Consider the following 42813-nt stretch of genomic DNA (forward strand, 5'->3'; position numbering starts at 1 on the left):
TTTTTGGATTGTCTAGCAAGACGCAGTGGTTGAGTGGGCTCTACTACGCTGATTTCATCAGCTGTTACAGCCCTACTCAACTGTACGAAGGTGGGACGACGAAATCGAATTCTAACGAATTACCTATTTCTGTCCAACTCTCTCTAACTTGATTGATTAAAACCATGAAAATAACTTCATAATTGTCATATTGGTTTCTACTAAACGGGAATAATAAATGTTCCCCCCATTAATGTAGAGTTCCATCCCGTTTAAAAGAGAGATAGGGTGAAGATAAAGATAAGTTTCACCGGTTACATTGCCAAGGCTTGGCGCTACTACATCCCGCGAATAAGCGCGTGCCAACTCTAGGGAATTTGTTCCACCGTGTTTAGCTACATAATCAATGTAATCTTTCCCGAAATTATAGGCTTGAACGGCTGTCCAGCTATCAACCCCTTTTTTCTTGGCTTCTTTTAACTCATCTGAAAGAGTCTGAATACCTTGGCGAATGCTGGCCTTATTATCACTAATGGTATTGGTCTCACCACTTGCACTCTCACTAGCCTGCATGACATCGTCCTCTCGACCTTTGGTCTCTGTATAGATCATAGCCAGAATGAGGTTTTCATTGGCTGTGGTATCCTCCTCAGCAAGGACTTCTCTAACCAGAGAGCGATACTGCATGACTTGTTTGACATCATGGTGGATCTGGATCCCCTTGTAGATTCCAAATATAAGTAAGATGAATAAGAAGATCTTCACTATGCGTTTAATCATTATTTACTCTGTATATCCTCAATGTTTTTGATCAGAATAGAATAGGTCCCGTTCTCGTTTAGAATAAATTCAACAGATTCTGCATCTTCATAGACATTATTCGGAACGATCAGTTCAATTCCATTTGACAATGACAATTTCTGATTTTCAAACTTCTTCAACTGGCGAGATGCATCAATTTCTTCAAAAGTGACAGGTTCAGGTACAGCTTCTTTGACTTGGTCAATAAAACTGAGGCGGGCTGTCAGATTGTCATCGAAGAGATCATCTGCTAATTTCTCTGGAGAGAGTTTATTTTCTTCCTCGATATGATTGAAAATAGCTGATTTAACCTTTGATTGAAATTGAAAATCATCTGTATTAAAGCTTTCCGCAATTTTCTGGGCTGTTTTTTCTAGTGCCTTGATCGATTTTTTAGGTGAAATCTTAGGTTGCTCCTGGAGAAGATTCTCAGAGAAATAGTTCAAAAACGCTCCATTGTACTTGATTCGTTTTTCGATCAAATGGTACTTGCGGCTTTGAAGATTAATGACCAAAGCTTCATCTGCACCAGTCCCAAAGCCAGGTAGATTGTTTTGCGTCAACTTAATCGGATTATCCACTTCCCCACCAAGATGGGTCAATGTTTCCCGTAAGGCGATCCGAAGAAAGGCAAAATGATCCACCCCTTCTTTTGAGAATTGGATAAACACCAAATCGTTGGTCTTTTGATTCTCAGAGACGACAAATTCTTCTTTCCAGCGATTGGCTACGGCTACTGAAGTTTCTAGGAAATCATCCGTGATCATCTCAAGGAATGGATTGTCTTCCTCAAAAATGCCGGTCTTGGCCTCATCGGAATAGACACGCTCAATCTTTTTGCGCAAGTATTCCTCAATTTTAGGAGTGATATTGAGGAATTTGTCCGCCAGATAAAGGTCGGTATCATCTGGGCTGAATTGATGAATGATGGCTTTCTTTACGTAAATATCCATAAGATGGTTTAGTCCTTGTAAAGTGGGAAGGCATCTATCAAGGCTTTGACTTGGTTCCGCACTTCTTCTAATACCGCTGGGTTCTCTGCGTTTTTCAAGGTTTTGATCATCAGTTCAGCCACTGTACGGCTTTCCTCTACTCCAAAACCACGAGCGGTGATGGCTGCTGCACCAATCCGGATTCCACTTGTCTTGAATGGTGATAAAGTTTCGTAAGGAATGGAGTTCTTGTTGAGGGTAATGTTGACCTCGTCCAGTAAGTTTTGCGCTACTTTCCCATTTTCAACGACTTTGGTGACGTCGACAAGGAAAAGGTGGTTCTCTGTTCCGCCTGAAATAACACGGAAATCAGGATCTTGCAAGAAGACATCAGCCATAGCCTGACTGTTCTTAATCACGTTAGTGGCATACTCTTTAAAGGCAGGATCAAGCGCTTCTTTAAAAGCAACGGCTTTAGCTGCAACGACATGCTCTAGTGGTCCTCCTTGAATACCAGGGAAGATGGCAGAGTTAATTTTCTTAGCTAACTCCTCGTCATTGGTCAAGATCAAGCCACCACGAGGACCACGAAGAGTCTTGTGAGTGGTTGTTGTCGTGATATGGGCATAAGGAACTGGACTTGGGTGAAGACCTGCTGCAACTAGACCAGCAATATGGGCCATATCAACCATGAGCTTAGCTCCTACTGCATCTGCAATTTCACGGAATTTTGAGAAATCAATAATGTGAGAGTATGCTGAGGCACCAGCAACAATAAGTTTTGGTTTGACTTCTTGGGCTTGTTTTAAGATGGCGTCAAAATCCAAGAGTTCTGTTTCCGGATCTACACTATAGGACACAAAGTTATAAGTTTGACCAGAGAAGCTCACAGAAGCACCGTGCGTCAAATGCCCACCGGCAGCTAGATCCATCCCCATGACAGTGTCACCAGGTTCAATCAAGGCCATATAGGCAGCACAGTTGGCCTGACTACCTGAGTGGGGTTGAACATTGGCAAACTTAGCCCCAAAAATTTCCTTAGCGCGTTCGATGGCCAGACTTTCGACGACGTCTACAACATCAGTCCCACCGTAGTAACGACGACCCGGATAGCCTTCTGCGTATTTATTGGTCAGAATAGACCCTTGCGCTGCCATAACCGCCTTAGAGACGACATTTTCAGAAGCAATCAACTCGATATTGTTTTGTTGGCGTTCCTCTTCTTTTGAAATAGCATTCCATAGGTCTGCATCATAGGCTTTGTAATCTTCTTTATCAAAAATCATAGGTCTACTCCTTATTAAATAATTTTTTATATACATTATGACAGAGGAAGGTTATCTTCCTCAAAAGAAAGCTCGGGCACTTGTGCAAGCAAGTCAGCTTTCGTAATAGAACCTTGTCGTAAAATCCTCGCTTTGGCCCCAGAAATATCTAGGATAGTCGAATCTTGGCCAGTAAGGAAAGCATCATCCTCAAAGCCAGGAATTACCTGATCAAATTCTTTTACAATAGCTTCATACTTTGTTCCGCTAGCGTGTCCAGATAGATTTGCAGAAGGACCAACTAAAGGACCATATTTACGAATTAATTCCAATGTCTTTGGATGGGCTGGTATCCGAAAGCCAACCGTAGACATCCCTGAATGAATCCAGTCAGGAACCTTTTCATTTGCTTGAAGAATAATAGTTAAAGGCCCAGGTAAAAATGAATCAATCAGTTTTGTTAAATAGCTAGGTTGATTTTTCGAATAAATTCGAATATCTTCTTCGTCTGCTACATTCAAGTTCAGGGCTTTCTCTCTAGGTCTACGTTTTAATTCGTAAATATAATCAACTGCCTCTTGTTCCAAAGCTTTAGCGAAAATACCATAGACTGTTTCAGTTGGCAGAATAACCGCACGTCCTGCTTCTAATTCTTTATCAAGTAGATTCATTGTCCACGACCACCATTCTATCTTGTCCAAATTGGTCTTTCAGAACTCGAACTTGTTTGTTGGGAAATACCTCTTGAAAAAGCTCTTTTACCTTGCTTCCTTGCTTATAGCCAATTTCTAGATAGATCTTTCCTTCTGGTGTTAAAACACTTGGCGCTTGCTGAGCAATCTTTTCGTAGATAGCATATCCATCACGGTCTGCAAAGAGAGCTAAGTGAGGTTCAGAGGCTAAAACGTTAGCTCCAACTTCCTCTACATCGTCCCGTGAGATATAGGGTGGATTGGAAACAATCAAGTCGTATTGACCTTCTAGATGATCCAGAACATCAGAATACTTAAAATCAAGGATTACTTCTAACTGCTGGGCATTTTCTTGAGCAAGCTCCAAAGCCTCCTCTGACACATCACTAGCTTGAATCTGCCAGTTAGGTCTAGCAAGGGCTATGCTAATGGCAATGGCACCACTTCCTGTTCCAATATCCAGAACTCGTAAGGCTTCCCCAGCGTTTTCTTCAAGAATGAGTGCGACCAACTCTTCCGTTTCAGGTCTAGGAATCAGCACACGCTCATCAACTGTAAAAACATGACCAAAAAATTCTGCGCTGCCAATAATATATTGGGCAGGGACGTGATGTTTCAGCTGCTCAAAGATGGATAGAAGCAAGGCCTGATCCTCTACTTCCACTTCTTTTTGCAAGGCAAGGACAAAGTCTGTAAAAGTCCAGTTTTTTAAAGCACGATACGCGAAGGAGAGGCTTTCTGCTTCCTCTCCAACGGCTATTAATTCTTCTTCATACTGGGCTAATAATGGTCCCAACAACATTATTTGTTCAACTCTTCTAGTTTTTGTGTTTGGTCATACAAGACCAAAGCATCGACCACTTCATCTAATTTACCAGATAAGATAGTATCCAGTTTTTGAAGGGTCAAGCCAATCCGGTGATCGGTCACACGGTTTTGAGGGAAGTTGTAAGTCCGGATCCGCTCTGAACGGTCACCAGTACCGATGGTTGACTTCCGCTCAGCGTCTTGCTCGTCTTGAGCAATCTGAGCAAAGTGGTCAGCCACACGCGCACGGATGATCTTCATGGCTTTTTCGCGGTTCTTCTGTTGGGTCCGTTCTTCCTGCATCTCTACCTTGATATTGGTTGGCAAGTGGACGATACGAACGGCTGTTGCGACCTTATTGACGTTCTGTCCACCCGCACCAGATGCGTGGTAGATGTCAATTCGAAGGTCTTTTGGATCAATGTCGTACTCGACTTCTTCGATTTCTGGCATGACCAGAACGGTTGCTGTAGAAGTATGGACACGACCTTGGCTTTCTGTCACAGGAACCCGTTGTACCCGGTGGGCACCAGATTCATACTTGAGTTTCGAGTAGACCGATTGACCAGAAACCATGGCCACTACTTCTTTGATCCCGCCAACGCCATTGTAAGAGGCTTCCATGACCTCAAAGCGCCAACCTTGGCTTTCCGCGTATTTTTGATACATCTGCAAGAGGTCGCCAGCAAATAACTGCGCTTCGTCCCCTCCTGCTGCTCCACGAATTTCCAAGATAATGTTCTTGTCATCGTTTGGATCTTTTGGAAGAAGTAAGATCTTCAGTTTTTCTTCGTACTCTTCTTTTTCAGCCTTGGCATCTTTCAGCTCTTGCTTGGCCATTTCTTCCAAATCTGTATCGCCGCCTGCTTCCTTGATCATTTCTTCAGCATCAACGATATTTTGAAGCACTTGCTTGTACTCTCGGTAGGCTGTCACCGTGTCGCGAGTGGAAGCCTCTTCTTTTGAAAGCTCCATAAAACGCTTGGTATCAGAGACCACATCAGGGTCACTCAATAATTCCCCTAACTCTTCGTATCGGTCTTCTACAGCTTGTAGTTGATCATAGATATTCATGTTTGCTCCTTAATTCTAGGTTGTTAGATCATAGATTGCTACAATTTCGTCTTCTATGACTTGGCCAGTTTCTTTAAATCCATAATGGAGATAGCAAGATCTCGCTTGATTATTTTCCGGTTCATAAGATAACCAAAGACTTGTTGCTTTTCCAGCTGGCTCTGTTCGAACAAAGTCAATGACTGCATCCATAGTCGGTTTAAAATAGCCTAAACCTTGAAATCGTTTATCGATCATAAAACGAAATAACAAGTAGTTCCCCTTACTGATCCCAATTTTCCGGTCATAGGCAATCATAACAAAACCAACTAATACTTCCTTATCATAAACTGCTAAGGGAGCTATAAAATCACCATTTTTATCATATACATAGGCTTCAGCTAAACTAATGGAATTGGATGCAATAAAATTCCTTTGGTTTGGATGAACTTCTAGATTTAAAACGTCAAAATAATTCTCTATTGTAACATCTTTTAAACAAATAGACATTATTATCCTCTCTAAAACGTTCTAGACGCTTTCAGTTGGTATGTCTGGATTAAAATAATGTTTGCGGCAAACGGAGATATAGGTCTCGTGTCCACCGATCTGGATCTGCTCTCCATCGTAGACAGGTTTACCTGCTTGGGTACGCAAAACCATGGTCGCCTTGCGAGAACAGTATTGGCAGATGGTTTTGATCTCCTCGATCTTGTCGGCTAACAAGAGGAGGTGTTTGGAACCTTCAAAAAGTTCATTTCGGAAATCATTTTTGAGGCCAAAAGCCATGACCGGCACATCCAATTCATCCACGACTCTTGCCAAGTCATAGACATGGTGGCGTTTCAAAAACTGAGCTTCATCGATCAAGACACAGTAGGGTTTGATTGCTTGGTTTTTAATAAAGCCAAAGATATCCGTATCGTCTTCAATTGCAATAGCTTCCCGTTTCATACCGATCCGGCTAGAAACCACTCCTACTCCATCTCGTGTATCGATTGCTGAGGTCATGATGACGACGCTCTTGCCTTGCTCTTCATAATTATGGGCCACCTTCAAAATCTCAATGGTTTTCCCCGAGTTCATGGTCCCATATTTATAATATAATTGTGCCATTTTCCTTTTGTTCTCTCTAAAATGTGTTTCATTATCATTTTACCATAATTTTGCTAAGCTTTGTATCCCAAAATGTGATAAAATAGTCCTATAAAAAATTTAGGAGGTGGCCATATGCCATTTGTACGAATTGACCTATTTGAAGGACGCACCTTGGAACAAAAGAAAGCCTTGGCCAAGGAAGTAACCGAAGCTGTTGTCCGCAATACTGGCGCTCCTCAGTCAGCTGTTCACGTCATCATTAACGATATGCCTGAAGGAACTTACTTCCCTCAAGGTGAAATGCGCACCAAATAATGGTTCCACTAAAAAAGCCTTTCTTGCTTGTGATATCACATAGCATGAAAGGTTTTTTCTTATTTTTCTTGGGCTTGACGTTCTGCTTTCCGTTCTTCGAATTCTTCGTCACTCATCAAGGTTCCACCGACATTGGCTGATTTGGCAAAGGCTGTATAGCGACGCAACCAACCGCTAGAGATTTTTGATTTGAAAGGTTTCAAATATTTGCGACGTTCTGCAAGGGTTGCATCATCAACAAGCAAATCAATGGTACGATTTGGAAGATCGATCACGATTTCATCCCCATCTTCAATCAAGGCGATATTTCCACCTTCTGCTGCTTCTGGAGAAACGTGACCAATAGCAATCCCACGAGTAGCTCCTGAGAAACGACCATCCGTAATCAGTGCCACATCCTTACCAAGACCACGTCCGACAATCTTAGAGGTTGGCGCTAGCATCTCTGGCATACCAGGTCCACCCTGAGGACCCTCGTAACGAATAACGACGACATGTCCCTTCTTGACTGTTCCATTGTCAATCAACTCAAGGGCTTGATCTTGTGAATCGCAACAGATGGCCTTCCCACGGAAAGTGGTCACAGATGGATCTACTCCACCGACCTTGATAACAGCTCCATCCTGAGCAATATTTCCGTAGAGGATCGACAAACCACCTACAGGTGAAATAGGATGCTCAATTGGATGGATAATTTCTTCATTTTTAATTTCGGCACCAGCTACGTTTTCTTTCAAGGTTTTACCAGTAACTGTAATACGATCACCCTTAATGGCACCTTTTTTAATCAACTGATTGATAATGGCTGGAACACCACCAGCTTCATGCACATCATGCATGGTGTAAACACTTGAAGGGGCAATTTTAGAAAGATAAGGTGTCTTCTTGGCAATCTCGTTGATATCTTTGAGATCATAGTCAATCCCTGCTTCACGCGCAATAGCGAGCGTATGAAGCACCGTATTGGTAGAACCACCCATGGCCATATCGAGCGCAAAGGCATCATCGATAGCTTCTTTGGTCACAATATCCCGTGGACGAATATCCTTTTTAATATTCTCTACCAACTGTTTGGCCGCTTGGCGAACCAATTCCCGACGTTCATCTGAAACAGCTAGGATGGTACCATTTCCTGGAAGAGCAAGACCTAATACTTCCATCAAACAGTTCATGGAGTTGGCAGTAAACATACCAGAGCAAGAACCACAGGTTGGGCAGGCATTTTTTTCCAAGAAATCCAGCTCATCCATGCTCATATCACCAGCTTGATAAGTACCTACAGCTTCAAACAAACTTGAGAGAGTCGCCTGATGCCCCGTCATGTCAACGCCACCCTTCATGGGTCCACCAGAACAAAATACGGCAGGCACATTGGTCCGCATGGCTGCCAAAATCATACCTGGTGTAATCTTATCACAGTTGGGAATATAGAAAACACCGTCAAACCAGTGGGCATTGATGACTGTTTCAGCAGCATCTGCGATCAACTCACGAGATGGCAAACTATAACGCATCCCGATATGGCCCATCGCAATCCCATCATCGACACCGATGGTATTAAATTCAAAAGGAATCCCACCAGCCTCGCGAATAGCTTCCTTGGCAACATCTGCTAATTCACGTAGGTGGACATGCCCTGGAACAATATCAATATAGGAGTTACAAATGGCAATAAAGGGCTTTTGCATATCCTTTGCTGATTTTACTTGCCCTGTTGCATAGAGGAGACCACGTGCTGGTGCTCGGTCGATCCCCATTTTGATCATATCACTTCTCATCTTGTTCTCCTTCTAGTTCTTCATTTCTACCTCCTAATCTTACCACTTTGACATCAATTGTCAAGAACTTTCAGAAAATTTATAATATTCACGGTACACAAAAAGCCTGGTTTCCCAGACTTCATTTTAGTTTGTTTGTTTTTTTTCGATCTGCCAGAGCCGAAGTTGGTAACAAATTCCACTCACGACAAGGCTAGAAATAAGGCCGATCCAATAAGCATAGGGACCCAAGTTGGTCACATGGTCAAGGAAAATCCCTAAAGGAATCGAAATACACCAATAGCTAAAAACTCCTAATAAGAATGGAACGGTTGTATCCTTATAACCCCGCAAAATCCCTTGAAGGGGTGCTGCAAAGGTATCAGCTACTTGAAAAAAGAGACTATAGGTCATAAAAATAGCAGTTTGCTGCACAAAGACTGGATCCTTGCCGTATAGCCCTGCCAATTGAAAGCGGAATGTATAAAGAAAGACGAGGGTGACAATCGCAAAGCCAAAGGCTGTCAGCCGTCCCAAACGGCAATATTGTTTGACCACTTCTGGTCTTCCTGCTCCTAGTTCGTAAGATACAATAATAGCCATGGTGCTTGAGATACTGACTGGGAAAGCATACATCAGGGTAGAAAAATTCATGGCCGATTGGTGACTAGCGATGGTGAGTGATGGGAATTTTGCCATTAAAAGGCCAACCAGCGAGAAGATGATGACTTCTGCAAAAACAATTCCACCGATTGGAAGCCCAAGGCGTAATACTTCTTTCATTCCTTTAAAATCATAAGGTTGCGGCTTCCACAATTGGAAAGATGCTACCTTAGGGTGCTTGCACAAGATCAAAACTGCAATAGCCAGCAAGACCCAGTAGGCCAGAGAGGTTCCAAGACCTGCTCCCGCTCCTCCCATCTCAGGAAAACCAAAAGCCCCATAGATCAGGATATAGTTAAAACAAGCATTCAAAGGCAAGAGCAAGAGCATCAAGTACATCGATAAACGCGTCATTCCCAACGTATCAAGGAAGGTCCTCACGATACTAAAGAGCAACAAGGGTAAGATTCCTAGAGAAAGGAAATATAAGTAGCGAATGGCTATTTGAGCAACAACATTTTCTAAGCCGATCTGCTTGAGAATCATTGGCGCAATCCCCCAGACAAAGCCTATTAAGAGAATGGCCATAGCAAATGACATATAGAGGAATTGGTAAAAATCGCCAGCAATCCGTTCTTTATTTCCCTTGCCTAAGTGATGCCCAACAATCGGTGTCAGAGCAGAGACAATCCCGGTCAGGAAAGTAAAAAATGGATTCCACAGACTGGTAGCTGTAGAAACCCCAGCCAAATCAAGGGTCCGGTACTGACCGGTCATGGCTGTATCGACAAAGCTGGCTGAATAATTGGCCAATTGGTAGATCAAAATCGGCAAAAACAGACTTAAAAACAAGCGCAAGCGTTCTTTAAAGTGATAGGTTAAATACATGATTCTAACTCTCTTCTCGTCAAATAAGATTTTCTCTTCTTCCACTCTACTATATGTTGCCTTAAAAGTCAAAAAAACCGAAGATCCAAGGACCTCCGGTAAATTTGAGATAATTATTTATTGCGGTTTAAAATCGCATTGAGAACGATTGCTAAGACACTTGCGACGACAATCCCGTTTGCAAAGAACATTTGGAATCCTGTTGGAAGGCCATTAAAGAGGGTACTGTTATTCAAGCCAACCCCTGCTGCAATCGATACAGCTGCGATGAGGAAATTGTGCTCGTTGTGCTCGAAATCAACACGCGCAAGGATCTGCATCCCTTGAATAGATACAAAACCAAACATGACCAGCATCGCTCCACCAAGAACTGGGCTTGGGATGATTTGTGCTAAAGCTCCAAACTTTGGAAGGAGACCGAGTAGAACAAGGAAACCAGCCGCATAATAGATTGGAAGACGAGTCTTGATACCAGACAATTTCACTAAACCAACGTTTTGTGAGAATCCAGTGTAAGGGAAGGTATTGAAGATACCACCGAGAAGAACGGCCAACCCTTCAGCACGATAGCCATTACGGAGGCGCGTGCTATCAATCGGATCTTTGGTAATATCTGAAAGTGCAAGATAAACACCAGTTGATTCGACCATGGAAACCGTCGCGATAATACACATCATTAAGATTGAAGTGATTTCAAACTTAGGTGCTCCAAAGAAGAATGGTGTTGGAACGTGAACGACTGGTGCTTGCGATACAGGTGTGAAATCCACCAAGCCCATTGAGGCCGCAATAGCAGTCCCTGCGATCAAGCCAATCAAAATAGAGATAGATTTGATAAAGCCAGTCGTATAAATGTTGACCACAAGAATGATGAGAATGGTGATCACGGCTAAAATCAGACTTTGCACCGTTGGTTTGGCTGCGTTATTCCCCATGTTCCCAATCGCTACCGGAATCAAGGTCAAACCAATGGTCGTAATGACAGATCCCGTCACAATGGATGGGAAGAGGTTGGCGATTTTCGAGAAGAATCCTGAGACCAGAACCACGTAAATCCCTGAGACAATCAAGGCACCAAACATGGCCCCACTACCATGGCTAGCCCCGATCATACTGAGAGGCGCTACAGACTGAAAGGCAACTCCAAGGACTACTGGAAGTCCGATCCCAAAGTATTTATTGAGTTGCACTTGAAGGAAAGTTGCTACCCCACACATGAAGATATCTGTAGAGATGAGGTAGGTTAGTTGATGATCGTTATAGCCCAAAGCTCTTGCGATCATGATCGGCACCAAAATAGATCCCGAATACATAGCCAAAAGGTGTTGCAAGCCTAGAACGGATGCCTGTGAATGGCTTTCTTGTTTTTGCATTAGATGTCTGCCTCCTTAAATACAACCTGACCATTTTCAAAACGGTCCAAACGCGCGAGGGATACAACTGGATATCCCAACTCTTCTAGTAATCCCCGTCCATCTTGGAAGGATTTTTCAATGACGATTCCAACGGCTTCCACTTGAGCACCAGCTTGTTCGATGATCTGAATCAAGCCCTTAGCCGCTTGACCATTTGCTAGGAAATCATCAATAATCAAAACCTTATCCGCTGGATCTAAGAATTTACCAGCAATTGAAACCGTACTAGTGACTTGCTTGGTAAAGGAATAAACCTCAGCCGTCAAGATGCCCTCATTCATGGTAATGTTTTTCGCTTTCTTCGCAAAAATCATAGGGACATCTAGTGCTTCCGCTACATAAAGGGCTGGCGCGATCCCAGACGCTTCAATGGTGACGACTTTGGTAATACCCGCATCTTTGAACCGGTCCGCAAAGGTCTGGCCAATTTCTTTCATGAGTTTGAAATCCACTTGGTGGGTCAAAAAGGAGTCCACCTTGAGGATATTCTCACCTAAAACGTTACCATCTTTTAAGATGCGTTCTTCAAGTAATTTCATACTTCCTCCTACTTTCTATAAAATCCGTTACTTATCCACAAAACACAAAAAGGCCTGCAAAGCAAGCCTTGAATATCCTCTAACAAAAGGATTTATCTCGACTTACTTATTGTTAGGTGTTCCGGCACCTTGTAGAAACATCACGCCCATTCGTGAAATAAATAAGTAATTCAATTAGTGTGCATCGCCATTCCAGATGGAATTCTTAACGATCACATAGTCAACGTGTTTCAAATCTGCTAATTTTCGGCCTCCAGCATACGAGATCGAACTTTGCAAATCTTGTTCCATTTCTGTCAAGGTGTCTTGCAAATGACCCTTGGCAGGCAATAAAATCTTCTTGCCTTCGACGTTCTTATAAGCGCCTTTTTGATACTCTGAAGCAGATCCATAGTACTCTTTGAAAGACTCTCCGTCGATTTCTACTGTTTTACCAGGACTTTCGATATGACCTGCAAAAAGAGAACCAATCATGACCATAGACGCCCCGAAACGAATCGATTTGGCAATATCACCATGGGTCCGAATCCCACCGTCCGCAATAATTGGCTTACGCGCTGCTTTTGAGCACCAGCGAAGGGCAGCCAATTGCCAACCACCTGTACCAAATCCAGTCTTCACTTTGGTGATACAAACCTTACCAGGGCCGATTCCGACCTTAGTCGCATCAGCTCCCGCATTTTCTAATTCACGAACAGCTTCAGGTGTTCCAACATTTCCAGCAATGACAAAAGTATCTGGCAATTCCTTCTTGATGTGTTGAATCATCCGAATGACACTATCCGCATGACCGTGTGCGATATCAATGGTAATGTACTCAGGCGCATCTGCCTTTAATTGACTCACAAAGTCGTATTCGTATTCCTTAACACCAACCGAAATGGATGCGATTAAACCTTGATCATGCATGCGTTTGACAAAAGGAATCCGTCCCGCTTCATCAAAACGGTGCATGATGTAGAAGTATCCACCACGCGCCAACTGCTCTGCTACATTCTCATCCAAGATCGTCTGCATATTAGCTGGAACAACTGGTAGCTTGAAGGTATGTTTTCCAAATTGAACGGTTGTGTCTGCTTCAGACCGGCTATTGATGATACATTTGTTGGGAATCAACTGGATATCTTCATAGTCGAAAATAGGAAATTCATTTAACATCGATTGTAAAATCTCTTTTCTAAAAACTGACCTACCTATGCGCAAGCGCATCGCTACGTCTCTTGACGTTTCCTTGATAGATTATACCAAAGATACGGACTTAATGCAACGGGAACGATTTTATAGGAAACAACGTTCGGAAATTACAAAATAAAACCTGTTTCAAAAAGAGAAACAGGTTTTATTTATGAATATTTTGGAGCCAATTGTTGATTTCTCTAGCTACAATTTCTGGTGCCTCTGTATACAGTTCGTGCCCCAAGCCTTCCAGCAAGACTTGCTGGATCTTAGGATCTAGTTGATTCAGAGCTGCTTTCCTCCATTCAGGTTCTTCTTGGTATCGAGGGCCAATAAAGAGGACGGGCTTGTCCGAAAGTGAAATCTGGTCAGCCTTGATGATACGTCTCAAGCGCAATAAGGCCAAGACTTTTTCTAGATCCAGATTTAATTCATATTGTTCACTCGCTGGATTCCAGCGATAGCTAGCCTCTACTGCTTTTCGCGCTATAGGCGTAGGATCTGCTCCATCACCGAATTCTGCTAACACGGCTTCTTCCAATGTCGAAAAGACTTGCTGTTGCATGAAGAACGATGTACCATCTAGTTCTTCCTCCAAAGGCAGGATCTTTTCCATATCTAGATAGCCCCCATCCAAGAGAATCAGAGCCTTTATCTGAGGAAATTCAACAGCCAGATAACGAGCCAAATCTCCACCTAAGGAATGCCCCAATAAACAGATCTCTTCCGCCTGGTCAATCTGACCTTGAAACCAAACCCGAAGATCGTTTTCTGTCTGGATCATTTCCCTGTATGGATCTAAAAAGATTACCTGAAAGCCGAGCTCATCGATAAGTGGCGCCAGATGGTAGCAATTGCCACCTAGGCCACCAATAAAATAAAACTTCATTGTTTCTTACCTTTTTTAATTTTATTATTAGTTGCTTCATTGGTTAGCGCCAGTCTTTTCAATCCAATATTGTTGCTCTTTAGGGACCAACTGATCAAAACTTCCTGAAAAAACTTTCCATCCGTTTGGCACATATCTCTCGTAGTTTTTCATCCCTAGATGGTTTGAATAAAATTCCTCTTTATCAAAATTGATGAAAAGATCCGGGAGCAAGGCTTTTCCTTCCAGAATAATCTCTGAATTCCAATCCTTCCCCTCCATCGAACGTTTGATCATTGCGATCAATTCTTCAATGGTCACCTTCAGCCAGTCATCCTTATACATTTCTAAATAAGTCCCAAGATTGCTTTTTGTAATCACATGAAGGTTCTGTTGAATCTCAGGTAAATAGGAAAAATCAAGATCCAAACCCGCTTCCTTGTAAGCCTGAATATATTTATCAATATCCATGGTCCACATATCGTTTGAACAAATGTACCAATTAAAGTGATGGTTCACAATAACCCCAACAATATTTATTTCTGGCTTGTTTATTAATTGATCTTTATCCACTAGTTTTTTCCCTCTTCTCCTACCTACTTGTTCCAAACTGACAATAGTACTTACTTACCAAGCATTACCTATCTATAATACCTAATTATACTTTGACAAGCAAGTTGGTTACCGGGTAGAAAGCAAAAAAAGCCAGCTAAAAGGGATTAGCTGACTGATGTGATATCTAATAAAACTTTCTCTGCTAGATAAAAAGTCCGTTTCCAGCCTTCAAAACCAAGTATTTCACATTCGTAAATCGAACTTACTGACTTAAGCTCTCTAATAACTTTTGGCATTTTTCGTCGATCAATTCTCTATTAACTAATTGCTGTATCCATCTATCTGGCATACCTTCCAGTTTGTAAAGAGCTCCAGCAAAGCTTCCTGTGATGGCACCAATCGTATCGGTATCATTTCCGAGATTGATCGCTTTTAGAACTGCTTCTTCAAAAGTCTCTGTTGTTCCCAGACACCAGAGACTAGCTTTCAGACTATCAACCACATAACCTGTAGACATTATTTCTTCTCGTTGTTTTTGATAAAAATCCTTGTCAAATAACTCTCTGAACTGATCTTGGTATTCTTTCCAGTATTCTGAATTTGATCTGAAATAATCCTCTAACAGAGGTTGAAGGTCTTCCATCGTCTCTTCCAATGACTTATTGAATAGTAAATCGATTAAAATCTGAACATAAATAATAGAGGCAACAAGCGACCTTGGGTGCGCATGTGTAAGCTGAGTATATTTCTCAATCTTTTCACAATTTTCTGTGAAATCACCTCTATCTTTTAAAACGAAAGCCAAGGGTGCGATCCGCATAAGAGCGCCATTCCCATTGTCTCGTTCTCCTCTTCCTCCACATTCCTCTGGAGAGACACCAGACAAGTACCTCTCAATCGCTTGATTGGTAGCAATCCCGATATCAAAGCAAGTCCCAAAGGGAGTCAAATAACCTTGACGATAAGCAACAAACTTATCCATTAATCCAGACAAATCTGATTTTTCACTCAAATGTTCAACGAGAGCAAGAGTTAAAGAGGTATCATCTGACCAAGTCCCAGGTGGCTGATTATAGGTTCCGTAGCCCTCCATCTTTGTAATATGGTAGGTGTCTCTTTCATTGAACTCAACGGGAACCCCTAGCGCATCACCAATAGCTAAACCATAGATAACAGAGTTTATCTGTTCCTTTAAATGATCCATTTTATCTTGTCTTAACTCCTCATCGATTTTTTTCTGTAAACCCATGGCCTTCTCCTATCTAATTTTTAAACGATAATTCATTTTCACCGTACTTAGTTCCGATTATATTTTATTTTCCTCTCTTTTTCAAATTTAATGAGTTATACATCACGAGACTTATTATTCTATTTTATCTTCAACAACTAAATCATAAGGAAAATACGGCACACCTTCCAATTCCTTGTAGTCCAATCCCTTCAATTTGCAGAGCGCGCCTGATTCAAAGGACCAGTAGCCTACATGATTTTTAATATTCTGCTTATGTACATCATACCAAGCAGCATCCCTACTCCCTTGGTACCATTTCTTAGTTACATATTCTTTGAGCAGTTTGAGAGCCTGATCAGAATTCTCTTCTTCAATGATTTTCTGAGTATATCCATAAGGTTTAGGAAAATTGTAGTTTATCCGAATTGTCCACTCTGGATGACGAGCTTGAATCAGATAATCGATCAAATAGTCCTCCGGATCATCTTTTTTTATCAAGCCTACTAACTGATTAAAAGTCTCTTCATCAATGTTTAAAAGAATCCCAATAGAAAGCGCCCAGAGCATTTGTTCGTAGCCCCATTCCTTACGCCAAACTGGTATTAGAGACGATACAAATATAATATATTCCTCTTTAAATGCTGACAAAGAGTCTCCAATAGAATACGTTGCTAATAAAATGTCTCTCTGGTAGGACAAAATAGTAGCTAAAGTTGACTTATATACTTCTATCGTTGGCTTTTTATAGTTTTCGATGCCATTCTCTAAATCACTTTGAAGTTTTTGTAATTTCACTTGAAAATACAGCAAGGCTTCTTTGTTTGATATCAAGCCATCTTTATAATTCTCTTCTGTATTCAAAGTATCTCGTAAACCCATTTTGTGTCTCCTTTATAAAGGCCAAACCGTGGTCTTTTGACTTTAATCCTCTTCAGAACGATTCGTTAAATCAATCTGAGATCTCAAGCGATTTTGTTCTAATTCAAAGTCATGTCTCGCTTTGATAAATCAACACCCCACTTCTTTGCTCTCTCAAAATCTGCCTCAGTCGGTTCTAATTTATCATCGATAATATGGCCAGCCTCATCGTACTCGATATAAGTAACTCTCGCCCCTAAAACATAATATGCGTGTGATTTTAATGCGCCGTTTTCATAGTATTTCTTTTGAATTCCATCAGCCGCACCGCAATCTTGAGGATTGATGCTTTCAATATTTCCATTAGGATAAAACAATACATTCATTCCATGACGGAACCCATCTTTAATATAACCATAATACTCTAATTTACCATCTGGGTATAAATCATAAGCTAAACCTGTAAATGGAATTTCTTCGCTAGATTCGTTATCACAAACAATCTGCTCACAATACCATCCACCCCAGGCAAGCTCTTCTTCAAAACAAACACCATTTTGAAGCACTTCTTCTTTTGTTAAAATCTTCTCTTCCATTACTTTTCAACCTAAGTTCATATCAAAGCTATTTCTCCGTAACCAAATCATATGGAAAATACGGAAATCCTTCTAATTGTTTATAATCTAAGCCCTTGAGTTTGCAGAGAGCGCCTGATTCAAAGGACCAATAGCCATAATAATTATCAATATTCTCTTTATGCAAATCATACCAGCCTTCATCTCTACATCCCTGATACCATTTTTTAGTCAAGTATTCTTTCAAGAGAGATATGGCCTTTTCAGAATTTTCTTCCTCGATAATCTTTCAGGTAAAGCCATAAGGTCTTGGGAAATTATAGTTTATCCGAATTGTCCACTCTGGATGACATGATTGAATCAAGTAATCAATCAAATAATCCTCTGGATCATCTTTTTTTGACCAAGTCTACCAATTTATCAAAAATCTCCTCATCAATCACTAACAAAATACCAATGGAAAGGGCCCAGAGCATTGCATCATAACCTGAATTACTATACCAAACAGGAAGAAGGCTGTTGACAAAGTTAATATATTCCTCCTTAAAATCTTCAAGAGGATAACCAGCAGTATAGGTAGCAACTAATAATTCTTCCGTCAATACATTAATTGTCCTCTTTGTATTTGCAATAACTTTGTCATTTGTTAGCTTGTATCTTTGAACTCCTTCCTCCGTATCCTTCATTAAACTCTTAATTTTATTTCGTTTTTCATTTATTAGGTTTTTTTCAAAATTAATTAACTTTTGTATTCTATCACTCGTTGTTATTTCATCCCTTAAAATCATATTTTTCTCCTATGGATTTATTTTGATTATCAGATCTTCCTATACTTTTCCACCTTCCGCAACCAAATCATATGGAAAATACGAAAAACCTTCTAGCTGTTTATAGTCTAAGCCCTTGAGTTTGCAGAGAGCGCTAGATTCAAAGGACCAGTAACCATAATAACTTCTGTTATTAGTTTTATGTAAATTGTACCATCCTGTATCTCTACTCCCTTGGTACCATTTCTTAGCCAAATATTCTTTAAGTAATTTTAGAGCCTTTTCAGAATCCTCTTCTTCAATAATTTTTCTGGTAAAAGCATAAGGTTTTGGAAAATTATAATTCAGTCGATTCTTCCACTCTGGACGACGATATTGAATCAGATAGTCAATCAAATAGTCCTTTGGGTCATCCTTCTTGACCAAATTTACTAGTTGATTAAACATATCCTCCTCAATATCTAACAAAATTCCAATAGAGAGAGCCCAGACCATTTGTTCATAGCCAGAATTGCCTTGCCAAGATAGTTGCAAACACTCTACATACTTAAAATACTCACCCTTGAAATCTTCAATAGAATAACCTGCAGTATAAGTCGCTATCATAACTTCTTTTTGGTACCGACATATTGATGATCCTATATTCGAAATGACAACTTTATTGTCCAAAGAAAATATTTGGATTCCTTCTTTCTCATCCTGTTCAATTGCTTGAATTCTTTCTTCAGAATCTTGAATGGCTTTTTGAAAAACTTGGATTAGACCATTGATATTATTATTATCTGAAAACGTGTCTCTTAGTTCCAATTCTATCTTCTTTCTATGTCCTTATATCAGTTATCTATGGTTTCGCACTTTCCGCAACCAAATCATATGGAAAATACGGAAGCCCTTCTAACTGTTTATAATCTAAGCACTTAATCTTGCAGAGCGCACCTGATTCAAAGGACCAATAGCCATAATAATTATCAATATTGCGCTTATGCAAATCATACCAGCCTTCATCTCTACATCCCTGATACCATTTTTTTGTCAAGTATTCTTTCAAGAGAGACACGGCCTTTTCAGAATTTTCTTCCTCGATAATATTTCGGGTAAAGCCATAAGGTCTTGGAAAATTATAGTTTATCCGAATTGTCCACTCTGGATGACGAGATTGGATGAGGTAATCGATCAAATAGTCCTCTGGATCATCTTTCCTTACCAAATCTACCAATTTATCAAAAGTCGTTTCCTCAATCTCTAACAAAATACCAATGGAAAGGGCCCAGAGCATTGCATCATATCCTGAATTTCTATGCCACACAGGGACAAGACTATCAACAAATGTAAGGTACTCTTCTTTAAATTTTTCAATAGAATATCCTGCAGTGTAGGTGGCTATCATATTCTCCTTCTGATAAATAGAAATATCAAGTTGTACTGATTTGATAATTTCTTCAACCGATCGTTTGTATGAATTTTCCCCTTGTTTTAATTTCGTTAATTCTTGAGTTCATTCATCAATAGATAATTTATTAATTTGAATGAGTTCATTAATTTTATCTTCGATAAAAATATTATCTCTTTTCATCATTTTTCTCCTATTGGTATATGGAACTTTTTTTCGCGTTGTGTGACCAAAAAAATTTAAAAATATCTTCTGTATTAATCCTACTGGATAATTATTTTACAGTCCCTTGTATATTACTCAGTCAGGCCTCACAAATGAACTGTCATTCTATTTCCTACTATCATACCGAAATACAGTTTGAAGATCAAGTTCGTCACTAGATAGGGGAAGTTGATTAGCAAAAAAGAGCCCACAGGGTCTCTATCTGAATAAACAGGATACAAAAAAATCCACTCACTTGTTGTGAAATGGATTGCTTCTTCATTAACGGTTCAACAAGAAATTGAACAATTTTTCGACAATTTTTACGACCAACCAGCATAAGAATCCGATATAGCTGAAATAGAAAATGAGTGACAAAATCGTAATAATCATGGTTTCCTCCTTCATCGATTGCAAGTCCTTGTCTTATTATACCTTTTTATGCAATCGAACTCAATAGAATTTTGAAAATTGTCAGATTATTCTTTTTCTTTCTTATCTTCTTTTGCGTCTTGATCAGCTTCTTCACTGCCTTTATTGACAGCTGTCTTAAATTCAGCAAACATTTTGCCAATAGACTGGCCCAACTCAGGCAGGCGTTTTGGTCCAAAAATCAAGAGGGCACCCAAGATGATGATGATCAAACCTGGTGCTCCAATATCACGTAAAATTCCCATTAGTTTCTCCTTTTTCTCGAATAGATGACTTTACTGATGGCGACACTCACTTCAAATAAGAGGATCAAAGGGAGCGTCATGGCCAAGTCACTGATAAAGTCAGCTGGGGTCAGCACGACGGCTAAGACCAGCAGGACAAAGTAAGCGTAACGACGGTAGGTGATTAAAAACTGTGGTGTCAAAAGCCCAATTGAGGTCAGAAAAGCGACTAAAACTGGTAACTCAAACAAGACTCCTAAAGGCAAGGTAGTGTGCCATAAGAAGGTTAAATAATTTTGCGCCGTCAATTGGGTATCAAACAGTCCTTCTCCCAAGCGCATCAAAACCTCTAAAATAGCTGGGCTGACAAAGAAATAACCAAATGCAAGCCCCAGCACAAAGCAAATAAAGCTAGCTGGGATGTAGGCAAAGACTGCACGCGCCTCCTTCTCCCTTAAAGCCGGTCTCACAAATTGCCAAATCTGGTAGACAATAAAGGGCAGGGTCAGGCTAAAGGCTGTGAGATTGGCCAGCGAAACATAGATCCAGAGGATATCATTTGGCCCTAGTACCAGCAGTTTTTGATGGAGGCTAGCCGTCAAGATCTGGTAGAGTTCTCCTCCAAATACAAAGGCTACAATAAAGACGATAATGTAACACAAGACCACTACGATCAATCGTTTTCGAAATTCGACCAAGTGCTCGACAATGGTCATTTTATCTGCTCTACTCTTTGCCATGTTGTCTCACCGCGATAAGGGCGATCAGGGCCACAAAGAGTAGTTGAGGAAGAAGAACTTCCCAGCTTGGATAGATCCCCGCCCAATCGATGGTAGGAAGTCCATTAACCAAATGACTAGGTAAGATATTGGTCAACTGAAGGGCGTGGATGCTGACACCAAGCATCTTGAAGGCCAAGGCGTAAATCAACCACGTCAGAATGAAAAAGATCCGATGAGGTTGGATAGCTTGACTGGCCTTGGTCATCGCCACTGCAATGATGATGAGAACAGCTATGGCAAGCCCGATTCCTAGTATGAAATGAGCGGTTGTAATCCGTGGAATGATCCCAACATAGAAGAGAATGGTCTCAGCCCCTTCACGAAAGACTGCTAAGAAACTGAGGGCAAACATAGAAACAAAACTTCCTGTAGCCGTTACCGTCTTCATCTGACGGTCCATAAAGGCATTCCACTGTTTGACAGAGGACTTGCTGTGTAGCCAAATTCCAATGAGGATCATCATGACCACAGCGAAAATCCCAACGCCACCTTCAATAATTTCCCGGTTAGAGCCCGAAGTCACAGCTGGAAAAGCTACTTGCAAAACAAGAGCGATCGCTACGCTGGCAAGAACACCAGCAAGAGCTCCACCATAGACCCATTTGAGTCCTTTCCTCATCTTAGCTGCCTTAAGGGTCGTCACAAGGGCCATGACGATCAGAAGGGCTTCTACTCCTTCACGTAGAAGAATCAACATAGCGTCAAAAGCGTTGTAAGAAGCTGTCGTATCGATCGCAGAAAGGTCCCTGATCAAGGCTTGTAATTTCTCTTGATAGGTCTTTTCTTTCCCCTTAACCATAATGACCGGGGATTCACTCTCTACTCGTGTGTAGAGGCTTGGATTGGTCGTGCTGACATCCCCCTCAATAGTTGGCCAGATGGTGATGAACTGCTTCATAGTTGCTGCAGCAGATTTATCGTCGCCGGATTGGAATTGGCTTTGCGCCTTCTCCAAAAGCTTGATCCCATCTTTCAGTGTCAAATCCGTACTGGCACTGCTAATCGCTTCTCCTTTTACAAAGGCATCAATCCCATTTTTGAGGTCATCATAGGAGGACTGGATGCTGGTGAAGTCAGTAGGCTCTGTTTCAATGCTACTACGTAAGAGCGAAATGGCCGTCTCGATTTTGCCATAGTAGACTGTGCTATGACCCCTTACCACTGCTTCGTTTCGTGTCCAGGTATTATTGAGATCAGCATAGGTTTGACGGGTTTTCTCCAGATCCTTAGCTGTAATGGCATCTTGTAAGTTCTTAAAATAAGGAGCGAGGCGACTCACGAGTTTGTCTTTTTCCGCCTCTAAATCGACCGGATTTTGCTCTTTTTCAAAAGCTAGCAAGGCTGATGAAATCTTAGTGAGATCCTCTTTGGTTACCTCCCCTTTTATAGCTAGAGCTTGGCTAACTTTTTTTCCTGCCTTGGAATCATGGTGATCTTTGGATTTAAAATTATCCTGAATCTCAGCGATCAATTCCTTGGCCTTATCCTGGTTCTTATTTTCTACAGCGGTTGTTGCATCTGTGATCTTGATAAAGAGATCGCTATAAGATTCCGCAGCCACTGGATGAGTCCAGAACAAGGCAAGAAGGCCTAACAAGATCAAGAGTTTATTCAAAGAGTGCTTGACCAAGGTAGCCTCCTTTCTCTACGCCTGCAAAGCAAGCAAAGAGTCCACTTCCGATATGGGTGATGTACTCGTTCATTTTATCCTCTGCACCTAGATTGGTTTGGATTTTAACAAAACTGTTTGGATCTTTTTGAAAGGCGATAAAAATCAAGCCTGCATCAAATTGCCCAGTCTGTTCATTGATGCCATCCGAATAGGAATAGGAACGCCGTAAAATCGGACGATCCACTTCTTTGGCCAAACGGACATGTGAATCTACTGGTAGTTTAGATAAATCTACTTCATCAAATTCGTTGGTTTTCCCAAATGGAGCGCCGGACTCCTTGTAGCGACCAAAGGTGTTTTCCTGCTCCTGCAAGTTGGTCCGGTCCCAAGTTTCCAAATGCATTTGGACTAGGCGAAGAGCCATATAGGAACCACCCTTCATCCAGTCCTTGCTGTCAGTCCAGACGACCTTATCAAAGTCCTTCTCCGTCGTGACATTTGCTGTTCCATCTTTAAAGCCAAAGAGGTTACGCGGCGTTTCTTTTCTGTCACCAATCGCCGCAAAACCGGACTTGCTCCACTTCATGGTGATGGTGTTGCGACCTTTGCGGATGAGATTTCGCACCGCATGAAAGGCTACTTGCTCATCGTCTGCACAGGCCTGAATGACGATATCGCCACCTGTGTATTTGTCCTGCAACTGCTCCTTTGGAAATGGAGGCAAATCACGAAAGAGCTTTGGACGTTTAGCTTCCAAGCCCAGTTTCTTGAGAAAGGTAGCCGAAACCCCAAACGTCAGGCTCAAGCGATAGGGATTGAGTCCCACTGTTTCACCTGTATCTGTTGGAGGCAAGAGGGCATTGGAACCATCTTTTTTGACCAATTCTCCTTCGACTAATTTACTACTATAATCAGTCCAGTCTTTAAAGAGCTGGATGACTTCTTTTTTGTCCGTCGTGTGAAGATCCAGCACCACCAAGTAGCAAGCCTTCTGCATAGCCGTCGTAATCCCGGCTTGGTGCTTGCCATAAAAAGAGATGTCTTCATCCCCATCATAAGCTTTTTTACTGGAACTGTCTTGATTAGCGAAAAAAGCAGATGCACCAGAAAGGCCCAGTGCTATACCAGCCCCTCCAATACCTGCTTTTTTAAGAAATTCACGACGGTCCATTTTTTTATCTAAAAATTTTTCGTCAGCCATTTTTCTTATTTCCCATCTAAAATCACACCCATTTGAGACAAAGGTTCACCAAGTTTGGTCACAGCTTCAGCCAATTCCTTGGTATCTTCCTTGGTCAAATCTGTGTAAGACTTGTAATTTGTTTCATCAGTCATGTGTTTGTCCAATAAATCATTGACATTTTTGAATTCTGCTTCCAAGGTTTTAACCAACTTAGCATCTTTTTTCTCAATCAAAGGTTTAAAGAGAGAGAAAATCTTTTCAGCTCCTTCAATATTGGCACGGAAGTCGTACAGATCTGTATGAGAGAAGACTTCTTCTTCACCCGTGATCTTTTGCGTTGCCACTTCATTTAGCAGATCAACAGCCCCAGTTAGCATCACATCAGGAGTCACATCAACGGTTGCGATCTTAGCTTTCAACTCCTTTATATCGTTCACCAGTTGGTCTGCATATTTTTCTGTGCCATCTGTGGTATTCTTTTCCCAAAGGATGCGCTCAATCCGGTGGAAGCCAGACCAGCCTTCTTCTGATTTATTTTCATCCACATAGTCCACCAAACGGTAGTCAATCTTCACATCAGACTCCCCAAAGGTTTCAGCAATCGGTTCTGAGCGTTCATAGGCCATGCGGATCAAGGGATATTGTTTTTTAGCTTCTTCCAAATTCCCAGCTTTTAGGGTATCTCGGAAACCTTCTGTATCCTTGAGCAATTGGTCGATTTGCATTTCAACAAAGTCTTTGTATTCAGCTGTCGCATTGTCCAAGGTCTTCTGGTCAGCCTTTGACAACTGCACCGTTGAGCTGGTTTGCGTCTTTTGACTCGACTGTTTGCTACTAGAATTCGCACACCCTGCTAAAAGAGCAACACTCAATAAGAGTAGACTATATTTTTTCATGAAAGACTTCTCCTCTTTTGTTCTTGGACTTATTTTACCAGAAGGTTTCTCATTTTTCAACAATTGTCTGAAAATTTAATAATAGAAAGACTTTTCTAAGAAACTGTCTTTTACAAAAGAATATCCTTGACTCTTCCAATTTCTGATTCTTTCACCACCACAAAGATGCTATCACCTAGATACAAGCGGGTCGCACCATTGACCGTATAGCTCTTACCACTTCGCATTTGCGTAGTAATCAAAATATCTTGGGGGAGTTCGAGTTCATGAACTTGTTTTCCTGCAATCTTTTCGGATACGGGAATCTCAATCAAGGTCAACTCTCCTTCTTCTTGCGCCTTATCAGGTAAGAGTTGCTCCAGCATGGCTTCATAGACTGGCGCACCATGGAAGAGATCCATAATCATATAAGCTACCAAGGTGACCATCCCTAGTGGCATTAAACTTCGAATATCGCCTACCATCTCTGTCACTAAGATCATCGCTGTTAAAGGAGCTTTCGAAATAGCCCCAAAATACCCACTCATTCCTAAAATAATGAAGAGAGGAAGCTGATTTTGAGAGATAAAGCCAATATTTTGGAGGAAAGTTCCAACAATCGCGCCTAAAAGAGATCCTAAAGCTAGAATGGGCAAGAAAATTCCGCCAGGTAGACCACTACCATAGCTCAACATACTCCAGATAAACCGGATCGTAAAATAGAGAAGGATCGATAGAACTGGATACGGTACTCGAGCTAAATCCAAAACCAATTGGTTCCCGCCACCAAGAATTTGTGGAAGGAAATAGCCGATTGGAATAATCAAGACAAAGGCAAATAAGGAAGAGTAATGAGAGGGAACATGAAAAATCTTCTCAAGTAAACGATACAATCGACCGATATTCAGCACCACTACTTCATAGACATAACCTGCTGCCCCCAAAAAGACTCCAAGAAAAAGGTAAATCCAGTACTGAGACAAATGGAGTGGCGGAATATTTTGCGGCATATGAAGTACGGGTGTTTGACCAAAGACATTGAGTGAAATAAAATTAGCAGTCAGACTAGCGGCCAAGGTCGAAATCCAAAAGAATCGAGAAAAATGATGGTAGACTTCTTCCACGACAAATAAAAGTCCTGCTATAGGTGCATTAAAGGCGGCTGCAAGACCTGCAGCAGCTCCACTTGCAATCAAAGACCGCTCCTCAACTGGGCTGACCTTCAAATGATGGGCCACTCCTTTTCCACCCATAGCCCCTAATTGAATACTAGGACCTTCACGACCAAGCATTAAGCCACTTCCAATGGCTAAGACACCTAGAATATACTTCTTCCATATGGTATCCCACCAGCTCACTGCCAAAAGACCCTTGAGCTCTGCTTCGACTTGCGGAATTCCTGATCCCTTGATATCCCGATTGGTGCGAATGAGACGACCAGCAATCAGTACGATCACTCCATACCCCAACAGCATCGCAAGCAAATAAAGTGGTTGACCAGACATCTCCTTGTAGACGCCTTGAACAAAATGGAAAATATGTTCGATTAAAAAACGAAAACTCGAGACGATACAGCCTACAACGATCCCAACCAGAACACCTCTGACAATATGTGCCACAATCGAACTAGAGGCAAAACGAAATTCATTTTTTAAAGCTTCTTCTTTTTCAGACATTCCCTAACTCCTTCAAACTCTTATCCTATTCATTATACCTTATTTCACTGTCTCTGAATACTTGGAAAAGCAAAAAAACAAAACTAGCAGTGCTAATTTTGTTTTTTCTTTATTCATTATTCAGCAGTTAAAGCTGCCATTGTGATGTAGTTGTAAGGTTTGTTGAAGTGTGGCAAGAAGAACAAGTCAGTCAAGGCTAACTTATCAATCGTCACGTGTTCTTGAATAGCAAGTGAGAACATGTGGATGGCCATTGAGATGGCGCTATCACGTGATACCATTTGAGCTCCAAGGATTTGACGAGTGTCTTTGTCATAAACAATCTTGATACCAACCTCATAGTTATCATGTTTAATAAATTCAGGTTTTTGAAGGTCATTGAAGCCTGTTTCAGTGGCATTGAAGCCAGCAGCTTTTGCTTTTTCAAGAGTCAAACCAGTTGAAACCATGTGAAGACCGTAGATAGAGATACCGTTAGAACCTTGAACACCGATACCTTCCAATTCATGACCGGTCGCATTGTAGGCACCAACAATACCTGAACGAACCGCATTAGATGCAAGTGCGATGTAGCTCATTTCACCACGTGCATTGTCATAGATAGTCGCACAATCACCAACTGCATAGACACCTGGAAGTGAAGTTTCTTGTTTCTTATCGACAAGGAAGGCACCGTTGCGGAAGAGTTCAATCTTACCATCTGCAAGAGTTGTATTTGGACGGAAACCAACAGCCAAGATGACCATATCTACATCGAAGGTTTCTTTATCGGTTACAAGACGTTCTACCTTACCATCTCCTTCAACTGCTTGAACAGTTTGTCCAAGAGCCAAACGGATGTTGTGGTCTTCCAAGTTTTTCGCCATGATGTCTGTAAAGTCTTTGTCATAGTAGCCGTTTAAGACATTGTCCACGATATCCACCAAGACAACGTCTTTGCCAAGACGTTCGAAAGCTTCAGCAAGTTCAACACCGATGTAACCACCACCAACTACTGCGATACGGTTCAAGTGTTTGCTGTTGTCTTTCAATTTTTCGATCACTTCTTCAGCGTTTTGGTACAATTTAACGAATTGAAGATTTTCAAGAGTTGCTTTGAATTCACGGTTACCAGGAACAATTTCAACTCCTTTAATTGGAGGAATGATTGGTGTTGATCCAGTCGCAAAGATTAATTTTTCATAAGATTCTTTGTGTTCTTTTCCATCAACTTCTGCAGTTACCACTTTGTTGTCATAGTCAATTGAAAGAACAGGAGAGTTCATGTAGACTTTTGCACCTTTTGCTTCCAATTTTTCTTTGTCAGAGTAGAAGAGACCTTCTGGTCCATCGATTTGCTCACCGATCCAAAGCGCCATTCCGCACCCAAGGAATGAAATATTAGAGTTTTGGTCGAAAACTACAATTTCATTTTCATATCCAAAATTATCTAACATAGTGTTGATACATGCTGTTCCGGCATGGTTTGCCCCTACAACAACGATTTTACTCATAGAAAAAGTCCTACCTTTAATTTAATTTACTTCTTGAGTATATCATAAAAATGATATCGGTTACAAGATATTTGCTCAATATTTGTGATCTTTTTTTCAAACCTTCTGAAAGCTTCCTTCCACAGCTTTCAAGAAAAGTCAAATAATTTGTCCGAAAGGATTGTGAAAACGGTCTCTATTTGGTATACTGTAAGTGAGTGAAAATTGGAAAGGATAGATTTTTAGTGGACCTAAGTAGTCGATCCGAACGTCTGATGGGAACCACCATCACCGTTTCGATCTGTGACCCACAAGCGGATGAACTCCTTGCGCATTGCTTTGAACTTCTTCGCTCCTACGAACATCGCTTCAGTGCTAATGATGCAAGTTCTGAACTCATGGAAGTCAATCACCAAGCTGGTGTTGCTCCTGTTCAAGTTCATCCAGATCTTTTTGAACTGATTGCATTAGGTACCTTGCATAGTCAAGCTAAAAATAGCCATTTAAACATTGCTATCGGCCCTCTTGTGCAAACCTGGCGGATCGGATTTTCAGATGCCAGACGGCCTGCACCAGAAGAAATCGAACAAGTACTTTTAAAGATCGATCCCCAGCAGATTCAACTAGACCAAGAAAACTATACAGTCTTTTTGAAACGTCCTGGAATGAAGATCGACTTGGGAGCTTTAGCAAAAGGCTATAGTGCAGATCTAATTGCTACCTATCTGAGAGGTAAGGGAATCAAGGATGCCTTGATCGATCTTGGGGGAAATATCCTAACCGTCGGTCAACACCCCGTTAAACAACAGCCTTGGCGGATTGGTATTCAAAATCCAGTTGAAAAAAGAGGCCAGCACCTACTGGTCCTCTCGGTCAAGGATAAGTCTGTTGTCACCTCTGGCATCTACGAACGTCATTTAGAAGTCGACGGCCAGTCGTTTCACCATATCTTTGATAGCGCGACGGGCTATCCGGTAGAGACAGACTTAGCCAGTATCACCATTATATCTGATCGATCCGTAGACGGGGAGATATGGACTACCCGTCTGTTCGGGGACTCTCCTACTTCTATCCTCAACACTGTTGAATCACTTCCTGGTATAGAGACCTTATTGGTTTCACAATCAGGCAAGATCGCCTATACAAGCGGGCTTCAATCTTATTTATAATTCTGTTATCAGAAAGGAAATTTCCATGGTAAAACTTATTGCGATTGTGGGGACTAACTCCAAACGTTCTACAAACCGTCAACTGCTTCAATACATGCAAAAACATTTTGCTGATAAAGCTGAGATTGAATTAGTTGAAATCAAAGATATTCCTGTCTTTAATAAACCAGCTGACAAACAAGTGCCTGAAGCTGTTTTGGAAATTGTTGCCAAAATCGAGGAGGCTGATGGAGTGATTATTGGTACTCCAGAATATGACCACTCTATTCCAGCAGTCTTGATGAGTGCTCTAGCATGGCTTTCTTACGGAGTCTTTCCATTGTTAAACAAACCGGTTATGATCACTGGTGCATCATATGGTACTTTGGGATCATCACGCGCCCAACTACAACTTCGTCAAATCTTAAATGCTCCAGAAATTAAAGCAAACGTCCTTCCTGACGAATTCTTACTTTCACATTCTTTGCAAGCATTTGACAACTATGGGGATTTGGTAGATTTGGATGTTATTCAACAATTGGATGCCATCTTCGATGACTTCCGTATTTTTGTCAAGATTACAGACAAATTACGTAATGCTCATGAGTTAATTCGCAAATCTGCTGAAAAATTTAACTGGGAAAACTTGTAAGATAGGAGACAGAAAAGAATGAAATTTGTTGGACTTGTAGGATCAAACTATGATCAATCTTATAACCGTAAACTCTTGGAATTCATTCAACGCAAATTTAAACTCAAATTTGAATTGGAAGTTCTAGAAATCGATGAAGTTCCAATGTTTAACCAAGATGAAAAATGGGACGAAAGTTTCCAATTGCGTCTCTTATACAATAAAATTAATCGTGCAGACGGGGTTATTATTGCAACTCCTGAGCATAACCATACGATTTCTGCAGCTCTCAAGTCTGTCCTTGAATGGCTCTCTTTCGAGGTACATCCATTTGAAAACAAACCAGTCATGATCGTTGGTGCTTCCTACTATGACCAAGGTACTTCACGTGCTCAGGTTCACCTTCGTAAGATCTTAGATGCTCCAGGTGTGAATGCCTATACTCTTCCAGGCAATGAATTCCTCCTTGGAAAAGCTAAAGAAGCTTTTGATGTAGAAGGTAATATCATTAACGAAGGAACCGTTAAATTCCTCGAAACTTGCTTGGATAATTTTATTAAATACGTTGAGGTTGTGTCCAAATTGAAAAAACCAAAACCAATTGAACCAGAAGACTTGGATTGTAATCATCCAATTTCTACTACTATCACTGAGGTCGATCCTGATGATCCGGATTGGGTTGAAAAAGTTGCAGAAATCACAGGAGCTGTGTCTGGTGATACCTATGTGAAACTTGACCACGGTATCCTAACCGTTGACCAAATTGATATGTTCTTGAAAGCTATGCCTTTTGAGTTAACCTACGCAGATGATAACAACCAATTCCTCTACTACAACAATGCCCATCAAGATCCAGATAGTATGTTTGCCAAACGGGTACCACCTCAATCAGGTAGCCGTATGTCAACGGTTCATGGATCTCTTCCACCAGCACGTATGAAAAATGTAGAATGGGTGATTGGGACCCTTCGTAATGGAAACCAAGACTATGTCCGTACTATTGTTCCGGGATCACCTGAAGGGGTGATCAACACCCACAACTACCAAGCTATGTACTATGAAGATGGTTCTTACGCTGGTATTAATGAAATTGTCTTTAACTTTAAACCATGGTTGGACTGGTACCTGCAAACAACTGGTCAACGTCTTGTAGGAGGTAGTGGCCCATTTGCTCCTGCTGGCGGTCATGGGGATGCAGATGCAACTTCAGGTGCCTCTGATGCTGGGGGCCACGGCGACGGAGGCCACGGAGATGCTGATGCCACTTCTGGTGCAAGCAACTAATAAAAAAATGAAGCTTCGTGCTTCATTTTTTTATTTTAACTCCTTGATAATCTTCTTAGCATCTTCGTTTGAAATAGCCCCTAATTGTACATGTCCAATTTTTCCGTGGCTATCTATAAAGACTTCTGTAGGAATAGAGCGAACTTGATAATCTGCAAATGAAGAACCGTCTGGATTGTACAAGACCGGTACTGACTTGTAATCTTGTTGATCAAACCATTTGACGAATTCTTCCTCTGTTTTTTCACCTTGGAGTCCTGGTGCCATAATGGTCAGAATTTCAAAGTCCCGGTCCTTTTCTTCAACTAATTTATTGAGTTCAGGCATGCTTTGGCGACAAGGACCACACCAAGTCGCCCAGAATTTCAAGTAAACCTTTTTACCTCTGTAGTCTGAAAGTTTAACCGTGTTCCCCTTCATATCCTTTAGCTCAAAGTCACTCGCTTCTTTTCCTACTAAGGGATGTTTACTTGAGGTTGTGTTGGTCATGGTTTGATTGCTCATATTGTTCATACCACTCTCACTTGATTGCTCCATCGAACAAGCAGACAGTAAAGCGATTGAGAGGATTGAAAAACACGTATATTTGATAAATTTCATAGGTATAATACCTCCATTTGATTTATGAAAAGATTGAAGACAAGCTATTTAATTGTCCCAAGAGTAATAGAATCCCCATAATAATGATGATGGCTCCACCGATTTTCTTCAGCAACAAGAGATGGGGTTTGAGACGATTGAAATAAGGCAATACAAGGCCTGATGCCAGTGCTAAGAGCAAGAATGGGATGGCCATCCCTAATGTATAGATAAAGAGATAGAGAGCACCCACGAGGGCATCTTGTCCATTGGATGCTGCTAATGCTAGAACCGATCCTAATACAGGGCCAATGCAAGGCGTCCAACCAAAACTAAAGCCAAGACCAAGAAGAAAGGCTGAAAACAACTCATTCTTCTGTTTGTTGGCTCCAAAATCTACTGATTTTTGCTTCTCAAGGAAGTGAAAATGAAAGACTTCCATCTGATGAAGACCAAGGATAATGATCAGCGCTCCCATCACGTAGCGGAACCAGTTGGTATACATAACCTGCCCCAATAAGCCAGCTCCGAAACCTATGATAAGGAAAATAACAGAAATACCTGCGATAAAACACAAGGTCTTAACGATGCCATGCCAGCGTATCTTTTTCCCAAAAATCTGAACGGATTTTTCCTGATCACTTCCTAGCAAAACGCCGATGTAGACCGGGAGCAAAGGAAAGACACAGGGAGAGAAAAAGGAGAGAATCCCTGCCAGAAAGACAGTGAAAGAGAAAACGATTTGATTCATAAAACGCTCCGTATATTGATATGTTAGAAATAGTATAACACGCCCTTCCTTAAATTAAAAATTTCTGCTACGTTTTTTTACTAAAATTTGGAATTGGATACTAGTTTCAAAAAAACTCTAAAGTACAAAACTTTAGAGTTTCTATCATGACTTATTCTTCTGCAGTTTGTTTATTGGGTAATACAAACGATAAAAGAATCCCTATGACTACTGGCACCAACCATGGAAGAGATTGAGCTGCAAAAGGCAGTAACGCAATTCCCTTTTCTAATAGAGAAATCTTAAAGGTACTTGCCAGAACACTGGCAACAGAGACCAAGCTGGCCAAAAAAATCGTCAATTGCATCCCTGGTTTTGAAAGGGCCACAAATTTATTCACAATGACAATCAACACAATAGTAATGGTGATTGGATAGAGGATCATCAAAACAGGCAATGAATAGGCAATAATGGCACTCAAACCAAGATTGGCAATGGAGAATCCAATCAAGGTAAAGAGAGTTGCATAAACTTTATAAGAAATTTTAGGGAATGTTTTATGGAAGAATTCCCCTGTCGATACGATCAAACCTGCTGTTGTTGTGAAACAAGTCACCGTCACCATACCTGCAAGGAAAATTTGAGCAACTGGGCCAAAGATAGCCTTGGTTGCTTCTGAGAGGACATAAACACCCTTATTGGCATCGGAAGCCATCACTTCTGCTGGAATTGGGAAGTGATTTCCAAGATAACCCAATCCAATATACAAAATACTAAAGCCAATGGCTACAACGATGCCAACAATCCAAATCGTTTTAATGTATTCTTTCTTGCTGGTGAAACCAAGTTGATTAAGAGTAGTCACTGCGATGACGCTAAAGGCTACTGAAGCAAGGGCATCCAAGGTGTTATACCCTTCAAGGAAACCTTGACCAAAGGCAGATACTCGGTAGGCTTCTGTTGCCGCTTGAGGCGCGTGTCCGCTGTACTTGAGAGCACCAAGAACAACGAGTACAACAATCAAGATAGCAAAGACAGGTGTTAAAATCCGACCAATACTATCTAGGATTTTAGAAGGATACAAGGCAATCAAATAGGCCAAACAGAAATAGATCAAGGTAAAAATGAAGAGACCAAGTCCTCCATTGGCTTTTCCTAACAAGGGGGCGATTCCAACTTCGTAAGAAACAGTAGCCGTTCTTGGAATCGCAAAGAAGGGACCAATAGACAGATACAAGGCTACCAGATAAACGATGGCAAACCAAGGAGCAATTTTTCGTGAAATCTCATGGATATACCCTTTAGGATTGAGTGTCCCAATAATCAAGGTGATAATCGCAATCCCTACTCCTGATAAGACAAATCCAGCAATAGCTGGCCAAAAATGGCTACCCGACTGGGCACCTAGCGCAGGCGGAAAGATCAAATTCCCTGCGCCGAAGAAAATACCAAATAACAGCAAACCTGTTAAGGAACCTTTTCGTAACATGTGTTCTCCTTTACATTTTTCAATCTTATCTAGTATAACAGCTTTTATCCACCACGACAATTCTTTTTTTCTGAATCTATTGATTTTCTCAAGTGACAGTTAAGGCCTTCAACAATATTAAACGATTGTGGAGTTCATAAGCACATTTTAGTCAATTGTGTTACAATTGAACCACTACTACATTTAGGAGTCATCATGTTTCTAAATATATTCTGGTTGGTTCCAGCTACTATTTTTTTATTTTTCTTTATGAACGACCGCAGACGACTGATCAATGCTTACCTTTTTTCAATAAGTTTCGGCCTTTTCCTCCTAATTTCCGCCCTTCTACTAGTTGTTCGTACGGAGCTCTGGTTTAACCAAAAGGTTGCTATCATTATCTTTTCAGTACTTGCTATTCTTGTTTTACTCAGTATTATTTTCTCAACTGTTTTTCTTCTTTTTAACGGTCGTCAAATGATATCTTTTGAAGGCAAAAGGTTGGCTAACCTCCTCTCACTCCTATATGGGATCTTTATTATAGGCGCCTTAGCACTTCACTTCCTTCCTGATTTCCCAGGGAAAGATCTCTTGATTTACCCAACAGACTTTGCCCTCTTTTACTCGACTTTTCTTTATCTTTCTTATGTTTTATATGGGACTTTTTGCAATTACTTCCCCGTTCGTAAAGAGCCGGATGCTATTATCGTCCTTGGCTCAGGTTTGATTGGGGATAAAGTCCCACCACTTCTAGCCCAGCGTCTAACTAAAGCAAAGACTATCTATGAGCAGTTTGAGGGACGACCAAAACTAATTGTTTCTGGTGGACAAGGTGCTGATGAGTTAATCTCAGAGGCGGAAGCTATGGCAAACTACCTGATGGAACAGGGTGTACCACAGGAAGATATTTTGATTGAGGATAGTTCTCGAACGACTTTTGAGAATCTGACATTTAGTAAGGCTATTCTTGAAGATCATGGACTAGGAAAGAGTGTCCTTGTGGTGACCAATTCCTTTCACGCTCTTCGGGCTGGTGTCTTTATGAGACGATTAAAAATCCCTGGACGCAGTGTCGGTTCAAAAACAGCTTTTTATTATCTCTCACCGGCTTGGATCCGAGAAACGGTTGGGCTAGTTTCTCTCTATTGGAAATGGCATGCTGCTTTCTTAGCTTTTCTATTTCTGCCTTGGTTCTTTTCACAAATCATGAGTATCGTGAACTATTTCTTTATTTACTAACCAAAAAAAGTTCTCTGCAAATTAGCTGAGAACTTTTTTATATCATGTCTAATGATCACTAAAGCGTCTGTATTCAATACGGAAATCAAAGTAATTCTCTGCCTGCAGTTTATGGAAGATATCCCGATAAGCTTCTTCATCAAATTGATCGCCTCGATAGAGAATTTCAAAGCTAAGTCCGTCGTATTCTAAAAAGGCATTAGCGGTTTTAAATCCATTTCGCTTATAGAAATCCATCCGAGACTGACGTTGCTCTATATTGTCGCATTCTTCATCTAAACGTTCCACTTCAAGAATCATGGTCCTTTGGTAAAATTCCACCAATTTTTCAATGATTTCTTGACCATATCCGTGGCTTCTTAAATGTGGCATAATGGCAAAGAAACTGACATAAAAAGCTTTCTGATTATAGATTGAAAAAGCGAATCCGACAAATTCTTCCTCGTTATAAAAAGCAAAGAAATTGGCATCGTCATTGTCCGTATAGCGTAAAAATTCTGACAAAGGAACACGCTCTTCTTCTGGAAATGCTTCGATATTCAGCCTTTCAACCTTATCCAGGTCTGGGAACGTTTCAGTGATTAATTGGCTCGTTAAGCTCATATGGCCTCCTTTTCTGACACGATTATATCAAAAAATGTAAGGGGATTCAACTACTGATGCTTGTCGCTAGTTACTGAAGTTGGTATAATGGCACTATGAATAGAATTCAACGTGTGGACCTCATAGATGGTCCTATTTTACCCACTCTTTTAAGTTTTGCCTTTCCTATTCTTTTATCTAATATCTTCCAACAACTCTACAATACCTCGGATGTCATGATTGTAGGACGATTTTTAGGTCAAAAATCATTGGCCGCCGTTGGGGCGACCTCTGCTATTTTTGATTTGATTGTTGGATTTGCTGTCGGTGTTGGAAATGGGATGGGCATCATTATCGCGAGAAATTATGGAGCTAAAAACGATGACCAATTACGAAAATCTGTCGCAGCAACTGCTGTTATTGGCGTCATCCTCAGTCTCTTCGTGATATCTATTGGTGTTGTGGGTCTTTATCCCCTTCTCCAGTTTTTAGGGACCCCGTCAGCTATTATAGCTCAGTCCTATCTCTATATCTCCACCATTGTCAATGGTGTAGCTGTGACCTTTGCCTATAATCTTTGTGCCGGACTTCTTCGAGCGGTTGGCGATAGCTTAGCGGCACTCTACTTCTTGATTATCGCCGCCATTCTCAATATTCTTCTTGATCTTTATTTTATTACCCAACTCCATCTCGGAGTCCAATCCGCTGGGATTGCGACCATTATTGCGCAAAGTTTTTCTGCACTTCTTTGTTTCTTTTATATTCGCAAAAAAGTGCCTTTCCTCCTGCCAAATCGCAACGATTTTGTTTGGGATCAAAAGCTCTATCAGGACTTAATCAGTCAGGGATTGACCATGGGGCTCATGTCTTCTATTGTCTCTATCGGAACAGTCATCCTACAATCAGCTATCAATAAGCTTGGAATGACCATCATAAGTGCTCAAATCTCAGCGCGTCGGATCATGTCCTTTGCCCTTCTGCCAATGGCTGCTATTTCCACTAGTATGACGACCTTTACCTCGCAAAACTTTGGTGCTAAACAATTCCGACGCATTCAAAAAGGCGTCAAACAAGCTTGTCTTCTCTCCTTCGTTTGGTCGATCATTGTTGCCATCCTCCTCTTCTTTACAAGCCCGTTCTTGACAAGCCTCATATCTGGATCAACCAATCCTAACTTGATCGCAAATGCCAGTCTCTATCTGCAAATCAGCTCCTGCTTCTATCCAGTCTTAGGATGCCTCTTGATTTTAGGGAATTCCCTCCAAGGTATCGGCCGAAAATTGACCCCTTTGATTTCTAGCTTTATCGAGTTAACAGGAAAAATTCTCTTTGTACTTTTCATTATCCCTCATACAGGCTATATAGGAGTCATTCTTTGCGAGCCTCTCATTTGGGTTCCAATGACCCTTCAACTTTGGTTTACCTACCACAAAGCCAGTCATCAGCTTCTTGCATCATAACATTCGACGAGTACATAATAAAATAACTTCTGCTCATTTGAACAGAAGTTATTTTTTGTCATCAGGCGTTTATTAGAATAAGCCGATCGCTGTTCCATCAGCAGCCACATCCATATTTAAAGCAGCTGGACGTTTTGGTAGACCAGGCATGGTCATTACATCCCCAGTCAAAGCGACAATAAAGCCTGCTCCCAATTTTGGAACCACTTCACGAATAGTAATTTCAAAGTTTTCCGGAGCTCCCAAGGCATTTGGATTATCGGAGAAGCTATATTGTGTTTTGGCCATACAGATTGGCAACTTATCCCAACCATTTTTCACGATTTGGGCAATTTGTGTCTTAGCTTTCTTCTCAAAGTTTACCTTGCTACCACGGTAAATCTCCGTCACAATTTTTTCAATTTTTTCTTCTACAGAAAGGTTGTTATCATACAAACGTGTGTAGTTAGCTGGACTTGTTTCAATGGTCTTAACCAGCGTTTCAGCAAGGTCAACCCCACCGTCAGCACCATTCGCCCATACGCTCGCAAGCTCAACTGGTACCTCAATTTCAGCACACAATTCTTTCAAAGCAGCAATTTCTGCTTCTGTATCGGTGATAAATTCATTGATGGCAACTACCGCAGGAATGCCAAACTTACGAATATTTTCAACGTGACGTTTTAAGTTGGCAAAACCAGCACGAACAGCCTCTGCATTTTCTTCAGTCAGAGCATCCTTGGTAACTCCACCATTCATCTTAAGGGCACGAAGTGTCGCTACGATCACTACTGCATCTGGAGAAGTAGGCAAGTTTGGAGTTTTAATATCGAGGAATTTTTCAGCACCAAGGTCAGCACCAAATCCTGCTTCTGTAATCGTATAGTCAGCTAAATGAAGAGCTGTCGTCGTTGCTAATACAGAGTTACATCCATGGGCAATATTGGCAAATGGACCACCGTGAACAAAGGCAGGAGTTCCATAGATGGTTTGAACCAAGTTTGGCTTAATCGCATCTTTAAGGATCAAGGCAAGAGCCCCTTCCACTTCTAAATCACGGACATAAACTGGACTGCGATCATAGCGGTAGCCGATCACAATATTTGCCAAACGGCCTTTCAAATCTTCAATATCTGTCGCCAAGCAAAGGATGGCCATAATCTCAGAAGCAACCGTAATATCAAAACCGTCTTCACGCGGAATCCCATTCAAAGGACCGCCAAGACCTACACTGACATGGCGCAAAGCACGGTCATTCAAATCCACTACCCGTTTCCAGATAATGCGACGTTGGTCAATACCGAGCTCATTTCCTTGATGCAAATGATTGTCAATCAAAGCGGAAAGAGCATTATTTGCCGTTGTGATGGCATGCATATCCCCTGTGAAATGAAGGTTGATGTCTTCCATCGGTAGAACCTGGGCATAACCACCTCCAGCAGCACCACCTTTAATCCCCATAACCGGTCCTAAAGAAGGTTCGCGAATGGCAATCATGGTTTTTTTACCGATTTTATTCAAAGCATCTGCCAGTCCAATTGTAATGGTTGATTTCCCTTCTCCAGCAGGAGTTGGGTTGATCGCAGTAACTAAAATGAGTTTTCCTACTGGATTTTTCTCAACATCACGAATCTTATCAAAGCTCAATTTCGCCTTGTATTTTCCATACAATTCAAGATCATCGTCATCCAAACCAATTTTCTTAACAACGTCCACAATTGGTTGGAGTTCAATGCTTTGAGCAATTTCGATATCTGTTTTCATAAGGGACTCCTTTATATTTGATAGAACTATTATACCTAAAATTCGCGAAAATAACATTGTTTTTCCATGTTTTGAATTCAACGTTCGCTTTTTATGTATATTTTATGGCTTGTCATAGCCTATTTGAATAGCTTCAGAACTTTACTTACGTATCTTTTTTGTGTAAAATAAGCATATGCATATTTTAATTACATCAGGCGGGACGAGTGAAGCCATTGATAGCGTTCGTTCAATCACCAACCATTCCACTGGGAGCCTAGGGAAAATCCTTACAGAAGCAGCTCTTGAAAAGGGACATCAGGTGACCTTGATCACAACGCCTACCGCGCTTAAACCCGATCCTCATCCACACCTTCGACTTCTATTGATCGAGAATGTAGAGGAACTACTTACAGAAATGCAGAAGGAAGTCCCTCATCATCAGGCCTTGATTCACGCTATGGCTGTTTCAGACTATACACCTGTTTACATGACAGGCCTTGAGGAAGTTGATAAAGCTCAGGACCTCCATAGCTTTATCCATCGCGAAAATCAGGAAGCGAAAATCTCTTCGAGAGAAGAATACCAAGTGCTCTTTTTAAAGAAAAATCCGAAGATTATCTCCCTCGTCAAAGAATGGAATCCTGCCATTCAACTGATCGGCTTTAAACTATTAGTCGACGTTTCTTCTGAAGAATTGATCCAGGTAGCGCGTGAAAGCCTCGTTAAAAATCATGCCAGCATGATCGTTGCCAATGATCTGACCAAAATTCAAAATGGTCAGCATCAAGCCTATCTAGTGACAGATAATCACGTCCTAGAAGCTTCTACGAAAACAGAAATCGCAGAAGCTATCCTAAATTATTTACAATAAAAGGGTACATATGACACAAATTACTTTAGCTGTTACCGGTAGTATTTCCGCCTATAAAGCAGCTGATATTACCAGCCAACTAACCAAATTGGGGTTTGAAGTGAAGGTCCTCATGACTCCTGCAGCCAGAAAATTTATCACCCCTTTAACCTTGCAAATTCTTTCAAAACATCAAGTAGGCCTCGATGTTATGATCGAAGACGATCCACAGAGGATCGAGCACATCGACATTGGAAAAGAAACAGACCTCTTTCTTGTAGCGCCAGCCAGTGCCAATACCATTGCTAAACTTGCTATGGGGCTAGCAGATAATATGGTGACAAGCACAGCTCTAGCCTTGCCTCAAACCACTAAAAAATTACTAGCCCCTGCTATGAATACAAAAATGCTAGAACATCCTGCTACCCAACGAAATCTAAAACTCTTACAAGACTATGGTTACCAGATTATCCAACCTCACCATGCTACTCTCGCTTGTGGCGATCAAGGTTCTGGAGCTCTAGCGTCTGTAGAAACTATTGTAGAAACTGTTAAGGAGAATTGTTTATGAGAAAATCATCTTCTATTTCACGAATTGCCATCTTTTTTGCGGTTATGATCACTATTCACTTTGTGACGTCCTTCATTCTGCAATTTGTTCCATCAGGCATTCAACCAACTTTGGTTCATATTCCTGTCGTGATCGCATCTATCATATACGGTCCTCGAACAGGAGCGATTCTAGGACTGCTGATGGGACTCTTTAGCCTCACCATGAATACACTGGTTTTAACCCCAGCAAGCTATCTCTTTAGTCCCTTTGTCCCTCACGGAAATCTCTACTCCCTTCTCATCGCTTTAGTACCGCGTATTCTCATCGGGGTAACACCTTATTTTGTCTATCGATGGTTCCACAATCGTACAGGGCTTATGGTAGCTGGGATGATCGGTTCTATGACCAATACTGTATTCGTTTTAAGCGGGATTTACTTCTTCTTTGGGAACAGTTTTGGAGGCGGAATTCAAAATTTCCTTGGCTTGATTGTGTCTACTAACTCTCTTATCGAAGTCGTTGCGACAGTCCTCATTACCAGCGCAGTTGTTCCATCTCTTGAAAAATTAAAATAATCTTCCAAGTCAAGACAGATGCGTCTTGGCTTTTTTAATGGTTAAATGCTTATTATTTTTGAAAAGATTTACAATTATAGCTAGAATTTTCTGAAAAAATCTGCTATAATGAAAGCGATTAAATATAACGCAAAAAGGAGACGCTTGCATGACCTATCAAGAAAACTACCAAAAATGGCTCGACTTTGCTGAATTACCAGCTTACCTTCGTGATGAGTTGGTCGCAATGGATGAAAAAACAAAAGAAGATGCCTTCTATACTAACCTTGAATTCGGTACAGCTGGTATGCGTGGATTAATCGGTGCTGGTACCAACCGTATTAATATCTATGTTGTTCGCCAAGCAACTGAAGGATTGGCCCAATTGATCGAATCAAAAGGGGAAGAAGCTAAAAAACGTGGAGTTGCCATTGCTTATGACAGCCGTCACTTCTCTCCTGATTTCGCTTTTGAATCTGCTCAGGTTTTGGCTGCCCATGGTATCAAATCTTATGTATTTGAAAGCCTTCGACCAACACCTGAATTGTCATTTGCCGTTCGTCACCTCCACACATTTGCTGGGATCATGGTAACAGCTAGCCACAACCCTGCTCCATTTAATGGATACAAGGTATACGGTGAAGACGGTGGACAAATGCCACCTGCAGATGCGGATGCATTGACAGATTACATCCGTGCGATCGAAAATCCATTCACTGTTCAATTGGCTGATCTTGAAGAAAGCAAAGCTAACGGCTTGATTGAAGTTATCGGTGAAAACGTCGACGCTGAATATTTGAAAGAAGTGAAAGGCGTTAACATCAACCAAAACTTGATCAATGAATACGGTCGCGACATGAAGATTGTCTACACTCCTCTTCATGGTACAGGTGAAATGTTGGCTCGTCGTGCTCTTGCACAAGCTGGATTTGAAGCAGTTCAAGTTGTTGAAGCTCAAGCTGTTCCAGACGCTGACTTCTCAACTGTTAAATCTCCAAACCCTGAAAACCAAGCTGCTTTTGCTCTTGCTGAAGATCTTGGCCGCAAAGTAGACGCTGATGTATTGGTTGCAACTGACCCAGATGCAGACCGCCTTGGTGTTGAAATCCGCCAACCGGACGGTTCTTACCTCAACCTTTCTGGTAACCAAATCGGAGCGATCATTGCTAAATATATTCTTGAAGCTCACAAAACAGCTGGTACTCTTCCTGCCAATGCTGCTCTTTGTAAATCAATTGTATCCACTGAGTTGGTGACCAAGATTGCAAAAAGCTACGGCGCAACCATGTTTAACGTCTTGACTGGTTTCAAATTTATCGGTGAAAAAATTCATGAATTTGAAACACAACACAACCACACTTACATGCTTGGTTTTGAAGAAAGCTTCGGTTACCTCATCAAACCATTCGTACGTGACAAAGACGCTATCCAAGCCGTTCTTATCGTTGCTGAAATCGCAGCTTACTACCGCTCACGTGGTATGACTTTGGCAGATGGTATCGAAGAAATCTATAAACAATATGGTTACTTCGCAGAAAAGACTATCTCTGTTACCCTTTCAGGTGTGGATGGAGCTGCTGAAATCAAGAAAATCATGGATAAATTCCGTGGCAATGCTCCTAAACAATTCAATAACACAGACATTGCTAAGACAGAAGACTTCTTGGAACAAACAGCTACTACTGCCGACGGCGTTGAAAAATTAACAACTCCTCCAAGTAACGTATTGAAATACATCTTGGCTGATGATTCATGGTTTGCTGTTCGTCCTTCAGGTACCGAACCAAAAATCAAATTCTACATTGCTACAGTTGGTGAATCTGAAGCAGATGCCAAAGAAAAAATTGCAAATATCGAAGCAGAAATCAATGCTTTTGTAGGCTAAAATATGAGGCTGGGACAAAAGTCCTAGCCTCTTAATCTTTTTTGGATTGTCGAGCAAAACGCAGTGGTTGAGTGGGCTCTACTACGCTGATTTCATCAGCT

Annotated in this window: 41 protein-coding genes, 2 pseudogenes and 1 riboswitch; of the genes and pseudogenes, 10 read left to right on the forward strand and 33 right to left on the reverse strand. The window is 41.2% G+C overall.

Translation table 11 applies throughout. The features are described 5' to 3' along the window. Positions 1-156 precede the first annotated feature (156 nt). From ADI76_RS07860 to ADI76_RS07895, 8 genes are read right to left on the reverse strand one after another with little or no spacing between them, the layout of a single operon-like run. The gene (locus ADI76_RS07860) at positions 157-759 is read right to left on the reverse strand and encodes a lysozyme family protein (protein WP_003007284.1); all 603 of its coding nucleotides are present in this window, start codon (positions 757-759) and stop codon (positions 157-159) included. Next, positions 759-1733 (reverse strand): nucleoid-associated protein, encoded by a 975-nt coding sequence (locus ADI76_RS07865; protein ID WP_049515606.1) that lies wholly within the window; start codon positions 1731-1733, stop codon positions 759-761. The genes ADI76_RS07860 and ADI76_RS07865 overlap by 1 nt, the downstream gene beginning before the upstream one ends. Before the next feature lie 8 nt (positions 1734-1741). After that, positions 1742-2998 (reverse strand): serine hydroxymethyltransferase, encoded by a 1257-nt coding sequence (gene glyA / locus ADI76_RS07870; protein ID WP_049515608.1) that lies wholly within the window; start codon positions 2996-2998, stop codon positions 1742-1744. Between the two features lie 35 nt (positions 2999-3033). Further along, the gene (locus ADI76_RS07875) at positions 3034-3648 is read right to left on the reverse strand and encodes an L-threonylcarbamoyladenylate synthase (protein ID WP_049515610.1); all 615 of its coding nucleotides are present in this window, start codon (positions 3646-3648) and stop codon (positions 3034-3036) included. Continuing rightward, positions 3635-4471 (reverse strand): peptide chain release factor N(5)-glutamine methyltransferase, encoded by an 837-nt coding sequence (gene prmC / locus ADI76_RS07880; protein ID WP_049515612.1) that lies wholly within the window; start codon positions 4469-4471, stop codon positions 3635-3637. Before prmC ends, ADI76_RS07875 begins: the two co-directional genes overlap by 14 nt. Further along, positions 4471-5550 (reverse strand): peptide chain release factor 1, encoded by a 1080-nt coding sequence (gene prfA / locus ADI76_RS07885; RefSeq protein ID WP_049515614.1) that lies wholly within the window; start codon positions 5548-5550, stop codon positions 4471-4473. Before prfA ends, prmC begins: the two co-directional genes overlap by 1 nt. Positions 5551-5565: 15 nt before the next feature. Further along, entirely contained in the window at positions 5566-6039 is a 474-nt protein-coding gene (locus tag ADI76_RS07890) for a GNAT family N-acetyltransferase (protein WP_049515616.1), read from the reverse strand. 21 nt (positions 6040-6060) lie between these two features. Next, entirely contained in the window at positions 6061-6645 is a 585-nt protein-coding gene (locus tag ADI76_RS07895) for a thymidine kinase (protein ID WP_049515618.1), read from the reverse strand. A gap of 114 nt (positions 6646-6759) precedes the next feature. Between ADI76_RS07895 and ADI76_RS07900 the strand changes: the two genes are divergently transcribed. Next, the gene (locus ADI76_RS07900) at positions 6760-6942 is read left to right on the forward strand and encodes a 4-oxalocrotonate tautomerase (protein ID WP_001117401.1); all 183 of its coding nucleotides are present in this window, start codon (positions 6760-6762) and stop codon (positions 6940-6942) included. Positions 6943-7001: 59 nt separating this feature from the next. Here the strand turns inward: ADI76_RS07900 and ilvD are convergent, their stop codons facing one another. The 20 genes and pseudogenes from ilvD to nox all read right to left on the reverse strand — a co-directional run bounded on the left by ilvD (position 7002) and on the right by nox (position 28045). After that, positions 7002-8720 carry a dihydroxy-acid dehydratase gene (gene ilvD, locus ADI76_RS07905; protein ID WP_049515620.1) on the reverse strand — a complete coding sequence of 573 codons (1719 nt, stop codon included), beginning with the start codon at positions 8718-8720 and terminating at the stop codon, positions 7002-7004. A 126-nt stretch (positions 8721-8846) separates the two neighbouring features. After that, positions 8847-10190 carry an MATE family efflux transporter gene (locus ADI76_RS07910; protein ID WP_049515622.1) on the reverse strand — a complete coding sequence of 448 codons (1344 nt, stop codon included), beginning with the start codon at positions 10188-10190 and terminating at the stop codon, positions 8847-8849. A gap of 113 nt (positions 10191-10303) precedes the next feature. Continuing rightward, positions 10304-11563, reverse strand: coding sequence for a nucleobase:cation symporter-2 family protein (locus ADI76_RS07915; protein WP_049497933.1), 1260 nt, complete (start codon positions 11561-11563; stop codon positions 10304-10306). Beyond that, positions 11563-12144, reverse strand: a complete 582-nt coding sequence (locus ADI76_RS07920; protein ID WP_049497932.1) for a xanthine phosphoribosyltransferase — start codon at positions 12142-12144, stop codon at positions 11563-11565. Before ADI76_RS07920 ends, ADI76_RS07915 begins: the two co-directional genes overlap by 1 nt. Positions 12145-12233: 89 nt before the next feature. After that, positions 12234-12329: riboswitch (purine riboswitch) on the reverse strand. After that, positions 12319-13302 (reverse strand): GMP reductase, encoded by a 984-nt coding sequence (gene guaC / locus ADI76_RS07925; RefSeq protein ID WP_021153179.1) that lies wholly within the window; start codon positions 13300-13302, stop codon positions 12319-12321. Its footprint overlaps the riboswitch before it by 11 nt. Positions 13303-13483: 181 nt before the next feature. Next, positions 13484-14209, reverse strand: coding sequence for an alpha/beta fold hydrolase (locus ADI76_RS07930; RefSeq protein ID WP_049515625.1), 726 nt, complete (start codon positions 14207-14209; stop codon positions 13484-13486). Positions 14210-14245: 36 nt separating this feature from the next. Continuing rightward, positions 14246-14761: a hypothetical protein gene (locus ADI76_RS07935; RefSeq protein WP_049515627.1), complete on the reverse strand. Its 516-nt coding sequence runs from the start codon at positions 14759-14761 to the stop codon at positions 14246-14248. 244 nt (positions 14762-15005) lie between these two features. After that, positions 15006-15992: an ADP-ribosylglycohydrolase family protein gene (locus ADI76_RS07940; RefSeq protein ID WP_049515629.1), complete on the reverse strand. Its 987-nt coding sequence runs from the start codon at positions 15990-15992 to the stop codon at positions 15006-15008. A 114-nt stretch (positions 15993-16106) separates the two neighbouring features. Further along, the gene (locus ADI76_RS07945; RefSeq protein ID WP_049515631.1) at positions 16107-16853 is read right to left on the reverse strand and encodes a PoNe immunity protein domain-containing protein; all 747 of its coding nucleotides are present in this window, start codon (positions 16851-16853) and stop codon (positions 16107-16109) included. Positions 16854-16951: 98 nt separating this feature from the next. Further along, positions 16952-17428 (reverse strand): toxin-antitoxin system YwqK family antitoxin, encoded by a 477-nt coding sequence (locus tag ADI76_RS07950; RefSeq protein ID WP_049515633.1) that lies wholly within the window; start codon positions 17426-17428, stop codon positions 16952-16954. Between the two features lie 28 nt (positions 17429-17456). After that, positions 17457-18195: pseudogene (locus ADI76_RS07955) on the reverse strand (PoNe immunity protein domain-containing protein). 39 nt (positions 18196-18234) lie between these two features. After that, positions 18235-18981: a PoNe immunity protein domain-containing protein gene (locus ADI76_RS07960; RefSeq protein ID WP_049515635.1), complete on the reverse strand. Its 747-nt coding sequence runs from the start codon at positions 18979-18981 to the stop codon at positions 18235-18237. Positions 18982-19015: 34 nt separating this feature from the next. Continuing rightward, positions 19016-19747: pseudogene (locus ADI76_RS07965) on the reverse strand (PoNe immunity protein domain-containing protein). A 500-nt stretch (positions 19748-20247) separates the two neighbouring features. Next, the gene (locus ADI76_RS07970) at positions 20248-20445 is read right to left on the reverse strand and encodes a Sec-independent protein translocase subunit TatA/TatB (RefSeq protein WP_009731003.1); all 198 of its coding nucleotides are present in this window, start codon (positions 20443-20445) and stop codon (positions 20248-20250) included. Then, a complete protein-coding gene (tatC, locus tag ADI76_RS07975) occupies positions 20445-21164 on the reverse strand; it encodes a twin-arginine translocase subunit TatC (protein WP_049515637.1) in 720 nt (239 codons plus the stop codon). Before tatC ends, ADI76_RS07970 begins: the two co-directional genes overlap by 1 nt. Further along, positions 21151-22836 carry an FTR1 family iron permease gene (locus ADI76_RS07980; protein ID WP_049515639.1) on the reverse strand — a complete coding sequence of 562 codons (1686 nt, stop codon included), beginning with the start codon at positions 22834-22836 and terminating at the stop codon, positions 21151-21153. The genes tatC and ADI76_RS07980 overlap by 14 nt, the downstream gene beginning before the upstream one ends. Next, positions 22814-24019 carry an iron uptake transporter deferrochelatase/peroxidase subunit gene (gene efeB, locus ADI76_RS07985; protein WP_049515641.1) on the reverse strand — a complete coding sequence of 402 codons (1206 nt, stop codon included), beginning with the start codon at positions 24017-24019 and terminating at the stop codon, positions 22814-22816. The genes ADI76_RS07980 and efeB overlap by 23 nt, the downstream gene beginning before the upstream one ends. A 5-nt stretch (positions 24020-24024) precedes the next feature. Continuing rightward, complete coding sequence (efeO, locus tag ADI76_RS07990; RefSeq protein WP_049515643.1) at positions 24025-24897, reverse strand: iron uptake system protein EfeO; 873 nt, start codon at positions 24895-24897, stop codon at positions 24025-24027. A gap of 110 nt (positions 24898-25007) precedes the next feature. After that, the gene (locus ADI76_RS07995) at positions 25008-26552 is read right to left on the reverse strand and encodes a ClC family H(+)/Cl(-) exchange transporter (protein WP_049515645.1); all 1545 of its coding nucleotides are present in this window, start codon (positions 26550-26552) and stop codon (positions 25008-25010) included. Positions 26553-26668: 116 nt separating this feature from the next. Further along, positions 26669-28045: a H2O-forming NADH oxidase gene (gene nox, locus ADI76_RS08000; RefSeq protein WP_049515647.1), complete on the reverse strand. Its 1377-nt coding sequence runs from the start codon at positions 28043-28045 to the stop codon at positions 26669-26671. Positions 28046-28269: 224 nt separating this feature from the next. Here nox and ADI76_RS08005 point away from each other — a divergent pair, with 224 nt between their 5' ends. The 3 genes from ADI76_RS08005 to ADI76_RS08015 are packed head-to-tail and all read left to right on the forward strand — an operon-like array spanning position 28270 to position 31087. After that, entirely contained in the window at positions 28270-29193 is a 924-nt protein-coding gene (locus tag ADI76_RS08005; RefSeq protein ID WP_193390730.1) for an FAD:protein FMN transferase, read from the forward strand. A 25-nt stretch (positions 29194-29218) separates the two neighbouring features. Next, positions 29219-29824 carry an NADPH-dependent FMN reductase gene (locus tag ADI76_RS08010; RefSeq protein WP_049482969.1) on the forward strand — a complete coding sequence of 202 codons (606 nt, stop codon included), beginning with the start codon at positions 29219-29221 and terminating at the stop codon, positions 29822-29824. Between the two features lie 18 nt (positions 29825-29842). Next, on the forward strand, positions 29843-31087 hold the full coding sequence (locus tag ADI76_RS08015) for an NAD(P)H-dependent oxidoreductase (protein WP_049515649.1): 1245 nt from the start codon (positions 29843-29845) through the stop codon (positions 31085-31087). Positions 31088-31117: 30 nt separating this feature from the next. Here the strand turns inward: ADI76_RS08015 and ADI76_RS08020 are convergent, their stop codons facing one another. The 3 genes from ADI76_RS08020 to brnQ all read right to left on the reverse strand — a co-directional run bounded on the left by ADI76_RS08020 (position 31118) and on the right by brnQ (position 33885). Next, on the reverse strand, positions 31118-31687 hold the full coding sequence (locus tag ADI76_RS08020; protein ID WP_049515651.1) for a TlpA family protein disulfide reductase: 570 nt from the start codon (positions 31685-31687) through the stop codon (positions 31118-31120). A 22-nt stretch (positions 31688-31709) separates the two neighbouring features. Then, on the reverse strand, positions 31710-32417 hold the full coding sequence (ccdA2, locus tag ADI76_RS08025; protein ID WP_049497920.1) for a thiol-disulfide oxidoreductase-associated membrane protein CcdA2: 708 nt from the start codon (positions 32415-32417) through the stop codon (positions 31710-31712). A 151-nt stretch (positions 32418-32568) separates the two neighbouring features. Continuing rightward, positions 32569-33885, reverse strand: coding sequence for a branched-chain amino acid transport system II carrier protein (brnQ, locus tag ADI76_RS08030; protein WP_049515654.1), 1317 nt, complete (start codon positions 33883-33885; stop codon positions 32569-32571). A 195-nt stretch (positions 33886-34080) separates the two neighbouring features. Between brnQ and ADI76_RS08035 the strand changes: the two genes are divergently transcribed. Further along, positions 34081-35103 (forward strand): YdcF family protein, encoded by a 1023-nt coding sequence (locus ADI76_RS08035; RefSeq protein ID WP_049515656.1) that lies wholly within the window; start codon positions 34081-34083, stop codon positions 35101-35103. 48 nt (positions 35104-35151) lie between these two features. On the opposite strand, the gene ADI76_RS08040 is transcribed toward ADI76_RS08035, so the two are convergent. Next, the gene (locus ADI76_RS08040; RefSeq protein ID WP_049497917.1) at positions 35152-35706 is read right to left on the reverse strand and encodes a GNAT family N-acetyltransferase; all 555 of its coding nucleotides are present in this window, start codon (positions 35704-35706) and stop codon (positions 35152-35154) included. A 95-nt stretch (positions 35707-35801) separates the two neighbouring features. Here ADI76_RS08040 and ADI76_RS08045 point away from each other — a divergent pair, with 95 nt between their 5' ends. Then, the gene (locus tag ADI76_RS08045) at positions 35802-37145 is read left to right on the forward strand and encodes an MATE family efflux transporter (RefSeq protein ID WP_049515658.1); all 1344 of its coding nucleotides are present in this window, start codon (positions 35802-35804) and stop codon (positions 37143-37145) included. A gap of 72 nt (positions 37146-37217) precedes the next feature. On the opposite strand, the gene ADI76_RS08050 is transcribed toward ADI76_RS08045, so the two are convergent. Next, positions 37218-38888 carry a formate--tetrahydrofolate ligase gene (locus ADI76_RS08050; protein WP_049515661.1) on the reverse strand — a complete coding sequence of 557 codons (1671 nt, stop codon included), beginning with the start codon at positions 38886-38888 and terminating at the stop codon, positions 37218-37220. Between the two features lie 175 nt (positions 38889-39063). On the opposite strand from ADI76_RS08050, the gene ADI76_RS08055 reads away from it, so the two are divergent. From ADI76_RS08055 to ADI76_RS08070, 4 genes are all read left to right on the forward strand, one after another. Continuing rightward, positions 39064-39741 (forward strand): phosphopantothenate--cysteine ligase, encoded by a 678-nt coding sequence (locus ADI76_RS08055; RefSeq protein ID WP_049515664.1) that lies wholly within the window; start codon positions 39064-39066, stop codon positions 39739-39741. 10 nt (positions 39742-39751) lie between these two features. Then, positions 39752-40291 (forward strand): phosphopantothenoylcysteine decarboxylase, encoded by a 540-nt coding sequence (gene coaC / locus ADI76_RS08060; protein WP_049515666.1) that lies wholly within the window; start codon positions 39752-39754, stop codon positions 40289-40291. Further along, a complete protein-coding gene (locus ADI76_RS08065; protein ID WP_049515667.1) occupies positions 40288-40848 on the forward strand; it encodes an ECF transporter S component in 561 nt (186 codons plus the stop codon). The genes coaC and ADI76_RS08065 overlap by 4 nt, the downstream gene beginning before the upstream one ends. Before the next feature lie 148 nt (positions 40849-40996). Continuing rightward, on the forward strand, positions 40997-42712 hold the full coding sequence (locus ADI76_RS08070) for a phospho-sugar mutase (protein WP_049515669.1): 1716 nt from the start codon (positions 40997-40999) through the stop codon (positions 42710-42712). Positions 42713-42813: the final 101 nt, after the last annotated feature.

Source organism: Streptococcus parasanguinis (assembly GCF_001074805.1).
GTDB classification, from domain to species: domain Bacteria; phylum Bacillota; class Bacilli; order Lactobacillales; family Streptococcaceae; genus Streptococcus; species Streptococcus parasanguinis_A.

Excerpts from the sequence above, each read along its gene's own strand:
- ADI76_RS07860 (WP_003007284.1), bottom strand. The coding sequence starts at position 759 with ATGATTAAACGCATAGTGAAGATCTTCTTATTCATCTTACTTATATTT.
- ADI76_RS07865 (WP_049515606.1), bottom strand. The coding sequence starts at position 1,733 with ATGGATATTTACGTAAAGAAAGCCATCATTCATCAATTCAGCCCAGAT.
- glyA (WP_049515608.1), bottom strand. The coding sequence starts at position 2,998 with ATGATTTTTGATAAAGAAGATTACAAAGCCTATGATGCAGACCTATGG.
- ADI76_RS07875 (WP_049515610.1), bottom strand. The coding sequence starts at position 3,648 with ATGAATCTACTTGATAAAGAATTAGAAGCAGGACGTGCGGTTATTCTG.
- prmC (WP_049515612.1), bottom strand. The coding sequence starts at position 4,471 with ATGTTGTTGGGACCATTATTAGCCCAGTATGAAGAAGAATTAATAGCC.
- prfA (WP_049515614.1), bottom strand. The coding sequence starts at position 5,550 with ATGAATATCTATGATCAACTACAAGCTGTAGAAGACCGATACGAAGAG.
- ADI76_RS07890 (WP_049515616.1), bottom strand. The coding sequence starts at position 6,039 with ATGTCTATTTGTTTAAAAGATGTTACAATAGAGAATTATTTTGACGTT.
- ADI76_RS07895 (WP_049515618.1), bottom strand. The coding sequence starts at position 6,645 with ATGGCACAATTATATTATAAATATGGGACCATGAACTCGGGGAAAACC.
- ADI76_RS07900 (WP_001117401.1), top strand. The coding sequence starts at position 6,760 with ATGCCATTTGTACGAATTGACCTATTTGAAGGACGCACCTTGGAACAA.
- ilvD (WP_049515620.1), bottom strand. The coding sequence starts at position 8,720 with ATGAGAAGTGATATGATCAAAATGGGGATCGACCGAGCACCAGCACGT.
- ADI76_RS07910 (WP_049515622.1), bottom strand. The coding sequence starts at position 10,190 with ATGTATTTAACCTATCACTTTAAAGAACGCTTGCGCTTGTTTTTAAGT.
- ADI76_RS07915 (WP_049497933.1), bottom strand. The coding sequence starts at position 11,563 with ATGCAAAAACAAGAAAGCCATTCACAGGCATCCGTTCTAGGCTTGCAA.
- ADI76_RS07920 (WP_049497932.1), bottom strand. The coding sequence starts at position 12,144 with ATGAAATTACTTGAAGAACGCATCTTAAAAGATGGTAACGTTTTAGGT.
- guaC (WP_021153179.1), bottom strand. The coding sequence starts at position 13,302 with ATGTTAAATGAATTTCCTATTTTCGACTATGAAGATATCCAGTTGATT.
- ADI76_RS07930 (WP_049515625.1), bottom strand. The coding sequence starts at position 14,209 with ATGAAGTTTTATTTTATTGGTGGCCTAGGTGGCAATTGCTACCATCTG.
- ADI76_RS07940 (WP_049515629.1), bottom strand. The coding sequence starts at position 15,992 with ATGGGTTTACAGAAAAAAATCGATGAGGAGTTAAGACAAGATAAAATG.
- ADI76_RS07945 (WP_049515631.1), bottom strand. The coding sequence starts at position 16,853 with ATGGGTTTACGAGATACTTTGAATACAGAAGAGAATTATAAAGATGGC.
- ADI76_RS07950 (WP_049515633.1), bottom strand. The coding sequence starts at position 17,428 with ATGGAAGAGAAGATTTTAACAAAAGAAGAAGTGCTTCAAAATGGTGTT.
- ADI76_RS07970 (WP_009731003.1), bottom strand. The coding sequence starts at position 20,445 with ATGGGAATTTTACGTGATATTGGAGCACCAGGTTTGATCATCATCATC.
- tatC (WP_049515637.1), bottom strand. The coding sequence starts at position 21,164 with ATGGCAAAGAGTAGAGCAGATAAAATGACCATTGTCGAGCACTTGGTC.
- efeB (WP_049515641.1), bottom strand. The coding sequence starts at position 24,019 with ATGGCTGACGAAAAATTTTTAGATAAAAAAATGGACCGTCGTGAATTT.
- efeO (WP_049515643.1), bottom strand. The coding sequence starts at position 24,897 with ATGAAAAAATATAGTCTACTCTTATTGAGTGTTGCTCTTTTAGCAGGG.
- ADI76_RS07995 (WP_049515645.1), bottom strand. The coding sequence starts at position 26,552 with ATGTCTGAAAAAGAAGAAGCTTTAAAAAATGAATTTCGTTTTGCCTCT.
- nox (WP_049515647.1), bottom strand. The coding sequence starts at position 28,045 with ATGAGTAAAATCGTTGTTGTAGGGGCAAACCATGCCGGAACAGCATGT.
- ADI76_RS08010 (WP_049482969.1), top strand. The coding sequence starts at position 29,219 with ATGGTAAAACTTATTGCGATTGTGGGGACTAACTCCAAACGTTCTACA.
- ADI76_RS08015 (WP_049515649.1), top strand. The coding sequence starts at position 29,843 with ATGAAATTTGTTGGACTTGTAGGATCAAACTATGATCAATCTTATAAC.
- ADI76_RS08020 (WP_049515651.1), bottom strand. The coding sequence starts at position 31,687 with ATGAAATTTATCAAATATACGTGTTTTTCAATCCTCTCAATCGCTTTA.
- ccdA2 (WP_049497920.1), bottom strand. The coding sequence starts at position 32,417 with ATGAATCAAATCGTTTTCTCTTTCACTGTCTTTCTGGCAGGGATTCTC.
- brnQ (WP_049515654.1), bottom strand. The coding sequence starts at position 33,885 with ATGTTACGAAAAGGTTCCTTAACAGGTTTGCTGTTATTTGGTATTTTC.
- ADI76_RS08035 (WP_049515656.1), top strand. The coding sequence starts at position 34,081 with ATGTTTCTAAATATATTCTGGTTGGTTCCAGCTACTATTTTTTTATTT.
- ADI76_RS08040 (WP_049497917.1), bottom strand. The coding sequence starts at position 35,706 with ATGAGCTTAACGAGCCAATTAATCACTGAAACGTTCCCAGACCTGGAT.
- ADI76_RS08045 (WP_049515658.1), top strand. The coding sequence starts at position 35,802 with ATGAATAGAATTCAACGTGTGGACCTCATAGATGGTCCTATTTTACCC.
- ADI76_RS08050 (WP_049515661.1), bottom strand. The coding sequence starts at position 38,888 with ATGAAAACAGATATCGAAATTGCTCAAAGCATTGAACTCCAACCAATT.
- ADI76_RS08055 (WP_049515664.1), top strand. The coding sequence starts at position 39,064 with ATGCATATTTTAATTACATCAGGCGGGACGAGTGAAGCCATTGATAGC.
- coaC (WP_049515666.1), top strand. The coding sequence starts at position 39,752 with ATGACACAAATTACTTTAGCTGTTACCGGTAGTATTTCCGCCTATAAA.
- ADI76_RS08065 (WP_049515667.1), top strand. The coding sequence starts at position 40,288 with ATGAGAAAATCATCTTCTATTTCACGAATTGCCATCTTTTTTGCGGTT.
- ADI76_RS08070 (WP_049515669.1), top strand. The coding sequence starts at position 40,997 with ATGACCTATCAAGAAAACTACCAAAAATGGCTCGACTTTGCTGAATTA.